The 57,671-nt window shown below is 57.9% G+C and carries 47 protein-coding genes and 1 pseudogene (2 of these 48 only partly in view); 16 read left to right on the top strand and 32 right to left on the bottom strand.

Going from position 1 to position 57,671, the window contains the following annotated elements; genetic code table 11:
• From CFBP5473_RS17870 to scpA, 5 genes and pseudogenes are all read left to right on the top strand, one after another.
• Positions 1 to 1,188: the 3' portion of a flavohemoglobin expression-modulating QEGLA motif protein gene (locus tag CFBP5473_RS17870; protein WP_027674116.1), read on the top strand. Its footprint begins 687 nt before the window's first position; the window shows 1,188 of its 1,875 coding nt (coding positions 688-1,875); the start codon falls outside the window, past its left edge; the stop codon is at positions 1,186 to 1,188.
• A gap of 10 nt (positions 1,189 to 1,198) precedes the next feature.
• A complete protein-coding gene (locus tag CFBP5473_RS17875; protein WP_027674115.1) occupies positions 1,199 to 2,245 on the top strand; it encodes a glutathione synthase in 1,047 nt (348 codons plus the stop codon).
• A gap of 79 nt (positions 2,246 to 2,324) precedes the next feature.
• Positions 2,325 to 3,217, top strand: a pseudogene (locus tag CFBP5473_RS17880) (DMT family transporter).
• Positions 3,218 to 3,423: 206 nt separating this feature from the next.
• Positions 3,424 to 4,704 (top strand): GNAT family N-acetyltransferase, encoded by a 1,281-nt coding sequence (locus CFBP5473_RS17885; protein ID WP_027674114.1) that lies wholly within the window; start codon positions 3,424 to 3,426, stop codon positions 4,702 to 4,704.
• A 165-nt stretch (positions 4,705 to 4,869) separates the two neighbouring features.
• Positions 4,870 to 7,011, top strand: coding sequence for a methylmalonyl-CoA mutase (scpA, locus tag CFBP5473_RS17890; RefSeq protein ID WP_027674113.1), 2,142 nt, complete (start codon positions 4,870 to 4,872; stop codon positions 7,009 to 7,011).
• Positions 7,012 to 7,148: 137 nt separating this feature from the next.
• Here the strand turns inward: scpA and CFBP5473_RS17895 are convergent, their stop codons facing one another.
• The 5 genes from CFBP5473_RS17895 to CFBP5473_RS17915 form a co-directional block, all read right to left on the bottom strand.
• Positions 7,149 to 7,961 carry a DUF4167 domain-containing protein gene (locus CFBP5473_RS17895; protein ID WP_027674112.1) on the bottom strand — a complete coding sequence of 271 codons (813 nt, stop codon included), beginning with the start codon at positions 7,959 to 7,961 and terminating at the stop codon, positions 7,149 to 7,151.
• A gap of 385 nt (positions 7,962 to 8,346) precedes the next feature.
• Positions 8,347 to 9,210 (bottom strand): peptide chain release factor N(5)-glutamine methyltransferase, encoded by an 864-nt coding sequence (prmC, locus tag CFBP5473_RS17900; protein ID WP_027674111.1) that lies wholly within the window; start codon positions 9,208 to 9,210, stop codon positions 8,347 to 8,349.
• Positions 9,207 to 10,286, bottom strand: a complete 1,080-nt coding sequence (gene prfA, locus CFBP5473_RS17905) for a peptide chain release factor 1 (protein ID WP_027674110.1) — start codon at positions 10,284 to 10,286, stop codon at positions 9,207 to 9,209. The genes prmC and prfA overlap by 4 nt, the downstream gene beginning before the upstream one ends.
• 29 nt (positions 10,287 to 10,315) lie before the next feature.
• Positions 10,316 to 12,583 carry a phosphoenolpyruvate--protein phosphotransferase gene (ptsP, locus tag CFBP5473_RS17910; protein ID WP_027674109.1) on the bottom strand — a complete coding sequence of 756 codons (2,268 nt, stop codon included), beginning with the start codon at positions 12,581 to 12,583 and terminating at the stop codon, positions 10,316 to 10,318.
• 164 nt (positions 12,584 to 12,747) lie between these two features.
• On the bottom strand, positions 12,748 to 14,028 hold the full coding sequence (locus CFBP5473_RS17915) for an aspartate kinase (RefSeq protein ID WP_027674108.1): 1,281 nt from the start codon (positions 14,026 to 14,028) through the stop codon (positions 12,748 to 12,750).
• 323 nt (positions 14,029 to 14,351) lie between these two features.
• Here CFBP5473_RS17915 and CFBP5473_RS17920 point away from each other — a divergent pair, with 323 nt between their 5' ends.
• Positions 14,352 to 16,211, top strand: coding sequence for a DEAD/DEAH box helicase (locus tag CFBP5473_RS17920; RefSeq protein WP_027674107.1), 1,860 nt, complete (start codon positions 14,352 to 14,354; stop codon positions 16,209 to 16,211).
• A gap of 50 nt (positions 16,212 to 16,261) precedes the next feature.
• Here the strand turns inward: CFBP5473_RS17920 and CFBP5473_RS17925 are convergent, their stop codons facing one another.
• The gene (locus CFBP5473_RS17925) at positions 16,262 to 17,056 is read right to left on the bottom strand and encodes an SH3 domain-containing protein (protein WP_027674106.1); all 795 of its coding nucleotides are present in this window, start codon (positions 17,054 to 17,056) and stop codon (positions 16,262 to 16,264) included.
• 217 nt (positions 17,057 to 17,273) lie between these two features.
• Here CFBP5473_RS17925 and ubiG point away from each other — a divergent pair, with 217 nt between their 5' ends.
• On the top strand, positions 17,274 to 18,020 hold the full coding sequence (gene ubiG / locus CFBP5473_RS17930) for a bifunctional 2-polyprenyl-6-hydroxyphenol methylase/3-demethylubiquinol 3-O-methyltransferase UbiG (RefSeq protein WP_027674105.1): 747 nt from the start codon (positions 17,274 to 17,276) through the stop codon (positions 18,018 to 18,020).
• A gap of 15 nt (positions 18,021 to 18,035) precedes the next feature.
• Here the strand turns inward: ubiG and CFBP5473_RS17935 are convergent, their stop codons facing one another.
• The 4 genes from CFBP5473_RS17935 to CFBP5473_RS17950 are packed head-to-tail and all read right to left on the bottom strand — an operon-like array spanning position 18,036 to position 20,416.
• Positions 18,036 to 18,464: a DUF1178 family protein gene (locus tag CFBP5473_RS17935; RefSeq protein ID WP_027674104.1), complete on the bottom strand. Its 429-nt coding sequence runs from the start codon at positions 18,462 to 18,464 to the stop codon at positions 18,036 to 18,038.
• Positions 18,461 to 19,321 carry a carbon-nitrogen hydrolase family protein gene (locus tag CFBP5473_RS17940; protein ID WP_027674103.1) on the bottom strand — a complete coding sequence of 287 codons (861 nt, stop codon included), beginning with the start codon at positions 19,319 to 19,321 and terminating at the stop codon, positions 18,461 to 18,463. The genes CFBP5473_RS17935 and CFBP5473_RS17940 overlap by 4 nt, the downstream gene beginning before the upstream one ends.
• 36 nt (positions 19,322 to 19,357) lie before the next feature.
• Positions 19,358 to 19,612, bottom strand: a complete 255-nt coding sequence (grxC, locus tag CFBP5473_RS17945) for a glutaredoxin 3 (protein ID WP_027674102.1) — start codon at positions 19,610 to 19,612, stop codon at positions 19,358 to 19,360.
• 42 nt (positions 19,613 to 19,654) lie between these two features.
• Positions 19,655 to 20,416, bottom strand: coding sequence for a ComF family protein (locus tag CFBP5473_RS17950; protein WP_084631468.1), 762 nt, complete (start codon positions 20,414 to 20,416; stop codon positions 19,655 to 19,657).
• 242 nt (positions 20,417 to 20,658) lie between these two features.
• Between CFBP5473_RS17950 and CFBP5473_RS17955 the strand changes: the two genes are divergently transcribed.
• Positions 20,659 to 21,528 (top strand): methyltransferase domain-containing protein, encoded by an 870-nt coding sequence (locus CFBP5473_RS17955; protein ID WP_027674100.1) that lies wholly within the window; start codon positions 20,659 to 20,661, stop codon positions 21,526 to 21,528.
• 9 nt (positions 21,529 to 21,537) lie between these two features.
• On the opposite strand, the gene CFBP5473_RS17960 is transcribed toward CFBP5473_RS17955, so the two are convergent.
• The 6 genes from CFBP5473_RS17960 to CFBP5473_RS17985 form a co-directional block, all read right to left on the bottom strand.
• Positions 21,538 to 21,735 carry a Flp family type IVb pilin gene (locus CFBP5473_RS17960; protein WP_037170720.1) on the bottom strand — a complete coding sequence of 66 codons (198 nt, stop codon included), beginning with the start codon at positions 21,733 to 21,735 and terminating at the stop codon, positions 21,538 to 21,540.
• Positions 21,736 to 21,856: 121 nt separating this feature from the next.
• Positions 21,857 to 22,177, bottom strand: a complete 321-nt coding sequence (locus CFBP5473_RS17965; protein WP_027674099.1) for a hypothetical protein — start codon at positions 22,175 to 22,177, stop codon at positions 21,857 to 21,859.
• A 143-nt stretch (positions 22,178 to 22,320) separates the two neighbouring features.
• A complete protein-coding gene (gene mutT / locus CFBP5473_RS17970) occupies positions 22,321 to 22,734 on the bottom strand; it encodes an 8-oxo-dGTP diphosphatase MutT (RefSeq protein WP_027674098.1) in 414 nt (137 codons plus the stop codon).
• Positions 22,734 to 23,501, bottom strand: a complete 768-nt coding sequence (locus CFBP5473_RS17975) for a GNAT family N-acetyltransferase (RefSeq protein WP_037170736.1) — start codon at positions 23,499 to 23,501, stop codon at positions 22,734 to 22,736. Before CFBP5473_RS17975 ends, mutT begins: the two co-directional genes overlap by 1 nt.
• 18 nt (positions 23,502 to 23,519) lie before the next feature.
• The gene (gene argJ / locus CFBP5473_RS17980) at positions 23,520 to 24,761 is read right to left on the bottom strand and encodes a bifunctional glutamate N-acetyltransferase/amino-acid acetyltransferase ArgJ (protein ID WP_027674096.1); all 1,242 of its coding nucleotides are present in this window, start codon (positions 24,759 to 24,761) and stop codon (positions 23,520 to 23,522) included.
• 79 nt (positions 24,762 to 24,840) lie between these two features.
• The gene (locus CFBP5473_RS17985) at positions 24,841 to 25,710 is read right to left on the bottom strand and encodes a peptidylprolyl isomerase (RefSeq protein WP_027674095.1); all 870 of its coding nucleotides are present in this window, start codon (positions 25,708 to 25,710) and stop codon (positions 24,841 to 24,843) included.
• Between the two features lie 241 nt (positions 25,711 to 25,951).
• Between CFBP5473_RS17985 and secA the strand changes: the two genes are divergently transcribed.
• The 5 genes from secA to CFBP5473_RS18010 all read left to right on the top strand — a co-directional run bounded on the left by secA (position 25,952) and on the right by CFBP5473_RS18010 (position 33,021).
• Entirely contained in the window at positions 25,952 to 28,666 is a 2,715-nt protein-coding gene (gene secA / locus CFBP5473_RS17990) for a preprotein translocase subunit SecA (RefSeq protein ID WP_027674094.1), read from the top strand.
• A gap of 206 nt (positions 28,667 to 28,872) precedes the next feature.
• The gene (gene ugpB, locus CFBP5473_RS17995; RefSeq protein ID WP_037170718.1) at positions 28,873 to 30,177 is read left to right on the top strand and encodes a sn-glycerol-3-phosphate ABC transporter substrate-binding protein UgpB; all 1,305 of its coding nucleotides are present in this window, start codon (positions 28,873 to 28,875) and stop codon (positions 30,175 to 30,177) included.
• 66 nt (positions 30,178 to 30,243) lie between these two features.
• Positions 30,244 to 31,125, top strand: coding sequence for a sn-glycerol-3-phosphate ABC transporter permease UgpA (gene ugpA / locus CFBP5473_RS18000; protein WP_027674092.1), 882 nt, complete (start codon positions 30,244 to 30,246; stop codon positions 31,123 to 31,125).
• 10 nt (positions 31,126 to 31,135) lie between these two features.
• Complete coding sequence (ugpE, locus tag CFBP5473_RS18005) at positions 31,136 to 31,984, top strand: sn-glycerol-3-phosphate ABC transporter permease UgpE (protein ID WP_027674091.1); 849 nt, start codon at positions 31,136 to 31,138, stop codon at positions 31,982 to 31,984.
• Positions 31,984 to 33,021 carry a sn-glycerol-3-phosphate import ATP-binding protein UgpC gene (locus tag CFBP5473_RS18010; protein WP_027674090.1) on the top strand — a complete coding sequence of 346 codons (1,038 nt, stop codon included), beginning with the start codon at positions 31,984 to 31,986 and terminating at the stop codon, positions 33,019 to 33,021. Before ugpE ends, CFBP5473_RS18010 begins: the two co-directional genes overlap by 1 nt.
• Before the next feature lie 9 nt (positions 33,022 to 33,030).
• Here the strand turns inward: CFBP5473_RS18010 and mmsB are convergent, their stop codons facing one another.
• Genes mmsB through CFBP5473_RS18040 form a run of 6 tightly spaced genes read right to left on the bottom strand, consistent with a single transcriptional unit; the run spans position 33,031 to position 40,010 of the window.
• A complete protein-coding gene (gene mmsB / locus CFBP5473_RS18015; RefSeq protein WP_027674089.1) occupies positions 33,031 to 33,912 on the bottom strand; it encodes a 3-hydroxyisobutyrate dehydrogenase in 882 nt (293 codons plus the stop codon).
• A 22-nt stretch (positions 33,913 to 33,934) separates the two neighbouring features.
• A complete protein-coding gene (gene lpdA, locus CFBP5473_RS18020; RefSeq protein WP_027674088.1) occupies positions 33,935 to 35,326 on the bottom strand; it encodes a dihydrolipoyl dehydrogenase in 1,392 nt (463 codons plus the stop codon).
• Positions 35,327 to 35,333: 7 nt separating this feature from the next.
• On the bottom strand, positions 35,334 to 36,596 hold the full coding sequence (locus CFBP5473_RS18025) for a dihydrolipoamide acetyltransferase family protein (protein WP_027674087.1): 1,263 nt from the start codon (positions 36,594 to 36,596) through the stop codon (positions 35,334 to 35,336).
• Between the two features lie 3 nt (positions 36,597 to 36,599).
• Positions 36,600 to 37,613, bottom strand: coding sequence for an alpha-ketoacid dehydrogenase subunit beta (locus CFBP5473_RS18030; RefSeq protein WP_027674086.1), 1,014 nt, complete (start codon positions 37,611 to 37,613; stop codon positions 36,600 to 36,602).
• Between the two features lies 1 nt (position 37,614).
• A complete protein-coding gene (locus CFBP5473_RS18035) occupies positions 37,615 to 38,847 on the bottom strand; it encodes a 3-methyl-2-oxobutanoate dehydrogenase (2-methylpropanoyl-transferring) subunit alpha (RefSeq protein WP_027674085.1) in 1,233 nt (410 codons plus the stop codon).
• A 35-nt stretch (positions 38,848 to 38,882) separates the two neighbouring features.
• Entirely contained in the window at positions 38,883 to 40,010 is a 1,128-nt protein-coding gene (locus CFBP5473_RS18040; RefSeq protein WP_027674084.1) for an acyl-CoA dehydrogenase family protein, read from the bottom strand.
• Positions 40,011 to 40,278: 268 nt separating this feature from the next.
• Between CFBP5473_RS18040 and CFBP5473_RS18045 the strand changes: the two genes are divergently transcribed.
• The gene (locus CFBP5473_RS18045) at positions 40,279 to 40,743 is read left to right on the top strand and encodes an Lrp/AsnC family transcriptional regulator (RefSeq protein ID WP_027674083.1); all 465 of its coding nucleotides are present in this window, start codon (positions 40,279 to 40,281) and stop codon (positions 40,741 to 40,743) included.
• Here CFBP5473_RS18045 and CFBP5473_RS18050 read toward each other — a convergent pair.
• From CFBP5473_RS18050 to CFBP5473_RS18065, 4 genes are all read right to left on the bottom strand, one after another.
• Positions 40,727 to 42,541: an alpha/beta fold hydrolase gene (locus tag CFBP5473_RS18050; protein WP_027674082.1), complete on the bottom strand. Its 1,815-nt coding sequence runs from the start codon at positions 42,539 to 42,541 to the stop codon at positions 40,727 to 40,729. The two genes, CFBP5473_RS18045 and CFBP5473_RS18050, sit on opposite strands and share 17 nt — an antisense overlap.
• A 99-nt stretch (positions 42,542 to 42,640) precedes the next feature.
• The gene (locus tag CFBP5473_RS18055; RefSeq protein ID WP_027674081.1) at positions 42,641 to 43,909 is read right to left on the bottom strand and encodes a glycosyltransferase; all 1,269 of its coding nucleotides are present in this window, start codon (positions 43,907 to 43,909) and stop codon (positions 42,641 to 42,643) included.
• A 76-nt stretch (positions 43,910 to 43,985) separates the two neighbouring features.
• A complete protein-coding gene (locus CFBP5473_RS18060; RefSeq protein WP_027674080.1) occupies positions 43,986 to 45,053 on the bottom strand; it encodes a glycosyltransferase family 4 protein in 1,068 nt (355 codons plus the stop codon).
• A complete protein-coding gene (locus tag CFBP5473_RS18065) occupies positions 45,050 to 46,156 on the bottom strand; it encodes a glycosyltransferase family 4 protein (protein WP_051441162.1) in 1,107 nt (368 codons plus the stop codon). The genes CFBP5473_RS18060 and CFBP5473_RS18065 overlap by 4 nt, the downstream gene beginning before the upstream one ends.
• A gap of 307 nt (positions 46,157 to 46,463) precedes the next feature.
• Between CFBP5473_RS18065 and CFBP5473_RS18070 the strand changes: the two genes are divergently transcribed.
• Together CFBP5473_RS18070 and CFBP5473_RS18075 are read left to right on the top strand one after the other, a co-directional pair.
• Positions 46,464 to 47,720 (top strand): glycosyltransferase, encoded by a 1,257-nt coding sequence (locus CFBP5473_RS18070; protein WP_027674079.1) that lies wholly within the window; start codon positions 46,464 to 46,466, stop codon positions 47,718 to 47,720.
• A gap of 126 nt (positions 47,721 to 47,846) precedes the next feature.
• Entirely contained in the window at positions 47,847 to 49,145 is a 1,299-nt protein-coding gene (locus CFBP5473_RS18075) for an O-antigen polymerase (protein WP_027674078.1), read from the top strand.
• 3 nt (positions 49,146 to 49,148) lie between these two features.
• Here the strand turns inward: CFBP5473_RS18075 and CFBP5473_RS18080 are convergent, their stop codons facing one another.
• The 6 genes from CFBP5473_RS18080 to CFBP5473_RS18105 form a co-directional block, all read right to left on the bottom strand.
• Positions 49,149 to 50,066 (bottom strand): ATP-grasp fold amidoligase family protein, encoded by a 918-nt coding sequence (locus CFBP5473_RS18080; RefSeq protein ID WP_136954399.1) that lies wholly within the window; start codon positions 50,064 to 50,066, stop codon positions 49,149 to 49,151.
• A gap of 37 nt (positions 50,067 to 50,103) precedes the next feature.
• Positions 50,104 to 51,348, bottom strand: coding sequence for a lipopolysaccharide biosynthesis protein (locus CFBP5473_RS18085; protein ID WP_027674076.1), 1,245 nt, complete (start codon positions 51,346 to 51,348; stop codon positions 50,104 to 50,106).
• 69 nt (positions 51,349 to 51,417) lie between these two features.
• The gene (locus CFBP5473_RS18090) at positions 51,418 to 53,481 is read right to left on the bottom strand and encodes a GumC family protein (protein WP_084631467.1); all 2,064 of its coding nucleotides are present in this window, start codon (positions 53,479 to 53,481) and stop codon (positions 51,418 to 51,420) included.
• Between the two features lie 335 nt (positions 53,482 to 53,816).
• Positions 53,817 to 54,860, bottom strand: coding sequence for a Gfo/Idh/MocA family protein (locus tag CFBP5473_RS18095; protein ID WP_027674074.1), 1,044 nt, complete (start codon positions 54,858 to 54,860; stop codon positions 53,817 to 53,819).
• 6 nt (positions 54,861 to 54,866) lie between these two features.
• Positions 54,867 to 55,652 carry a ThuA domain-containing protein gene (locus CFBP5473_RS18100; RefSeq protein WP_027674073.1) on the bottom strand — a complete coding sequence of 262 codons (786 nt, stop codon included), beginning with the start codon at positions 55,650 to 55,652 and terminating at the stop codon, positions 54,867 to 54,869.
• 179 nt (positions 55,653 to 55,831) lie between these two features.
• A protein-coding gene (locus tag CFBP5473_RS18105) for a TIGR02302 family protein (protein WP_027674072.1) crosses the window boundary here: on the bottom strand, positions 55,832 to 57,671 show its 3' portion. The gene runs 848 nt beyond the window's last position; 1,840 of the gene's 2,688 nt are visible here — the last part of the coding sequence; its start codon lies off the right edge, out of view; it ends in the stop codon at positions 55,832 to 55,834.

Here is a 57,671-nt window from a genome sequence, read left to right on the forward strand (position 1 = left end):
ACACACCGGGCGCTCGGTAGAAAGGCCTTTGTCGATGCCGTCCGCCGCGCCGACCGCTCCATCGATGACATCGCCGCGTCGTTCGATTTCCTTCTGTCTGTAACACCGATCAATGCCCGACAGGCATTTGAAGAGTTTCAGAAGAACGGCTTTCAATATGCGCCTCACTTCCTTTACCGGCCACTTGGCGTGGATGTGGAAGAGCAGAAACGCAAGCTTTATTCGGTTGCTTTCGATCATCTGGAAGATCCCGTCCTTTACCACCTGTACCGGGAAAAGCAGCAGGAAATAGACCTGCAATTGACGATGCTGGCGCATCTGCACCGGCGTCAGTACACGGATTTCAGCCGCGCGCTTTATGGCTCCGTGGAGCCGGAACTTCTCGCTCTGGCAATCGATGTTCTTGATCGCTGCAAGCATCCCGGCGACGAGCAGGATGTCGCAATGGTGGGCTGTTATGAGGTTGCGCAGAAGTCGCGCGAGATGGTGGACTGGTACCATAATGAGGAACCCAGCTTCAAAGCGCGTGTCGAAATCCGTGACGACCTTCCACCCGGCCTTATGGTGACTGGCGAAAAGCTTCTTATTTCCCGCCACACCGTGATGGAGCAGCGGCGCGTCGAGGCCCTTCTCCATCACGAAATCGGCGTTCACCTTCTCACCTATTTCAACGGTTCGGCACAAGGTCTGCGCCTGTTTCGCACGGGGCTCTCCGGCTATGAGGGCGTGCAGGAAGGGCTGGCGGTGCTTGCCGAACATCTGGCAGGTGGCATGACAAGGCAGCGCCTGCGCCTCATTGCCGGACGCGTCGTGGGCTGTGCGGCCATGCTGGATGGCGCGAGTTTCGTGGAAACCTACCGGCTGGTAACGGACGAGCATCAGTTCGATGCCGCCAGCGCCTTCAACATGGTGCTGCGCATCTATCGCGGCGGCGGGCTCTCCAAAGACGCGATCTATCTGCGCGGTCTGAACGAGGTTCTGGAACACTTGCGCAAGGGCGGAGCGCTCGATCCGTTCTGGATGGGCAAAATTTCCGCAGCACATTTCCCGATCATGCAGGAGCTGGCGCTGCGAGGGCTTCTGCGCCCGCCTGGCATCCGGCCATCCTTTCTTTTGCAGGCAAAAGCCAATGAACGGCTAGAGAAAATCAGATCAGGACTTTCTATCGCCGAAATGGCAACACTTTAGGAGTGGGACTATGCGCTTAGCGTTCTTCGTCAATTCAATCGAAGGTGAGCATCCAAGCTTTGCTACGGGCCTGCTGGCAATGGCGGCCCTGAACCGGGGCCACGAGGTCGTCTACCTCACGCCCGGGGATTTCACCCTGCGACCGGACGACAGCATGGTCGTCCACGCCGTGGTTCTGCCACGCCAGAAATACAAGAAGGTGGAGAGCTTCCATGCCGCCCTGCAGGAGCGGCAGTTGCAACGCGAGACGATAGACATCGGCGAAATCGATGCCCTGATGCTCAGAAACGACCCCTCGCTGGACCAGACCGCGCGCCCCTGGGCGGTTCATTCCGGCATTCTGTTCGGGCGATTGGCAGAGCAGAGAGGCGTCATCGTCCTCAATGATCCGGAAGGTCTGGCGCTTGCGCAGAACAAGCTCTACTTCCAGAGTTTCCCGGAAATCGTGCGGCCAACGACGCTCATTTCCCGCAATGTGGAGGAAATTCGCGCCTTTGCCGATGCCCACCCGAAGGGCGTCATCGTCAAGCCGCTTCAGGGTTCCGGCGGCAAGAACGTGTTCAAGATCGGCTCCTCCAAGGAAACCAACCTCAATCAGATATTCGAGGCCGTCAGTATAGAAGGCTATCTCATCGCGCAGGCTTACCTTCCCGCTGCGAAAAATGGCGATGTCCGTTTCTTCATGATGAATGGCGAGCCGTTGATGCGTGACGGCTCCTATGCCGCGCTTCGCCGCGTTCCCGCAAAGGGGGACCTGCGCTCCAACATCCACGCCGCCGGCACCGCCGAGGCCGCCACCGTTACCGATGAAGTGCTTGAACTTGCGGAAATGATGCGCCCCAAGCTGGTGGAAGACGGCATGTTCCTCGTCGGGCTCGACATCGTCGGCGACAAGATACTGGAAGTAAACGTCTTTTCGCCTGGCGGCCTCGGCCATATTCGAGAGCTGACCAATGTCGATTTCACCGATACGGTCATCGAGGCAATCGAAAAGAAAGTGTCCATGCAAGCCGCATCCGGCGGCACTCTCAGCAATCGGCTTCTCGCAACGCTCTAACGCGGCAAATTCCGATTGACGAGGCGGCGGGCCTTTCATAACTGTGCGATATCTTCTCTCTTCCAGAATGTATATCGCCATGAAACCGGGTGAACTCGCCGCCTATATCTTCCTTGCCGTTGCGTGGGGCATGTCCTTCATGCTCGTGCTGCACGCAGTTACCGCCTTCGGATGGGTCGGCACGGTTTCACTGCGATGCTTCATGGCCAGCATTGCGCTTTATCTGATTGCGAAGGCCACGGGCCGGAAGATCGATTTTTCGGCAGGCTGGCGCGCCTTTGCCGTTGTCGGTGCAACCACCGTGGCCGGTCAGTTGATCGGGCTTACCTATGCCACGCCCCTGATCGGCACGGCCATGGCCGCCATTCTGGTCGCAAGCATTCCGCTCTTTTCCATGCTGATCGGTCAGTTGTGGGGCATCGAGAGAATTTCCACGCAGAGCCTGCTTGGCATTGCCTTCGGCTTCACCGGCATCATCATTCTTGTCGGCTTCCCTGCCGTTCCCGTAACCCAGTCCTTCGTGCTTGGATGCATCGCCTGCCTGCTTGGCTGCATCTGCGCGGCCTTCGGCAGCAATTATGCCAGCCGCCACTTAAGAATACGGGATCGTGGGAGATCACCATGGGTTCGTTTTTTGCGGGCGGGGTCATCACGCTTCCCCTTCTCATCGTGGTGCCGATACCCTCCATGCCGAGCCTGCTGGACTTCGGTTATCTTTTCGCGCTTGCGATCTTCATGAGCGCCTTGACCTACATCACCTATTTCCGTCTGGTTGCGGCCATTGGCGCCACCAAAACCATTAGCGTCGAATTCGTGGTGACCGTCATCGCGGTATTCATCGGCGCAATCGTGCTGGACGAGCCTTTATCGACCGCGCAATTCCTCGGTGCGGCCATCATCAATATCGGTTGCGCGCTGGTACTTGGGCTTCTTCCGAAGCGCAAAGTCGCTCCCGTCATGCCAGATTTGTAAACTAAAAGTAAAATTGATTGCAGTGAGCAGGTTTTTTCTACTTATACCCTCAACATTCGCATTTTTTCGATATATGATTGAGAACTTATAAGCAGAATATAAACAATTGAGGCTTCTGCGCGATAGATTGGCCTCACCTCGTTTCCGGTGTAAGCTAAGTCCCTGCGCTTACATCGAAAGATGCGCCTAAAACGGTATAGATGGACATGGCAAGCGATCCGAATGATCCAGATTTGCGCGATAATCGCTTGGCGATGTTGATGGCATCTGCAGAGCTTGAGAGACCGGCTGCCGATAGCAGCATCCGCGTTGGCCGTGAAGGCCGTGAATTCTGCATCTATCCCGCACAACTCGGCTACGATCTTCAGGAGGAACTGGACTTCCTGTCCAACCGCGTGATGGAGCCGAATATCTTCTTCACAGGCCGGCTTCTGGCGCCCGCCATGCCGCGTATCGATGATCGCTCCGTTCGTTTCGCACTGATGCGCGATGAAAACGGACGTCGCAGCCGCATGCGTTTTTTGATGCCCTTCACCATCGAGAAGCCGGGCTTCTCTGTTGGCCCCTCCATTCTGCGCGCCTGGGCCAACCCGTTCGGGCCGCTCGGAACGCCGCTGGTGGATGTCGAGGATGCCGCCGAGACCATCGACAATCTTCTCGATGCCCTTGGCCAGCCGGAACTGCGGCTGCCCAACGTGCTGGTCCTGCCATCGCTGCGGCTCGATGGTCCTTTCGTTCGGATGATCAAGGCCATTGCGCTCAGCCGCAACCTGCCGCTGACAACAACGGAACTGCATGGCCGCCGGGCGCTTGAGAGTGAACTGGACGCGGACGCCTATTTGCAAAAGGCGCTGTCCACGGACGATCTGAAGCTTCTGCAATCCAAGTGGGCCGGGTTGGAAACGCTCGGCACGCTGTCGCATGAAGTCGCGCGTCAGCCTCAGGACGTGCGCCTTCGGATGGAAGAGTTTCTGGCGCTCGAGGCCAACGGCGCGAAGGGCCGCAAGCGTGCAGCCCTCGTCAACGACCGATATCGCGCGGCCTTTGCGCGTGAAGCGATCACCAATCTCGCTGAAATCGATGCGGTCCGTATTCACACGCTCGATCTGAACGGTGAGGCGATTGCGTCCATCGTCATCTTCATCGCCATGGGCGAAGCTTACATCTGGAAGGCCGCCTTCAACGAAAACTTCGCCAGCCACCTCCTGGACCGGCTTCTGGCTCACCGGCTTACGGAGTGGCAGCTGGACGACGCGAATATCACTCGTACCGACAGTTGCGCTGCGGAAGACGATCTGCCGCTCGACCAGTTCTGGGATCGCTCCAGCGAAATGGGCACGCTCGTCATGGGCCTTTCGCAAAACAGCGACCGCGATGTGCGCCAGGTCGCAGCGCAGGTGCACATGTATCGCAACACGCGCAACCTCGCAAAAATGCTGCGCGAACGCATTATGTCGCTCGGTCGCAAGGGCGGCTCTCTTTCCTGATTGCTCGCACGCCAGGCATTTGCTGAGTAATCGCGCTCAAATCTACCGGTTGTCAAATACCTCATCGGTTCCTATCTTCGCCATCTGATCGCATTCACATGCGACCAGATGGGGAGAAATGCGTTCTCGTATTCGTTGAAAACGGAATGCGGCAAGGAGAGATGAATGTCGGAGGACAAGACGGTGAAGGACTGGGAGCAACTGGCCGAAAAGGAGCTGAAGCGCTCTCCCGAAACGCTGGTCTGGCACACTCCCGAAGGGATCGACGTCAAGCCGCTCTACACCGCAGAAGACACTCGCGATATTTCCCATCTGGACAGCCTGCCGGGCTTCAAGCCATTCTTGCGCGGCCCGCGCGCCACCATGTATGCCGGGCGTCCATGGACAATCCGCCAATATGCGGGCTTCTCCACGGCTGAAGAATCCAACGCATTTTACAAGCGCAATCTCGCTGCCGGGCAGAAAGGCCTCTCTGTCGCCTTCGATCTCGCCACACATCGCGGTTACGATAGTGATCATGAGCGCGTGGTTGGAGATGTGGGCAAGGCGGGCGTCGCAATCGATTCCGTCGAGGACATGAAAATCCTGTTCGATGGCATTCCGCTGAAGGAAATGTCCGTCTCCATGACGATGAACGGGGCGGTGATCCCCATCCTCGCCTCTTTCATCGTTGCGGGTGAGGAGCAGGGATGCTCGCGCGCGGAGCTTTCCGGCACCATCCAGAACGATATTCTCAAAGAATTCATGGTCCGCAATACCTATATCTATCCGCCGGAACCATCGATGCGTATCATAGCGGATATCATCGAATATACCGCTCGCGAAATGCCGCGCTTCAATTCCATCTCCATCTCCGGCTACCACATGCAGGAGGCGGGTGCGACGCTGGTTCAGGAGCTTGCCTTCACGCTTGCGGATGGCCGGGAATATGTTCGCGCCGCCCTGAAGAAGGGCCTGAATGTTGATGATTTTGCCGGGCGGCTGTCCTTCTTCTTTGCCATCGGCATGAACTTCTTCATGGAAGCAGCAAAGCTGCGCGCAGCGCGGCTTCTCTGGTCTCGCATCATGGAAGAGTTCCAGCCGCAAAAGGCATCGTCCATGATGCTGCGCACCCATTGCCAGACCTCCGGCGTCTCCCTTCAGGAGCAGGATCCGTACAACAACGTCATCCGCACCGCTTACGAGGCTCTCTCGGCAGCGCTTGGCGGTACGCAGTCGCTGCACACCAACGCGCTGGACGAGGCGATGGCGCTTCCCACGGATTTCTCCGCCCGCATCGCCCGCAACACCCAGCTCATCCTTCAGCACGAGACCGGCGTGACGAAGGTGGTCGATCCCCTTGCAGGCTCCTATTACGTCGAAAGCCTTACCAACGAACTCGCAGAGAAGGCATGGGCGTTGATCGAGGAAGTGGAACAGCTTGGCGGCATGACGAAGGCTGTCGATGAAGGTCTGCCCAAGCGGCTGATCGAAGAAGCTGCGACGAAGCGACAGGCAGCAGTCGACCGAGGCGAAGAAATCATCGTTGGCGTCAACAAATTCCGCCTTGAAAATGAAGACCCTATCGACATTCTCGATATCGATAATTCCGCTGTCCGCGCTTCACAGATCAAGCGACTGGAGACCGTGCGTCGACAGAGAAATCCCGCCGATGTGGAAAAGGCACTGGCAGCGCTTACCGAAGTCGCGCAAACTGGAAGCGGCAACCTGCTGGAAGCGGCGGTGGAGGCTGCACGCGCCCGCGCAACCGTTGGCGAAATTTCCGATGCCATGCGTTCAGTCTTCGGAGATCACGCCGCCGTGCCTGAGGTCGTCCACGACGTCTATGGTGCCGCCTATGAGGACGACCCGGAATTCGCAACGCTGCGCACTCGCCTTGGCGAACTGGCGCAGACGGTCGGTAACAAGCCACGCATGATGGTGGCAAAGCTCGGTCAGGATGGTCACGACCGAGGCGCCAAGATCATCGCATCCGCATTCGGCGACATCGGTTTCGACGTGATCGCCGGTCCGCTTTTCCAGACCCCGGAAGAAGCAGCTGAGCTTGCCATAGAGCACAAGGTGCATGTCGTTGGCATGTCTTCCCTTGCCGCCGGGCACAAGACTCTGGCACCGCAACTGGTAGAGGCCCTGAAAGCCAAGGGTGCAGAAAACATCATCGTCATCGTCGGCGGCGTCATACCTCGGCAGGATTATGATTTCCTGCTGAACCACGGCGTCGCCGCTGTCTTCGGCCCCGGCACGAACGTTCTGGAAGCCGCCCGCGCTGTTATCGACCTGATGCAGGGCAGACTGCGCAACGCCTGATTTTTCCTACTTTAGTTCTTATTTTCTCGCACGCACGTTATCGTTTAATCGAGGGCAATTAAACGCAACATGCTTTGAAACAAAAAAGCGATGGGCCGGAGCCCATCGCTTTTCAATCTCGACATCGAAAGACAGCCTTACTCGGCTGCCTTTTCCAGTTCCGTAGGCTCGGCACCCTCTGCCTCTTCAGCGCCCGCCGTGCGGCGTGGGCGGCGAGGACGGGGGCTGGTACTACGCGTGCGGCGTGGTGCGCGTTCGGTCGTGCCTGCCTCCGCCTGCGCTTCCTCTTCCACCGCCACTTCCTTGGGCGTACCCTCGATTACCGGCTGTGGAGCGGAGCTTGCATCGTAAACAGGCGCAGCAGGTGCTGCCGCCTGAACGGGTGCAGCACCCTCTTCGGCCTGCGCTTCACGCGGCTGGCGCTCGGGACGGTTCGGACGGTCGCGGCGATCACGACGTTCGCCTCTGTCCTGACGTTCCTGACGCTCCGGGCGATCCTGCCGCTCGGGCTGGTCCTGGCGCTGCGCGCGTTGCTCGTTCTGGTCCTGGGCAACAGGCAGAACGACGACGACATCGTCGCCATCATTGCTGTCGATATCATCGCCATCGCGCTCGTTGCCGAAATCGCCGCGGTCACTGTGCTGGAAGCGCTCCTGCATCTGCGCCTGAGCGGATGCAATGATGCGATTGTAATGTTCGGCGTGCTGCAGGTAGTTTTCGGCCATCACACGGTCGCCAGCGCTTTGCGCGTCGCGTGCGAGGGTCGAATACTTTTCCGCTATGTGCTGGGCAGTACCGCGAATTTTAACATCGGGGCCGGAACTGTCGTAGGTTCTGGTTAGCGGATTTCCACCCTTGCGGTTGAAATTGTTATTATTTCCGCCACCATTGTTATTGTTGTTATTACCACGCCCCCGGCCGCGCTTGTTTTGCTGCTGTCCTGGCCTCATCAATTGCTCACCTGAATTCTGTTGTGCTGATAATTCTCGTTGTTTCGATACAATCCGGAGAAGAACCAGAGGCGCTTTTCTGAACTGCTCCCATCACGCGTCCTGCCTTTTACGACAAGACTTCGCGTATACCGACCCAGACGCGCAAATGCTGCATCGAGCCGCCTGCGAACAAAGTTTACTGAATCACATGCCGGAAGCGCCCAGCCTTCAGGGCTCATAAAAAGAACCCGCTTCGGGACTGATCCAAACCCTGGCGAATCTCAGTTCGCCCTCAGTCACCCGGCATGTGGCCGCAAACTAGCCCGCTTCCTGCGGAAATCCAAGCCTTTTCTTTTGCTTTGCAAAATATCCTTGAACAAAACGCATATGGGTATTTTTCCACCTATCTGCGAAAGATCAAAGCGCGGTCATTCCCGCCGTAATCTTTCACGCGGTCGATGCAATCATATCCGTTCGAAGCAAATATGGCTGTTACGTCCGCCATCTGATCGTAGCCGATTTCAACCCCGACCACTCCACTAATTTCCAGAAAATCCACTGCTTTTTCAGCTATTATCCTATAGGGAAGAAGGCCATCCGCGCCGCCATCAAGGGCAGCAAGTGGATCAAACTCGCGAACTTCGCGATCCAATGTATCGATGACATCCGTTCTAATATAAGGCGGATTTGACAAGATTATGTCGAAGCGCCCGGAAATATTCTTAAACCAGTCGCTCATCACCGTTTCGAACCGGGCTCCAAGCCCATGCCGTTCTGCATTGAGACCGGCAGTCTTCAGAGCATCCTGCGAAATATCGCTTCCAACGCCCGTCACACCGGGCACGGCATGCAGAAGCGAAATGCAAATCGCGCCCGTGCCTATGCCCATGTCGAGAATTCTGGCTGAGCCCTTTTCAGAAACGACCTTGCGCAGATGTGGAAGGACAGCATCAACCAGCACTTCCGTATCCGGTCTCGGTTCCAGCGTTCCCGGCGATAGCAGAAAATCCAGTCCATAGAATTCGCGATGACCCAGAATGCGGTGAACGGGTTCTCCACGCTCGCGTCTGGCAATCATCGGCTCGATGCGCTTCGCCTCGTCATCGGAGATCACCCGCGCACCGTTCAGAACGAAATCCGTCAACGAAAACCCAAGGACCTCGCCGATCAGCACCCGCGCATCCGTCAGAGGATCAGCCACACCTGCCGTGGTGAGGCGCTGCCGTGCATCGGCAACGCATGCTTGAACGGTCCGCCCAGAGCTCACTGCTGCTCGCCAAGCTGCGCAAGCTGGCCTGCCTGATAATCGGCAATCAGCGCATCGACCATCTCATCGATATCGCCTTCGATCATACGGTCCAGCTTGTAGAGCGTGAGGTTGATGCGGTGATCCGTGACGCGGCCCTGCGGGAAGTTGTAGGTGCGGATACGTTCCGAGCGATCCCCCGAACCGACCTGGCTTTTGCGATCCGCCGAACGCTCGCTATCCACTTTCTGACGCTCGATATCGTAAAGGCGCGAGCGCAGAACCTGCATGGCCTTGGCACGGTTCTGGTGCTGCGATTTTTCGGAGGATGTCACGATCAGTCCGGTCGGCAGGTGCGTGATGCGCACGGCAGAGTCGGTCGTGTTGACGTGCTGACCGCCTGCACCCGAAGCGCGCATCGTATCGATACGGATATCCTCGGCGCGGATCTCGATGTCGATCTCTTCCGCCTCCGGCAATACCGCGACGGTGGCGGCGGAGGTGTGGATGCGGCCACTGGCTTCCGTTTCCGGCACGCGCTGAACGCGGTGAACGCCGGATTCGAATTTTAGCTTAGAGAAGACGCCGCGACCGGTGATAGTAGCGATGATTTCCTTGAACCCGCCCGCTTCGCCTTCGCTTGATGACAGGACTTCCACCTTCCAGCCCTTGCCGCTGGAAAAGCGCTCATACATACGGAAAAGATTGCCTGCGAAAAGTGCTGCCTCCGAACCGCCGGTGCCGGCGCGGATTTCGACGATAGCGCTCTTCTCATCTGCTGCATCCTTCGGCAGCAGCAGGATCTGCATTTCTTTTTCGAGTGCCTCGATGCGCTCGGATATTTCCGGAAGCTCGGCCTCAGCGAGATCGCGCATGTCCTTGTCGGTAGACTTGTCGGCCAGCAGCGCTTCGAGATCGGCGGCCTCAGTGAGCGCCTTTTCATATTCGCGGATAGTCTTCACGACGGGCTGCAGTTCCGAATATTCGGATGCGAGCTTCACATAGACATCGGCTGCGGGACCCGCAGACATACGCGCTTCGATCTCTCCGAAACGACGCTCAAGCTCACGCATTTTTTCGACGGGAAGCTTCGCCACCTGTCACGCACTCCAATTTTTGTTGTTTTTTAGATAGGGATGGAATGGGTCGCGGCAAAGCGTAAAAGCAGTTCGCGCGGAGTTTCCAACGACTTTTGATCGTCCAGCGCCGCGTTCAACTCTTCCGTCAACAGCCCGGCATCCAGCCCCAGCAGCATGGCCTTTACCGGCCCGATCGATGTCGGCGACATCGAGACGGAGCGGAAACCGAGACCGATCAGCGCCATGGCCGACAATGGCTTGCTGGCCATTTCACCGCACAGCGTGACCTGCGTGTTGTTGCGCGTTCCCGCACGGACGATATCGCGCAGGATGCGCAGGAACGGTCGTCCGAGATTATCGAAACGATCCGAGACACGAGCGTTGCCGCGATCCACCGCCATGGTGAACTGGAACAGGTCATTCGAACCGACCGAGACGAAATCCACTTCCGCCATCAATTCATCCAGCTGCCACATCAGCGCTGGTACTTCCAGCATCGCGCCAAATTGCAGCTTGCGTGGCAGCGAATGACCGAATTTCGACAGATGCTGCACTTCCTTTTGCAGCAGATCGCGCGCGGCGCGAATTTCCGAGACTTCGGTAATCATCGGCAGCATGATGCGAAGCTCCGCACCGGAAGCGGCACGAAGAAGCGCGCGCATCTGGGTCCGCATCAGTCCCGGACGATCCAGCGAAAGGCGAATGGCACGCCAGCCGAGCGCCGGATTTTCCTCTTCCTGACCGCGCATATAGGAGACGACCTTGTCGCCCCCGATATCAAGCGTGCGGAACGTGACCGGCTTGCCTTTGGCGTTGCGCAGAACGCTGCGGTAAAAGGCTTCCTGCTCCTCGCCCTTCGGCATGTTGGAGGCGATCATGAACTGAAGCTCGGTACGGAAAAGGCCGATGCCGTCGGCACCCGACTCGTCCAGCTGTGGCAGGTCTACAAGCAAACCGGCATTCATCTTGAGATCGACGCGCTGGCCATCCTTGGTCACCGGCTCGACATCGCGCAGCGCGCGGAACTGCTCCTGACGCTTGGCGCGAAGGCGCACCTTTTCCTCATAAGCGCGCTGCAAATCCAGAACGGGACGCAAGTGCACCTGACCGTCATCACCATCGATGATGATCGCGTCGTTGTTTTCCGCAAGCGCGACGATACCGGCTGCCTGCCCGATGATCGGAATGCCCATGGCGCGGGCGACGATGACGACGTGGCTGGTAACCGCGCCATCTTCCAGCACGAGACCGCGCAGCTTTTCGCGTGGATAATCCAGCAGTTCGGCAGCACCCATGGCGCGTGCCAGAATGATGGCATCCGTTGGGAAATCCTGCTCCGGTCCGCGACCGCCGTAACCGATCAACTGGCGCAGCAGCCGGTTCGCAAGGTCGTCGAAATCATGCATCCGTTCCCGCAAATAGGGATCGGTCAGGCGCATCATGCGCGCCTTGGTGTCGCTCTGAACCTTCTCGACCGCCGCTTCCGCCGTCAGGCCGTTGCGGATCGCCTCTTCCATGCGGCGCACCCAGCCCTGGTCGTGGGCGAACATGCGGTAGGTTTCCAGAACCTCGCGGTGCTCGCCCTCGGTCGCGACATCGCGACGCTGAAGCATGTCATCGATTGAGATGCGTAGCGAACCAATAGCTTCCGCCAGCCGCCGGATTTCGGTATCCGCGTCTTCATTCAAAAGGTTGGTTACGACAATGCGTGGATCGTGAAGGACCACATGACCAAGACCGATGCCTTCGCCGTAAGCGTCGCCATCGATTGAGACGGCTCTCGTCAGGTCCAGTTCCACGCCGGGGCGGGTGATTTTCTTCAATTCGCCGCTCGCCACGATTTCCGCAATGAGCATTGCGGTTGTCTCAAGCGCTTCAACTTCATCCTCCCGGTATGTTCGGCTGGTCTTGTTCTGAACGACAAGAACGCCAAGAGTGCGACCGGATCTCAAAATCGGCACACCGAGGAAGGAATGATAAATTTCTTCACCCGTTTCAGGGAGATAGCGGAAAGCGGGATGCGCCTGGGCATCGGAAAGATTGAGCGGTTGGGCCGATGCGGCGATGGTGCCGACAAGACCCTGCCCCATTTTCAGCTGGGCAAGGTGCACCGCGTCCTTGTTCAGACCTTCGGTGGCATAAAGCTCGAGAATGCTGTCGGAACGAAGCACATAAACGGAGCACACTTCGGCAACCATGTTGCTGGCAATTTGCCGGACAATCTGGTCGAGGCGCTCCTGTGGCTCAAGATGCTCCGCCATCATTTCGCGAAGCCGCCTGAGAAGGACGCGCGGACCTGCAGAAAGGTCTCTCATCGCGTATGCTCCCGAATTGCCCCGCGTGCGAACCGACATGGTTCGCACGAAAGGCTCAATCAAAATTTATAGCGCTCTTGATCCGGCCCACAAGCCGGAAATGACGCCACATCGGAACAACGCGCATTTAAAAGAATCGGATGACGTGTACCGACGTTTCAGAATCAACTCTTATCCAGACCATAAGCAGAATGCAAAGTACGAACTGCAAGTTCTGCATATGCACCGTCGATCAGGATCGAAATCTTGATTTCGGAGGTGGTGATGGCCTTGATGTTGATGTTCTTTTCAGCCAGCGCCTTGAACGCGCTTGCTGCAACGCCTGCATGGCTGCGCATACCGATGCCGATAACGGAAACCTTGGCAAGGCCGGTTTCGTTCTGCGCGACATCGAAGCCGATCTGGGTCTTGTTGTCGTCCAGAACCTTCAGCGCCTTGGCAACATCGCCCGATGGGACCGTGAAGGTCATGTCGGTGCGCGAACCGTCTTCGGAGATGTTCTGCACGATCATGTCGACATTGATGTGCGCTTCGGCCAGCGGGCCGAAGATGGCAGCCGAAACACCCGGGCGATCCGCAACGCGACGCAGCGAGATTTGTGCCTCATCCTTGGCATAGGCGATGCCGGTTACGACTTCCTGTTCCACGATTTCATCCTCGTCACAAATCAAAGTACCGGGCGGGTTGATGAGGTCACCCATGCCCGGCGCATCGGGATCCTCGAAACTGGAGCGAACGAAGGTGCGAACCTTGTGCACCATGGCAAGCTCTACCGAGCGGACCTGCAAAACCTTCGCGCCCAGAGACGCCATTTCGAGCATTTCCTCGAAAGCCACCTTCTTCAGGCGGCGGGCCTTCGGTTCGATGCGCGGATCGGTCGTGTAGACACCGTCCACATCGGTATAAATGTCGCAGCGGTCCGCTTTTACGCCCGCAGCGATGGCGACAGCGGAGGTATCCGAGCCGCCACGGCCAAGCGTTGCAATGCGGTTATCCGGTCCCAGACCCTGGAAACCGGCGATCACTGCAACCTGCCCCTCGCCCATACGGCGAACGATGTCGGAACCGTCGATGTCGAGAATGCGGGCCGCGCCGTGAGCGTTGTCCGTACGGATCGGGATCTGCCAACCCTGCCAGGAGCGCGCATTGACGCACATGGATTGCAGCGCAATCGCCAGAAGGCCGGAGGTTACCTGCTCGCCTGATGCAACGACGGCGTCATATTCGCGCGCGTCGTAGAAGGAAGCGGAGCCACTGGCACCGGCAACCTTCGGCGTGTTCTGCACCCAGTCGACCAGTTCGTTGGTTTTTCCGGACATGGCCGAAACGACGACGGCCACTTCATGGCCTGCATCCACTTCACGTTTCACATGCCGAGCGACATTGTGGATGCGTTCCAGATTGGCGACGGACGTGCCGCCGAATTTCATGACAATGCGAGCCATAGTTTTGACCAGTACCATCCCATTTTGCCGCGCTTGTGCGGCAGACAAGAGCACAAACCAGTCGGCCTTTTTATAAAGGGCCTCAAGTTGCGGGTCTCAATAGCGAAAAGGTATCAGCCACGCAATGCCGATTCTGAACCATGCGGTACGCCTTTGCAGCGCAACCGTACCGCAGTGGCCTGTACAAACCGCGCCATTCGCAGTAAGAGCGCGGCAATTCAACCGGCCAGATGGCCGAAAAGGCCGGTATCGGCTGCTCTATGACCTCGGGTTTTATTGGGTTTTGGGCGGATGCAGGCAGCCCCATATCCGAAAGACGGTAGATGACAGACACCCAGGGTATCGCCCCGGCGATTGCACAGGCGTTGGAAAAACGCGGCTATAAAGATTTGACTCCGGTTCAGAAGGCCATGCTTGCGCCCGAACTGGAAGGGAAGGACGCACTCGTGTCCGCCCAGACCGGCTCCGGCAAGACGGTTGCCTTCGGCATTGCCATTGCGCCAACGGTTCTGCCGGAAAGCGGCCGTTTCGGCTCCGCCGGTGCCCCACTCGGCATCGCAATCGCCCCCACCCGTGAACTTGCCATGCAGGTGAAGCGCGAGCTGGAGTGGCTTTACGAATTCACTGGCGTTTCCATCGCATCCTGCGTGGGTGGCATGGATATCCGCACCGAGCGCCGTGCGCTGGAACGCGGCGCGCACATCATCGTCGGCACGCCCGGACGTCTTTGCGACCACATCAAGCGCGGTGCGCTGGACCTCTCCGCCATCCGTGCCGTGGTGCTGGATGAAGCCGACGAGATGCTCGATCTCGGCTTCCGCGAAGACCTCGAATTCATTCTCGAAGAATCGCCGGAAGATCGCCGCACGCTGATGTTCTCGGCCACCGTGTCGCGCAGCATTGCCAAACTTGCCGAAAGCTACCAGAAGGATGCTGTGCGCATTGCCACCGCATCCGAGCAGAAGCAGCATGTCGATATCGAATATCGTGCGCTGCTGGTTGCACCGTCCGACCGCGAAAATGCGATCATCAACGCGCTGCGCTTCTATGAAGCCCGCAACACCATCGTTTTCTGCTCCACCCGCGCGGCGGTGAACCACCTGACGGCCCGCCTGAACAATCGCGGCTTCTCTGTCGTGGCGCTTTCGGGTGAGCTTAGCCAGAACGAACGCACCCACGCGCTTCAGGCGATGCGCGACGGTCGCGCCCGTGTTTGCGTTGCGACCGACGTCGCTGCACGCGGTATCGATCTGCCAGGTCTCGAACTCGTCATCCACGCCGATCTTCCGACCAATTCCGAAACGCTTCTGCACCGCTCTGGCCGTACCGGTCGCGCAGGCCAGAAGGGCGTCAGCGCGATTGTCGTACCGGTCAGCCAGCGCCGCAAGGCGGAACGCCTTCTGGACGGCGCAAAAGTCAGCCCGGCCTGGGTTCGCCCGCCATCCGCAGATGAAATCATCGAGCGCGACGGCGCACGTCTTCTGGCCGATCCTTCGCTGAACGAAGCGGTTACGGATGACGAACGCGATTTCGTGACGAAGCTCCTGGAGCAGCACGGCGCGGAAAAGGTCGCTGCCGCATTCGTTCGAATGTATCATGCCGGGCGTTCCGCACCGGAAGACATTGCCGAAGTCTCTCTCGATGGCCGCAAGCCGCGCCGCGACAGCTTCGAACATGTTGAAAACAACGCCCCACGCCGCGACCGCTCCGATTTTGCCGACAGCGCATGGTTCACGCTTTCCGTTGGCCGTAAGCAGAATGCAGAGCCGCGCTGGCTGATCCCGATGCTGTGCCGTTTCGGCAAGCTGACCCGTCAGGACATCGGCGCGATCCGCATGCAGCAGACCGAAACCTATGTCGAATTGGCGGCTGATGCGGTAGATCGCTTTGAATCGGCGCTTGGCAAGGACATGGCGCTGGAGAAGGGAATTCGCGTCAAGGCCATGGAAGGCAAGCCCGACATGACCGGCAAGCCACGCGAAGACACCCGCCCGCCAAAAGCCCAGAAGAAATTCGGCGCCAAGGCAGATTTCGGCGGCGAGCGCCGTAGCGATGAAAAGCCCTGGAAGAAAAAGTCAAAGCCGGGCAACGACGCCCCGCGCGGCGACCGGCCTGCAAAATTCGAAGGCAAGAAAGACAAGCCTTTTGAAAAGCGCGCGCCGAAGAAAAAAGATAGAGTCTAATAAAAAGCCCGGCATCGCTGCCGGGCTTTTTTCTTTTATTGTTGTCATCGTTACGGATTAGGGCACCCCGGCGAACCGACAACGCAGCCGAACGAGCGGCCATCCGTTGGCGGCGGTGGAGGACGTCGTCCGTCATTGTCTCTACGGTTCTGGCCTTCCCACTGACGGCGGTCCTGATCTCGGTCGCGGCGTTCTTCCTGACGCTGACGGTCGCGGTTTCTTTCGTTGTCGTTGTTGCGGTCGCGGTCGCGTTCCCAGCGCGGGCGGTCTCCGTCGCGGCGGTCACGGTCATTGTCGTTCTGGTTCCAGTTGCCGTGACGCTCTTCCCAGCGACCGTCATTCGGGCCGCGTCCGCGTGGGTCGCGCCATTCATCGCGCGGAGGGCGTGGGCGGTCGCGGTCTGCCCATGGTGGAGGGGCGTTCCAGTAGCCGCCGGAGGGCGGTGGGCGGCGCCAGCGGTCGCGCTCGCGGTAGAAGTCGCGGTCGCGGTAGTTCTGATCCCAGTAACGGCCCACCTCGAAGCTGATGATCGGCACGCCGAGATCACGATAGTAGCGAGGCTCGACATAGACTCGGTTCTGGCGATAGAGCGCCTGAATGTAACGGCCTGCGACCCAGCCGCGACCATAGCTGAACGAGACGTCGCACCACGGCGTGTCGTTCAGGCATCCATGAATGGTCAACGGTGCGCCATTGGGAATGACCACGACCGCCGGATAAGCGGTGCTTGGACCGGAGCGCAAGTTGACATTGGCTGTGGCAAAACCCCTTGTCGCGGCTTCGGCCAAGGCCGGTGCGGCGACAAGCGCGAGCAGCGCAATTGCACCAAACAGTTTCTTCTTCATTTTTTTCTCCTCAAGCGAAGGCTTGGCCACCGATATTCGGTAATCAGCTGGGAAAAACTACGCTCTTCTTGCTGAACGCAGCATGAAACGAAAAGCAGCGTGAAACAGTTCCTTGCGGCAAAGGGGCGCGCTATTTTCGCAGCCGATCTGTTGCCTGACCCTTGACTTCACCCCCCAATCATCCGACTTCAGGCATGAAGCGAGCAAGGAGCAAACCATGACCGAGACGGCAAAAACGACAATCGACCAGAGCGAAGTGGATCGTTTTTCGGCCATGGCCGCGGAGTGGTGGAGCCCGACCGGCAAGTTCCGCCCCCTGCACAAGTTCAACCCCGTCAGGCTCGAATACATCCGCAATCGCGTTGCCGAAAACTTCGGTCGCGACCCGAAGGCGCATCGTCCGCTGGAAGGCTTGCGCGTTCTCGATATCGGTTGCGGCGGCGGTCTGTTGTCGGAGCCCGTTGCTCGCATGGGAGCCGAGGTTGTCGGTGCCGATCCATCCGAGAAGAATATCGGCATAGCCTCCACGCATGCCCGCGAAAGTGGCGTGAACGTCGATTACCGCGCCGTGACCGCCGAGCAGCTCGAGGCGGCGGGGGAAACCTTCGACGTTATCCTCAACATGGAAGTGGTCGAGCATGTTGCCGACGTCGATTATTTCGTGACGACCTGCGCCAAAATGGTTCGTCCGGGCGGACTGATGTTTGCAGCCACTATCAACCGCACGCTGAAGGCGCGCGCGCTGGCAATCTTCGCTGCGGAGAACGTGTTGAAATGGCTGCCGCGCGGCACGCATCAATATGAAAAGCTGGTGCGCCCGGAAGAACTGGAGAAGCCGATAACATCAAGCGGCATGGAAATCATCCACCGCACGGGCGTCTTCTACAACGTGCTTCAGGACCGGTGGAATCTGTCGCCCGACATGGATGTAAACTATATGATGCTGGCCAAGCGTCCGAGCTAAGGAGCCGCTCACTCGTCAGTTTACGTCGTCTGGCAAAACGGGAAGAGCAGCAACTTCGATGCCCTCTTCCAGCAGGGCCTTGGCCTCCTGAAGAGAGGCCTGGCCGATGATTCCGCGCTCTTTCGCTTCACCGTAATGGATCTTTCGGGCCTCTTCAGGAAATTTGTCGCCAACATCTTCGGCGTTGGCGCGGATGTTGGCCAGAGTTTCCTTGATCTTGGTGAAGGCTTCTTTCTGCGCCGTGTCCATCGCCAGCGTGCGGATCGCGTCCTTCTTGCGCGCTGTGGAAACGGAAGGTGCCATCAGCATTTTCGAGACAGACTGTGAATTGCAAACCGGGCAGCTGATCAGACCGCGTGACAGCTGATTTTCAAAATCCGCACTGCCGGAAAACCAGCCTTCGAACTCATGTGCCTGCTCGCAGGATAGCGAATAGCGTATCACGCCAGAGCACTCCCGGCATTCACGCTGAGCGCCACCGTATCCAGTCGGAAATCGCGTGCATTCTTCAGATTGGGAATTTTGCCGCGAACGGCAGCGACCTGCGCCGGATCGATATCGGCCAGAATGACCTGCTCGCCAGCGCCACCGGCTGCGGCCAGTATCTTGCCCCATGGGTCGATGATCATCGAATGGCCGAAGGTTTCGCGTCCATCTTCATGCGTGCCGCCCTGTGCGGCGGCGATGAGGAAAGCGCCGTTTTCAATGGCGCGTGCGCGCAGGAGAATTTCCCAATGTGCTTCGCCAGTCTGCTTGGTGAAGGCGGCGGGCACCGTCAAAACCTGCGCCCCTGCAACAGCTTCCGTTCGAAACAGTGAGGGGAAACGGACATCGTAACAAATGGCGAAACCGAAAGTCGCCAGCGGCAATTGCGCGATCCGCGCTTCGTTGCCGGGCTCGTAAGCGGCACTTTCGCGCCAGCTCTCACCATTATCGAGATCGACGTCGAACATATGGATCTTGTCGTAGGTGCATATCCGCGCGCCATCCGGTGCGAAGAGAAAACCACGATTGGCGATCTTGCCGTCAGGGCGGGCAATGGCTGTGGAGCCGACATGGACGTAGATGCCGAGTTCACGAGCGAGCCGCGCGGCGGTGGCGACGATGATATCACCGTTCTCGTCCTTCAGAACCGCCTTGAGCGCTGCGCGATCCCGTTGCAGAGCACCCGTCATCTCAGGCGTCTGCACATAGACCGCGCCCTGGCTGACAGCCTCGCGCACCAGACGCTCCATATCCTGAGCGTTCTTCTTCGGGTCCACCCCGGAGCACATCTGAATGGCGGCGGCCTTGAAGCTCATGTCCCTATTTTCCATGTCCATGTCACTAACCGTGCATTATGCAGCGAGAAGCTGATCCAGCTTTCCATCGCGATCCAGCGCGTGCAGATCGTCGCAGCCACCGACATGTTGTTCGCCGATGAAGATCTGTGGAAACGTGTTGCGTCCGGATTTGTCCATCATTTCCTGACGGTAGTCTGGATTTTCCGTGGCGTTGTATTCGGTGAAATTCACGCTCTTGCTTTCAAGCAACGCCTTGGCGCGGGCGCAGTAGCCGCAGAAGTCACGCGTGTAGATGGTTACGGATGCCATGTGTCTAAACCTCGCAAGTGCTTGGAACGTCAGCTTTGACAGTCATATAGGACCGGAGATGGCCATTGCAAAGGTCAAAACGGTGACATCTGCGGCACCTGATTTTTTAAGCCTTCGGGCTGCAGCCGAGACTGTGGCACCTGTCGTGTAGACATCATCCACCAGCACGATGCGTTTGCCCAGAACATCCGCCTCCCGGCCCGGCATGAGCTTGAAGGCACCCCTGACATTTTCTTTTCTCGCGCGTGCAGAAAGCCCGACTTGCCGGCTCGTGGGCTTCACCCTGATCAGCGTCGAAGGCAGGAAAAGCTTGTTCGAAAGAACGGCCAGATGGCGGGCAAGCTCCGCCGACTGATTGAAGCGCCGCATCAGAAAACGCCGCCGGTGAAGAGGCACCGCGATGATGCAATCACACTCGACAAGCGCATTTCCGCCCGCCCGCGACATCCATGACGCCATCAGCCGTGCCAGATCGGTACGATCCTGATATTTGAGCTGATGGACGAGTTTGCGCGCGGCACCTTCATGAATAGCCGCAGACCGAAGCCGGTCGAAGCTCGGCGGATTGGCGATTGCCTCGGCGCTCACGACTCCCTCGCCGTGATCGTAAGCAAAGGGAATGCCGAGCACCTCGCAATAGGGACGCTCGATAAATTTTATTCCAGACCAGCATTGAATGCAAAAGGCACCGGCGCCACCTGTAGCGCGACCGCATCCGGCACAGGATGGCGGATAGATGAAGTTACCGACATGGCGGAGTAGCCAACGCAGAGGCCGCGCGCCGCCCTGCTTTGAAAACATCATTTTCTCCCTTTGCCCCGCGCTTGACAATAAAGGCAAAGAGGTGCCTTTGCGACAGCAAAGTTTTAGAGTCTGTTTGGAAACTCGGCGGCGGAGAGCTGGCGAGGGATTTTTGAGCCTGACAAGGACAAGATCGTAGATGATATCTTTTGATATCGGCAAGATTTTCGACGCTGTCAGGTGCAAAAAGCACCGCCAGATCGACCCGTCCGACGTTTTCAAATAGACTCTCGATAGGTCATGGCATGGACATTCTTTTCGACCGGGCGCTCATTGAGAGAAATCGCAAGCGCGCATGGCGGCTTGGCGATCATAAAGCTCAATTCCTTCTGGACATAGCGGCAGACGAAATCGCCGACCGCATCGCCATCGTCGAGCGCCAGTTCGATACGGCTGTCGAGTTGCATGGCGGGACCGGCATTACAGCAAAGCGCGTCATGGAAACAGGCAAAATCGGTGCGATGACCCGTATCGAAACTGATGCCGATTTTCTTGGCGGTGAAGTCGGCGCGAAAGTGGCACCAATCGAAGAGCTTCCGCTGGAAGCTGGCTCCGCGAGCCTCATCGTCTCTCCGCTCTCACTTCACTTGACCAATGATACGCCGGGAACGCTGATACAGATTCGCAAGGGCCTGAAGCCGGATGGATTGTTTCTGGCGGCGATACCCGGAAGCGGCACGTTGCAGGAACTGCGCGACGTTCTACTGGAAACGGAAGCAGAGTTTTCAGGCGGTGCAAGCCCGCGCGTCATTCCCTTTGCGGATGTCAGAGATGTTGGCGCATTGCTGCAACGGGCAGGGTTTGCGCTGCCGGTGACCGACACCGAAACCTACACCGTGCGTTACGATTCTATCTTCCCGTTGATGCGTGATCTGCGGGCAATGGGAATGACGAACCCGCTGCTTGGGCGCAGCCGAACGCCGCTGAACCGCCGCTTCTTCATGCGCGCAGCCGAGCTTTATGCCGAACGCTTCAGCGACCCGGACGGACGTATTCGCGCAACATTTTCCATTATCTACGTGTCGGGTTGGGCACCGCATGAAAGCCAGCAAAAGCCGCTGAAACCGGGCTCCGCCAATGTGCGGCTGGCGGATGCTTTGGAGGGCAAGGCTTAACCCTTCACCTCAAGGCATGGCGTTGGTCAGCGTAGTTATGATCAACTGGAAAACGGCTTGTAAATTGTCCCGGACGCTCTCCAATCCAAGGATCAGAGCGCCTGAGATGATGCCGATGATCAGCCCATACTCGATGGCGGTCGCGCCGCTTCTGTCAGCGAGACATGCGAGCAGCCGATGCTGAATGCTGTTTTTCTTGCGCAACACCGGAAAGCCCCCTGCCCGGATCGGCGCGCCCGAGCACGCCACGAGGAAACACGTCCGCAGATTGTACGACGATAAAATGTTTAATTCGTTACGGCGCGACCGTGACTTTTATCAACAGCCGTCAGCAATCGCGTCCGTTGGAGTAACCATCCACGATGCAGACTGAACCCGGCATCGGCTGGGTGATGCTGCGACGGATGCTGTAGGTTTTCGACTGGTCGCCCCGCTTGATCGAGCCCGTGCTGATCATGTCGAAATTATCCGACCCCTGCTGCGCAAACCGGGCTGGCGCCGTCTTTCCTGCCAGCATGGGCGTGACAATCAGGGAAAGTGCGATTGCCACCATGCCGAAAAGCAGAGCGACATTCAGGACACCGATCCGGCGTGACTTTGCGGAGTAAGACTGGCGATCTTCAACGGTTTTCCAGAAATCCTCATTCATCACTCGGCCTCGCTACGCGCCATTTACCAAATCTTCAGCCCTAGAATTTGCCAGAGCTTACTAAACGATCAGTTAATGACGCCCCGTTTTGGGACGCGTGAACTTGTGGAAAACCTTGTTTTGCAGGCTATCTCACAAAATCTTTATAATAGATCCTGGAGATATGGGATCAGCGGTTCGTCCGCTGGCGGCATGGGGTAATCGCGCAGCGCCTGCGGCTTCACCCATTTGATGGCCTGACCTTCCATACCGCGTGGAATGCCCTCATACCGACGGCAGACGTAAAGCGGCATCAACAGGTGGAAGGTTTCATAAGTGTGGCTGGCGAAGGTCAGCGGCGCGAGGCAAGGGACTTTGGTCTTTATGCCAAGCTCTTCCTCAAGTTCACGCACCAGAGTTTCCTCCGGCGTTTCACCCTGCTCGACTTTACCGCCGGGAAACTCCCACAAACCGGCAAGCGATTTGCCCTCGGGCCGTTGCGCGAGAAGAATGCGCCCGTCCTGATCCACCAGCGCGCAGGCAGCAACGAGCAGAATTTTGCGCCCCGCCTGATCCATCACAGATCCTTGCCCCAGTAACGATAGGTATAGGCTTCTTCGAAGCCGAACTTTTCATAGAGCGAAAGCGCTGGCGCATTTGTCGAGACGACCTGCAACCAAGCCGTTTTCGCGCCGCTGATGCGGGCCCAGCGTAGAGCCGATGTCAGGATTTCGCTGCCGATGCCGCGCTTTCGTGCTGCCTGCGCAACCTCCAGCGAGAGGATGCCTGCAAGATCGTTATCCTGCACGCAGATTGCCGTCGCCTGCGGCTCGCCTTCGATCTCTTCCTTGATGAAAAGCCCCAGTGTCGGCTTGATGGAGCTGACGATTTCCGCGATTGCCGAGCGAAGCGCCGGGTCGTCGCCGCTGACCTTGAGGCTCGCCTCAACGAAGCGGCCGATATCGTGGCTCGGCAAATGTGCCATCGTCTCAGGCAATTCCGCATGTGCCAGATCGGCTGTCATGACCTTCACCTCTTCGAAAACGGTCCAGCCATTATCATAGAGATGTGCCCGCAGCTCGGCAGGCATCAGCGTCGTTTCGCGAACAATCAGTGGCCTGCCGAAATCCTCGAAGCGCTTGCGCGCCTTTTCAAGACGCAGGTCGCAATTGCCGTAGTCGGACGGATCCAGAGGCACGACGCAGTTGATGCGCTTGGACGGATGCGAACCCGTCAGGCGGATTTGCCAGCTGCCGTCATAGATGACCGACGAGGCTGGCCAGGCGCGAAAGCTCACGGCCTCCAGACGGCGGACGAGCGGCAGGTTGACGGCGCTGTTATGCATGGTCTTGGCCTCCACCGATTAGCTCCGGTAGTCGCCATTGATTTCGACATATTCCTTGGTCAGGTCGCATGTCCACACGGTTGCGGTGCCGTTGCCAAGGCCGATATCCACCTTCACGGGGATATCCTGCTCCTTCATCACAGCGGTTGTCTCGGCTTCGGAATAGGCCGGATCACGCTCACCATTGACGGCGACGCGGACATTGCCGAACCAGATTGCCAAACGGTCACGATCTGCAAGCTCGCCGGACTTGCCGACAGCCATGACGATGCGGCCCCAGTTCGCATCTTCACCGGCAACCGCCGTCTTCACCAGAGGGGAATTGGCAATCGAAAGCGCAATCTTCTTGGCGGCAGCGTCGCTCTCGGCACCGGTCACGGTCACTTCAACCATCTTGCGTGCGCCTTCACCATCGCGCACGACCTGAAGGGCAAGATCCTTGAGAAGATCGTTGAGCGCGGCGCGGAAGCCTTCAAGCTTCTGATCGTCCGCAGATTCGATACGCGCCTGGCCGTCAGCAGCGGCAGCGCCGGTGGCGAACAGCATCAGCGTGTCGGAAGTAGACGTATCGCTGTCCACCGTCACGGAATTGAACGTTGGACCGACGCCAGCGGAAAGAAGCGCCTGCAATGCGGGCGAGGAAATATCGGCATCCGTCACGACGTAGGACAGCATCGTCGCCATATCGGGCGCAATCATGCCAGCGCCCTTGGCGATACCGTTGATCGTAACCTTGACGCCGCCGATGTCTGCGGTGCGTGTTGCGACCTTGGGATAGGTGTCCGTGGTCATGATGGCCTTGGCAGCTTCCTGCCAGAAATCACCCGTCGCATCCGTGTTCATCTGGCCAAGAACGCCAGCAAATTTCGTCGCATCCAGCGGCTCGCCGATAACGCCCGTGGAAGCAAGAAACACTTCACTTGTCTCACAACCGACTGCGGCGGCTGCTGATTTGCCGGTAAGCTCGGTCGCTGCCTTGCCCTTCTGGCCGGTGAATGCATTGGCATTGCCGGAGTTGACGACGACTGCGCGTGCGACGCCGCCGCCCAGATTGGCACGGCAGTAATCCACAGGTGCTGAAGGGCAACGGGATTTCGTAAAGACGCCTGCGACGGCGGCGGGCGCATCGAATACCATCAGGAGGACGTCGGTGCGGTTCTTATACTTGATGCCTGCGGCAGCCGTTGCCATGCGCACGCCGCGGATCGTCGGCATTTCTGGATAGGATTTCGGGGCGAGTGGAGAAACGGCAGCGGACATGAGGCAGACCTGCATTCGAAAAAAACGGACTTGGAAATGAAAACAGGGCGGCCTGACGCCGCCCTGAGCAATGCAATTCTTACTGCTGCGGCTGAGGATCAGCGGCCTGCTGCTTGCTGGCCTCGTCGTAGCCCTTGCGAAGTGCTTCGTCGGTGATCTCGATCTTCTGCTCGGACTTTGCCTTCTCGATGAGAGCGACGTACTTGTCGCGCATGACGAGCTGGCGAACCTGTGCCTCGACCTGATCGAAAGCCGGAGGAGGCGCGACGCGCTTGTCTTCAAGCTTGATGACGTGGAAGCCGAACTGCGACTTCACAGGCTCCTTGGTGTAGGCGCCCTTTTCTAGCTTGAAGGCAGCTTCTTCGAATTCCGGAACCATGCGGCCCTTGCCGAACCAGCCGAGATCGCCGCCGTCATCCTTGTTGGAATCGGTGGACTTTTCCTTGGCCAGCTCTGCGAAATCCTTGCCGCCATCCAGCTGCTTGATCACGTCCTTGGCTTCCTCTTCGGTCGCAACCAGAATGTGGGCAGCCTTGATTTCCTCTTCCTGAGGCAGGGCAGCGACTTCCTTGTCGTAGCGCGCCTTCACCTCTGCGTCGGTGACGGCATCGACGACATGCTTGCGGAAGTAGGCGTTGTGAAGTTCGCGATCGGAAATGAAAGCGAGACGCTTCTTGAAGTCGTCAGTCTTTTCAAGACCTTCGGCAGTGGCACCCTTTACCAGCAGCTTCACGTCGATAGCGCCGGAAAGAGCAGCAACTTTTTTCTGCTCATCTGGCAGCTGTGCCAGCTGCGGGTCCAGATTGCTCATGGCCAGATCGAGTTCGGACTGCCGAATCTCAAGATCGCCCACCTTGGCAACAACGGCGTCTTCCTGCGCGAAAGCCGGGAAGTGAAGACCAAGACCAGCCACGATCACAGCAGCGGCAATTCTATTATAGCGCAACATATTGAACCTTTCGGAGACAAAGCCGGCTCCAGACGTGGTTTTCCGGCTGAAAAAACTTCCAAACACCGGAATGTGGCCATTCTGTAACGGGCAGAACCGTTGACATCATTTGCCCCCCCTCTTATCTGTCACGCAACCTCGCGTCCAGATGCGTTTCAGGGTGTCGTTCGTCATTTGTGCGTTATTGCTTCTGCCGAACCCCACGCCCCAGCGAAACGAAATTTCAGAAAGGGCCAGTTGGATGGTCAGTCTCGGCGGAATCGCCCGCAAATTGTTTGGCTCGTCAAACGATCGCCGTGTGCGCTCCTATCGTTCCAATATCGCTGCCATCGCGGCTCTGGAAGAGCAGATGCAGTCGCTTTCGGATGAAGCCCTTGCAGCAAAGACGGTGGAATTCCGCCAGCAGCTTGCCGAGGGCAAGACGCTGGACAACATCCTCGTCCCGGCCTTTGCCGTTGCCCGTGAAGCATCGCGCCGCGTGCTTGGCATGCGCCCATTCGATGTGCAGTTGACCGGGGGTATGATTCTCCATTCCGGCGACATCGCGGAAATGAAGACAGGTGAAGGTAAGACACTGGTCGCAACCCTTGCCGTCTACCTCAATGCGCTTGAAGGCAAGGGCGTTCACGTCGTGACCGTCAACGATTACCTCGCTCAACGCGACGCAGCCACCATGGCACGCCTTTACGGCTTCCTCGGCCTGACGACGGGCGTCATCATCCATGGTCTGGACGACGATCAGCGCCGCGCGGCCTATGCCTGCGACATTACCTATGCGACCAACAACGAACTCGGCTTCGATTATCTTCGCGATAATATGAAGTACGACAAGGCGCAGATGGTTCAACGCAGCCACCACTACGCCATCGTCGACGAAGTGGACTCCATTCTGGTCGATGAAGCGCGCACGCCGCTCATTATTTCCGGCCCGCTGGATGATCGCTCCGATCTCTACAACACGATCGACGCCTTCATTCCGATGCTGACGCCGGAAGATTACGAAATCGATGAGAAGCAGCGTTCCGCCAACTTCTCCGAACAGGGCACCGAGAAGCTGGAAAACCTGCTGCGTCAGGCTGGTCTTCTCAAGGGCGAGTCGATGTATGACGTGGAAAACGTCGCTATCGTTCACCACATCAACAATGCGCTGAAGGCTCACAAGCTGTTCCAGCGCGACAAGGACTACATCGTCCGTAATGGCGAAATCGTCATCATCGATGAGTTCACCGGCCGCATGATGCCGGGCCGCCGTTATTCCGAAGGTCAGCATCAGGCTCTGGAAGCCAAGGAAAAGGTGCAGATCCAGCCGGAAAACCAGACGCTGTCTTCCGTTACTTTCCAGAACTACTTCCGCATGTACAAGAAGCTTTCCGGCATGACCGGTACGGCTGCGACCGAAGCGGAAGAATTCGGCAACATCTACGGCCTCGACGTGGTCGAAGTGCCGACCAACCTGCCGATCCAGCGTATCGATGAAGACGATGAAGTCTATCGTACCGGCGAAGAAAAGTTCAAAGCCATCATCGAGGAAATCCGCTCGGCGCATGAACGTGGTCAGCCAGTCCTCGTGGGCACGACCTCCATCGAAAAGTCCGAACTTCTGGCCACCATGCTGCGCCAGACAGGTTTCGAAAACTTCCAGGTTCTGAATGCCCGTTACCATGAGCAGGAAGCCTATATCGTTTCGCAGGCCGGTGTTCCGGGCGCGGTGACGATTGCGACCAACATGGCCGGTCGCGGTACCGACATTCAGCTCGGCGGTAACGTCGACATGCGTCTCGAGCGTGAACTCGAAGGCATCGAGTCGGAAGAAGAGCGTCGCGCCAAGGAAAGGGCCGTACGCGAAGAGATCAAGGTCCTGAAGGAAAAGGCACTTGCCGCCGGTGGCCTCTTCGTCATCGCGACCGAACGCCACGAAAGCCGCCGTATCGACAACCAGTTGCGCGGTCGTTCCGGTCGTCAGGGTGACCCGGGCCGTTCCAAGTTCTACCTGTCGCTTCAGGATGATCTGATGCGCATCTTCGGCTCGGACCGCATGGATTCGATGCTGCAGAAGCTCGGTCTGAAGGAAGGCGAAGCCATCGTCCATCCTTGGATCAACAAGGCTCTGGAGCGCGCGCAGAAGAAGGTCGAAGCCCGCAACTTCGAAACGCGTAAGAACCTTCTGAAATATGACGACGTTCTGAACGATCAGCGTAAGGTCATCTTTGAACAGCGTCTTGAGCTGATGGAAGCCGAGAATATCGGCGAAACCGCAGCCGACATGCGCAATGAAGTCATCGAAGTTCTGGTCGCCAAGCACATCCCGGAAAACGCCTATGCGGAACAATGGGATATTGCAGGCCTCAAGGCCGGTCTCGAACAGTCGCTGAACCTCGACCTGCCCGTCGATGAATGGGCAAAGGAAGAAGGCATTGCCGAGGATGATATCCTCCAGCGCGTGACCGAAGCTGCCGACAAGGTGATGGCCGACAAGGCCGAGCGCTTCGGCCCCGAGGTCATGACCTATGTCGAACGTTCCGTCATTCTTCAGACCATCGACCATCTGTGGCGCGAGCATATCGTCAACCTCGACCACCTGCGCTCCGTCGTCGGTTTCCGTGGTTATGCACAACGCGACCCGCTTCAGGAATACAAGGCCGAAGCCTTCGAACTGTTCCAGGCGCTTCTCGCAAACCTGCGCGAAGCCGTCACTGCACAGCTGATGCGTGTCGAACTGGTTCGTGAAACTGCGCAGCCTGAACTGCCGGAAATGACAGCACATCATCTTGACCCGGTGACCGGCGAAGACGATTTCTCGGAAGCTGGCAATGGTGGTGCAGACATCTATGTTCCACCGGAACAGCGCGACCCGAACGACCCGACCACCTGGGGCAAGATCGGCCGCAACGAGGCCTGCCCTTGTGGTTCCGGCAAGAAATACAAGCATTGCCACGGTGTTTTTGAACAGGCTTAAGGCCGATCTCAAACCATACGTTGACTGACACAATGAAACGCCTCCGGCTTTTGCCGGGGGCGTTTTTTGTTTCGGGCATCGAACACGCAAACGAGGGTGGACATCCTTTAGTTTTTGCTTGAAGAACGGGAGCGTTACCTAGAGGATCGCTTTCAGCCGATTCTGGGAGATCAGCGCACATAATTCATGGATAGGGAGGAAAGCCCATGAAAACCGTTCTCGCTACTGCGATAACCACGACCACTGCCATGTTCCTGGCATCCAGCGCGATGGCCGCGACGGAGATTCAGTGGTGGCATGCCATGACTGGCGCGAATAACGAAGTAGTGGAACAGCTTTCCAAGGAATTCAACGAAAGCCAGTCCAATTACAAGATCGTTCCGGTCTTCAAGGGCACTTATCCTGAAACGCTGAACGCAGGCATCGCCGCCTTCCGCGCCAAGCAGCCACCTGCGATCATTCAGGTTTTCGACGCCGGTAGTGGCGTGATGATGGGTGCTCAGGGCGCGATCGTTCCGGTTGCGGAGGTTCTGCAAAAGGGTGGCTTCACCTTCAACAAGGCTGATTATCTGCCCGGCATCGTGGCATATTATTCAAAGCCAGATGGCACCATGCTGTCCTTCCCTTACAACTCTTCTTCCCCGATCCTCTATTACAACAAGGACACGTTCCAGAAGGCGGGTCTCGACGCGGAACATCCGCCCAAGACATGGCCTGAAGTGTTCGAGGCCGCCAAGAAGATCAAGTCCAGCGGCGCTTCGCCCTGCGGATTTACGTCCACCTGGCTCACATGGATCCAGACCGAGAACTTTTCCGCCTGGAACAACCTTTCCTATGGCAGCAACGAGAATGGCCTTGCTGGAACAGACGTAAAGCTCGCCTTCAACGCCGAGCCTTTCGTCAAGCATTTCCAGACGATTGCCGATCTCGCCAAGGATGGAACTTTCCGCTATGGCGGTCGAACCTCGGAAGCAAAGCAGCTTTTCACCTCCGGCGAATGCGGAATTCTGACGGAATCCTCCGGTGGTCTGGGCGATATCATCAAGAGCGGCATGAAATACGGCATCGGCCAGTTGCCTTACTATGAAGGCGAAGGCCGTCCGCAGAACACCATTCCAGGTGGCGCCAGCCTCTGGGTCTTCGGCGGCAAGTCGGATGATGAATACAAGGGCACGGCAGAGTTTTTCCACTTCCTGTCGCAGACCAAAATTCAGGCGCGCCTGCATCAGGTGTCCGGTTACATGCCGGTTACGATGGCTGCTTATGAAGAAACCAAGAAGTCCGGCTTCTACGACAAGAACCCGGGCCGCGAGACGCCTCTCCTGCAGATGATGGGCAAGGCGCCGACCGAGAACTCGAAGGGCGTTCGTCTCGTGAACCTTCCGCAGGTTCGCGACATCATGAACGAAGAGTTCGAATCCATGCTCGCAGGCAAGCAGGATGCAAAGGCAGCACTGGACAAGGCTGTCGAGCGCGGCAATGCCGCCATTCAGCAGGCTATCGGCAAGTAACATCCTTCTTCTGCCCGCGGCTTTTCAAAAAGGCGCGGGCAGTCGCATTTGCATGAGGAGTCCGCTGTGCAAAGCGTTGTCTTTCCCAACAAAATTCTCCCCTATTTTCTGGTCGCGCCGCAGATCGTTCTGACGGTCGTGTTCTTTTTCTGGCCCGCCAGCCAGGCGCTCTACCAGTCTGCCATGCGGGAAGACCCGTTTGGCCTGCAAAGCACCTTCGTCGGCTTCGCAAACTTTTCCGCCATCCTTTCGGATGCCAACTATCTGCATTCGCTTCAGGTAACGGTGGTGTTCAGCGTGGCGACCGCGTTGCTTTCCATGGCGGTCGCGCTGCTTCTGGCAACCGCTGCCGATCTCGTGGTGCGCGGCAAGGGCTTTTACCGCACCATGATGATCATTCCTTACGCTGTCGCTCCGGCGGTTGCGGGCATGTTGTGGCTCTTCATGTTCAACCCGGCCATGGGCACATTCGCCTATATTCTGCGCCGCAACGGCATTGCCTGGGACCCGTTGCTGGATGGCAATCAGGCCATGGCGCTGGTGGTGGCCGCCGCAGCGTGGAAGCAGATCAGCTACAACTTCCTGTTCTTCGTGGCCGGACTTCAGGCCATTCCGAAGTCCCTGCTGGAAGCCGCGGCAATCGATGGCGCGCGCGGTGCACGCCGGTTCTGGACAATCGTCTTCCCGCTTTTGGCACCCACCACCTTCTTTCTGCTGGTGGTGAACACGGTTTATGCCTTCTTCGATACGTTCGGCATCATCCATTCTGTCACGGGCGGCGGACCGGCGAAGGCCACGGAAACACTGGTTTATAAGGTCTATAATGATGGATTCGTCAACCTGAACCTCGGCTCTTCAGCCGCGCAATCCGTGGTGCTGATGGTTATCGTCATTGCGCTCACGGCATTCCAGTTCCGCTTCGTCGAGCGGCGCGTTCATTACGGGTAAGGGCGAAAACATGATTCAGAACCGCCCCTTGGCAACTCTCATGGCGCATCTGATGCTCGTTATCGGCATCATCATCGTCGCCTTTCCGATCTACTACACCTTCGTCGCTTCATCGGCGACGTCCAGCGCAATCCTGCGCCCACCATTGTCGCTTCTGCCCGCCGGTCATCTGGCTGAAAATTACGGTGAGGCGATTTCCGGCGGCGTCGAGCGTGTTGTTGGCGTCAGCCTCGAACGGCTGCTGTTCAATAGTTTCGTCGTGGCGGTGGCCATTGCCCTCGGCAAGATCGTCATTTCCTTCCTGTCGGCCTTCGCAATCGTCTTCTTCCGGTTCCCGTTCCGCATGGGCTTCTTCTGGATGATTTTCGTGACGCTGATGCTGCCAGTGGAAGTGCGTATTTTGCCGACCTACAAGGTCATCGTCGATCTCGGCCTCTTGAATACCTATGCCGGTCTGACGCTTCCCTTGATGGCCTCGGCCACCGCCACCTTCCTGTTCCGTCAGTTTTTCCTGACGATACCGGGGGAGATGGTGGAGGCCGCACGTATCGATAATGCGGGGCCCTTCCGCTTCATGAAGGACATTCTGCTCCCGCTTTCGACAACGAATATCGCCGCGCTCTTCGTGATCCTCTTCATCTATGGCTGGACGCAGTATCTGTGGCCGCTGCTGGTGACGGATCGAGCAGACATGAACACAATCATTATCGGACTGCGCCGCATGGTGGATTTCACCGATGCTTCGACACCCTGGAACTACGTCATGGTCACCGCGATCCTGGCCATCATTCCACCGGTCGTCGTCGTCATCCTCATGCAGCGCTGGTTCGTCAAAGGCCTCGTGGAGACTGAAAAGTAATGGCAACAATAGAACTCAACGACGTCCGCAAGGTCTATGGCGGCAATGTCGAGGCCATCAAGGGCGTCTCGCTGGATATCAAGGACGGCGAGATGATCGTGCTCGTCGGCCCTTCCGGCTGCGGCAAGTCCACCCTGCTGCGCATGGTGGCCGGGCTGGAAGGCATCAGCGGCGGCGATATCCACATTGCCGGTAAGCGGGTCAACGATCTGGAACCTGCCGAGCGCGACATTGCGATGGTGTTCCAGAATTATGCGCTCTACCCGCATATGACGGTGCGGCAAAATCTGGCCTATGGCCTGAAAAACCGCAACACGCCGAAGGACGAGATCGACCGCCGCATCACGGAAGCGGCGCGCGCGCTGGAGATCGAGCAGTTTCTGGAGCGCAAGCCTCGCCAGCTTTCCGGCGGACAGCGCCAGCGCGTAGCCATGGGGCGTGCCATTGTGCGCAAGCCCGCCGCCTTCCTGTTCGATGAGCCGCTGTCCAATCTGGATGCCAAGCTCCGCGTTCAGATGCGCGTCGAAATCCGCCGCCTGCAACGCTCACTCGCCACCACCAGCATCTATGTGACTCACGACCAGATGGAGGCCATGACGCTTGCGGACAGGCTCGTCGTGCTCAATGCCGGGCGCATCGAGCAGGTGGGCACGCCAATCGAACTTTACGAAAAGCCCGCAACTAGTTTCGTCGCAACCTTCATAGGCTCGCCTTCTATGAACCTGTTGCCGCTTGATGGCTCCATCTGGAAGGCTCCGACGGACGGCTCCATTCCGCCACAGGCGGCGACTATCGGCATCCGCCCGGAAGATATCGTCATCGATGATGGACGCAGCAGCCCGTTCAAGCTTTCAGTGCATGTGGCGGCGGTGGAGTTGGTGGGTGCCGAGAGCTATGTTCATGGCGAAATGGCAAATGGCGAGACAATCGTCTTCCGAGTGCCCGGTCGCTCCGCCATCGAAATCACGGAAACCGTGACGATTACCGCCGATCCATCCCGCTTCCATCTTTTCGACAAGGATGGGAAGCGTATTTGACGGAAAGGTTCAGACAGGATTTCTCAGCATCTGGATGATGGCTGAGAAATCTGTGTCCCCCGCTCCGCTCTCGCTGAACCGCCGGTAAAGCTCGGCGGCTTCACGGCCAAGCGGAGTGCTTGCGCCGCTGAACTGCGCTGCCGCTTGCGACAAAATCAAATCCTTCAGCATCAGCGCGGTGGCGAAACCGGGCTGATAATCCTTGTTGGCCGGTGATGTCGGCACCGGCCCCGGCACCGGACAATAGGTCGTCAGCGACCAGCACTGGCCGGAGGAAACGGACGCAACATCGAAAAGCGATTGTTGGGACAGGCCAAGCTTTTCGCCCAATACGAAGGCTTCCGAAACCGCAATCATGGAAATGCCGAGGATCATGTTGTTGCAGATCTTCGCAGCCTGCCCCATCGACGCCTCACCGCAATGAACGATCCGCTTGCCCATGGCCTGCAATATCGGCTCCGCTGCCGAAAACGCTTCTGCGCTCCCACCCGCCATAAAGGTGAGCGTTCCAGCTTCCGCGCCCGATGTGCCGCCGGAGACCGGCGCATCCAGTGACGGGCACCCTGCCCCACGCGCCATGTCATGCGCCTTGCGCGCACTCTCGATATCGATGGTGGAGCAATCGATCAGCAATGTGCCTGCTTCCACCTGCGAGACCAGTTCCGTCCAGACGCTGATCACATGCTTGCCTGCGGGCAGCATTGTGATCACCATCTCCGCGCCATTGATCGTCTCGGCTATCGAGGCCTTGGCCGAAACGCCGGATTGAGCGGCTTTTTCCAGAAGATGAGGAACGACATCGAAACCCTGAACCGCATGGCCTGCCTTGACCAGATTTGCCGCCATGGGCGCGCCCATGTGGCCGAGACCGATAAATGCAATAGTTGTCATTCTTCCCTCCCAATCCTCATTCTTACATGTGAATGGCATGCCCCAACGCCTTGAGCGCGGCTTCCTGAAAAGCTTCGCTTCGGGTTGGATGCGCATGGATCGTGCCCGCAATGTCTTCCAGACGCGCACCCATTTCGATTGCCAGAGCAAAGCCTGCCGACAATTCGCTGACACCAGCGCCGACAGCTTGGATGCCAAGCACGAGATGATTGTCTGCCCGCGCCACCACGCGCACGAAACCGCCTTCATCCGCCATCGACATGGCGCGGCCATTGGCGCTGAAGGGGAAGTGACCGATCTTCAACTCACCCGCCTGCGCCCTCGCCTCATCTGGCGAAAGACCGACTGTGACAATCTCGGGATCGGTGAAACAGACCGCCGGAATGCAGCGCTTGTCCCAGCTGCGCTTGGCGCCGCTCACGATTTCCGCCACCATTTCGCCCTGTGCCATGGCGCGGTGGGCAAGCATGGGCTCACCGGTCACATCGCCAATCGCATAGATGCCACGCATGGAAGTGCGGCAGCGCTCATCGATGCGAATGAAATGGCCCGCCATGTCGAGATCGAGTTCGCCAAGACCGGCGCTGTCGGTATTCGGTCTGCGTCCAACGGTGACCAGAACCTTGTCTGCAGACAGCGCCTCGGCTGCACCATCCTCGGTACTCAACGTTCTGGATGACGCATCGAAGCTCTCGGCCTTCGCACCCGTCATTACCCTGATGCCCAGCTCCTGAAGGCGCTTGACGACTGGCTTCACCAGTTCCTGATCGTACAGAGGCAATATCTGGCTTGTGGCCTCTACGATCGTCACCTCGGAGCCCATTTTCGCAAAGGCTGTTCCCAGCTCAACGCCGATATAGCCACCGCCGACGATGACGAGTTTCGATGGCAGAGTGCGTAAACTCAAAAGCTGCGCGGAGGACAGAACATCGTTTCCGAAGGGAAGATTTGGCAGTTCCACGGATCGTGAACCCGTGGCGATGACGATGTTTTCCGCACGGATGATCTGCTGGCCTGTTTCGGTCTCTACTTCCACCGTCTTGCCGTCACGGAACCGCGCTTCGCCGGTGACGATCTTGACCCGCGCTTTTTGCAACAGCCCCGTTACGCCGCCATTCAGACGCGTAACGATGCCATCTTTCCATTCAATGGCGGCAGCGAGATCAAGCGAAGTCTCTGTAACCCTAATGCCGAAGGGGGAGCGCCCGGCGGTCATTTGCTTGACCCGATGGAATTCATCTGCCGCATGGATGAGCGCTTTGGAAGGAATGCAGCCGACATTGAGGCAGGTTCCGCCGGGTTTGCCCTGATCCACGATGACGGTATCCACTCCCAACTGACCGGCGCGAATGGCGCAGACATAGCCTCCCGGACCGGCACCGATGACGAGCAATTTGCAGTCTATCTCTTTCATGGCCGCCTCAGCTTTCGATGAAGATCAGCGCAGGCGTTTCCAGCAACGCCTTGATCCGCTGAATGAAGGTTGCAGCATCGAAACCGTCGACAACACGGTGATCGAAGCTGGAGGACAGGTTCATCATCTTGCGAGGGATGAACTGGTTGCCATCCCAGACCGGCCGCACGGCGATCTTGTTCACCCCGATGATTGCCACTTCCGGGTGGTTGATGACAGGCGTGGAGGCAATGCCGCCCAATGCGCCGAGCGAGCTGATGGTAATGGTGGAGCCGGACAGTTCCTCGCGCTGCGCGCTGCCATTGCGGGCCGCGTCGGAAACGCGCGCAACTTCGCCAGCGCAATCCCATATGCCGCGTGCTTCCGCATGCCGCACCACGGGAACGACCAGCCCGGCAGGCGTCTGTGCCGCGATGCCGATATGGACCGCGCCGTAGCGCTTAACCACTCCCGCATCGTCATCGAACGTCGCATTCATCGCAGGCTGCTCACCCACCGTTTTCACCAGCGCACGCATGAGAAACGGCAGGATAGTCAGCTTCGGCTGATCCGGTTTCCTGCCTGCATTCATCGTTGCGCGCAGATCTTCGAGATCGCTGACATCCACCTCTTCGACATAGGTAATGTGAGGAATGCGGGACACGGAAAGCGCCATCTTCTCCGCGATCTTGCGCCGAAGGCCGGTGATCTTGACCTCTTCGATAGTCGTCCTTCTCTGCAAAGATGAGGATGGCCTGTTTTCCGAACCGGAGGGGCTGAAGCCATCCAGATCTTCATGCGTAACACGACCGGCGGGGCCGGTGCCCCGAAGCTGGCGCAGATCGATCCCTGCTTCCTGCGCCCTGCGGCGCACTGCCGGGGACGCCAGTGGCTTTTGGGCGGATGGAGCCACCGCCGAAGAAGGTGGCGCTGCATCGGCGGGTTTCGTCTTGGATGGAGGTGACTGAGGCTGCGGTTTAGCCGCCTTGATCTCTGGGGGCTTTAACGGCTGCGTCTCCGGCTCAGCCACCTTCGCCTCCGCGGCATCGACTTCCGTTTCGATCCTCACCAAAGGTGCCTTCACCGCCACCGTGTCACCAATATCGGCGGCAACCCAGGTTACGATGCCCGCGACGGGAGACGGGATTTCCACGGTTGCCTTATCCGTCATTACGGCAGCGAGAACCATGTCTTCGCGCACGGGATCACCGGGTTTTACGTGCCATTCCACCAGTTCGGCCTCGGCAACGCCTTCTCCGACATCCGGCATTTTCAAAACGAATTCCGCCATGGCTCAGGCCTCCATCACATCTATCAATGCGCGCCCGACACGGGCCGGGCCGGGGAAATAATCCCACTCCTGCGCATGCGGATAAGGCGTATCCCACCCGGCAACGCGGACCACCGGGGCCTCCAGATGATAGAAGCAATGCTCCTGCACCAGCGACACGACTTCGGCGCCGAAGCCGGAGGTCAAGGTCGCCTCATGCACCATCACGCAGCGCCCTGTTTTGGCGACCGACTGGACGATGGTGTCCAGATCCAGTGGCAGAAGGCTGCGCAGGTCGATCACTTCGGCGTCGATGCCGGTTTCTTCTGCTGCGGCAAGGGCGACGTGAACCATCGTGCCATAGGCGATGACTGTTACTTGGCTACCCGGACGCCTTATTTCGGCTTTTCCCAGCGGAATGACATAATGGTCTTCAGGCACCTCGCCCAGATCATGCTTCGACCACGGAATAACCGGGCGGTCATGATGCCCATCGAACGGCCCGTTATATAGCCGCTTCGGTTCAAGGAACATGACGGGATCGGGATCCTCTATCGAAGCGATCAGCAGTCCCTTGGCATCATAGGGGTTGGAGGGCACCACCACCTTCAAGCCACAGACATGGGTAAACAGCGCCTCGGGGCTTTGGCTATGGGTCTGCCCGCCGAAAATGCCCCCGCCCGTCGGCATGCGGATGACGATGGGGCAGGTGAAATCCCCATTGGAGCGATAGCGGATACGTGCCGCTTCCTGGGTTATCTGGTCGTAGGCCGGATACATGTAATCGGCGAACTGGATTTCGATGCAGGGCCGCAGCCCATAGGCCGCCATGCCGATGGCGGTGCCGACGATGCCGGATTCGCTGATGGGCGCATCGAAACAGCGCGTTCTTCCATATTTAGATTGAAGACCTTGCGTGGCACGGAAGACACCGCCGAAATAACCGACATCCTCGCCAAACACCACGACATCGTCATCACGGCCCATGGACACATCCATGGCGCTGCGGACAGCCTCGATCATCGTCATTCTGGTCATGTCAGTACCCCGCCTTCTGGCGCTGGCGGCGGATATGCGGCGGCATTTCCGCGTAGACGCCCTCGAAAATATCACGCACGGATGGCTTGCCACCGGCATGCAGCGTGCCGTGGCTTTCCGCTTCCTTCTGCGCTTCGATCACCTCATCCATGATCTCCGCCTCAGCCTGATTGTGCCGGTCTTCGGACCAGAAACCGCGCAGGATCAGATGGTTCTTCAGGCGCAGGATAGGGTCGCCAAGCGGCCAAGCTTCGGATTCAGCCTTTGGGCGATAGGCGCTCGGGTCATCGGAAGTGGAGTGCGCGCCCGCACGATACGTCACGTATTCGACAAGCGTCGGGCCCAGATTGCGCCGCGCACGCTCCGCCGCCCATTTCGCCACGGCATGAACGGCCAGATAATCATTGCCATCGACGCGCAGCGCGGGAATGCCGAAGCCGAGCCCACGCGCCGCAAAGGTGCCCGAACCACCGCGGGCAATGCCCTGAAAGGTGGAGATGGCCCATTGATTATTGACGATATTCAACACCACGGGCGCTTTGTAAGTGGAGGCGAATACCAGTGCGGAATGGAAGTCCGATTCCGCTGTGGAACCATCACCGATCCACGCGGCAGCGATCTTTGTGTCGCCCTTGATGGCGGATGCCATGGCCCAGCCGACAGCCTGCACGTATTGCGTCGCGAGATTGCCCGAAACGGTGAAAAAACCATGTTCCTTGGAAGAATGAAGAACCGGCATCTGCCGACCATGCAGCGGGTCTTTCTCGTTGGAGAATATCTGGTTCATCATCGTGACGAGCGGGTAATCATCCGAGATGAGCAATCCGGCCTGCCGGTAGGTTGGGAAGTTCATGTCTCCCTTTTGCAGCGCCTTGCGAAACGCGCAGCTTACGGCCTCTTCACCCAGATGCTGCATATAGAAAGAAGTCTTGCCCTGCCGCTGCGCCATCAGCATGCGGGCATCGAAAGCGCGAAGCCGCATCATGTTGCGCAAGCCCACCAGCAAATCCTCATCGCTCAGCGAACCGGCCCATGGACCGACAGCCTCACTATTACGGTTCAGAACGCGGATGATCGAATAGGCCAGATCCCGCATCGTTTCCGGCGCTGCATCCACATCCGGCTTCGGCACCGTTCCGGCAGCGGGAATTTTCACATTGGAGAAATCCGGCTGGCCGCCGGGGCGCACGGCGGGTTCCGGCACATGCAGGCTCAAAGGTTGATTGTCCGTCATAGGCTTTTCGCTCCTCCCAAAGCGGCAAGTCCGAATTACAAATTGCGCGCGATGACCATGCGCTGTACGTCGCTCGTCCCCTCGTAAATCTGGCAGATGCGTACATCGCGGTAGATGCGCTCCACCGGGTAATCGGCCATGTAGCCGTAGCCTCCGTGTATCTGGATGGCATCGGAACAGACACGCTCCGCCATTTCAGAGGCAAAGAGCTTTGCCATGGAGGCCTGTTTGAGACATGGCTCGCCCGTTTCCTTGAGGGAAGCAGCATGCAGCACCAATTGCCGCGCGGCCTCTATCCGCGTTGCCATATCGGCCAGGCGAAAGGCAACGGCCTGATGATCGAAGATCGCCTTGCCAAAGGCGGTTCTCTCCCCCGCATAGTGCCTCGCCGCGTCGAAGGCCGCCTGCGCCATGCCGACTGCCTGCGCGGCAATGCCGATGCGCCCGCCTTCGAGATTGGCAAGCGCGATACGGTATCCCTCGCCTTCTTCGCCAAGCCTCAGCTCGGCAGGAATACGCATCTCGTTGAAGGCAATCTGGCAGGTATCGGATGAATGCAGCCCCAGCTTTTCTTCCACGCGCACGACCTCATAGCCCGGCGTTTCGGTGGGAACGATGAAGGCAGTGATGCCTTTCTTGCCGGCCTCAGGATCGGTAGCGGCGAAGACGATGATGACGTTACCGGTCTTGCCGGATGTGATGAATTGCTTCGCGCCATTGATGACGTAATGGTCACCATCCCGACGCGCGCGGGTTTTCAGGTTGGAGGCGTCCGATCCTGCCTGCGGTTCGGTGAGTGCAAAGCCGCCGATCCATTCTCCAGAACTAAGTTTCGGCAGAAACCGTACCTTCTGCTCATCCGTGCCGAATTTCAGGATGGGAACGCAACCGACTGAATTGTGCACGCTCATGATGGTCGAACAGGGGCCATCCCCCGCGGCAATCTCCTCCAGCGCCAAAGCATAGGCCACGGCACCGGTATCCGAACCACCAAACTCCTCCGGCACCAGCATGCCGAGAAAGCCGAGCGCGCCCATTTCGCCAAGTTCATCCTTGGGAAAGCGGCTGGTTCTGTCGCGCTCCGCTGCCCCGGGCAAAAGGCGCTCCTGCGCGAAGGCACGGGCCATTTCTTTGATCTGCTGCTGGGATTCGTTCAGTATCATCCGCGCCCCTCGTAAAGAGAGCGCACATGCGGTGACGTAATGCCGACATTGCCTGCAGTCACTTTCCACCTCCCTGGAAAGAGTGCGATGTTCAAGCGGCTGCCCCTTCCTCCAAAGGTTACGCTGCAGGGCAGAAGGACTGCTCCTTCCACAGCTTTAACGTTAGCATCGCTTCATGCGCTTTTCAAAGCTATTCGAATTGACATATCGCCGATCTCACGATCAAATGATCCCGATTTATCGCAATCATTAGATCAAATGATCCAAAATGGAACTTGACGATTTCGACCGCAAGATTTTGAACGTTCTGGCAGATGACGGACGCGTCAGCTGGCGCGATCTGGCTGCGCGGATAGGCCTGTCCTTTTCTTCAACGCTACGGCGCGTGCGCAAGCTGGAGGAGGAGGGAATCATTCGCGGCTATACCGCCGTCTTCGATGAAAACCGTCTTCTCGGAAACATGGGCGTCTTCATTTCCGTGACGCTGGAGCGGCAGATCAAGGACGCCTTGACCACATTCGAGCACAGCGTTGCGTCCATTCCTGAAGTGGTTGGCGGTTATCAGACCAGCGGCAGCTCGGACTACCTGATCCACGCCATGGTGCGGGATCTGCCACATTATCAGCAGCTTCTCGATTTCCTGACGACGGTTCCCGGCGTGGCCCGCATTCAGACGAATTTCGCCACCAAGACCTTCGTGAGAAGGTCTGCCGCCTTTACCGGACCGGCTTGAACTGAAGCGCTATTTTCTTCACCTCGTCCGACCATGCGTGGCGGGCTTCCGCCGTTGTCAGATTGTGGTCGGCACCCTCGATGAAGACGAGGCTGGGATTGCCATATTGCCCGGTCAACAGCCGTCCGCGCGGGCCGAAGTTCGTTTCCAGCATGGCCGCACCGATGTCGCCTTCGGTATAGACCACGGTCATCTGCGTATCGTTGGCGACGATCTTGCGAAAATCCAGCGAAAGCGCGTGGAAGCGTTTTGAAAGATAGGGATGCTTCACCATGACCGGGGTCAAGACCGAAATCGTCTTGGCAACGATCATCGCCCAGAGATTGACGACGCCGTTCCTGATGCGGACATCGCCGCTCAGCACGCGCTTCCAGAAACCGCCGCTCATCAGCTTCGCACCATAGCTGGCCAGCGGCTGGCGCGATGATACGAGTAGTGCCTCCACATCCGCATCGGCAGGAATGTAGAAGTCGAAGACATTCACCGGAACGACGCCACTGAAACGCGGATCGTTGACCGCGCTCTTGAACGCGGCCCAACCACCGCTGCAGCGGCCCGTCACGACAACCGGAAACAGTTTTTCCTTCTCGAGAAAATCCATGGCGGCGTTTACGTCGCGCAACTGGCTGTCGTTGTAGATGATCTGTTCCGGTGCACCAACGGCGGGCGGGCTGTCGGCGATATTGGCCATATCGAGCCGGAGCGATGCGATACCGTTTCTGGCAAGCTCCCTGCACAGCCGCGCGGTTATCCGGCCCCAGCCGGACATGCGCTCATATCCCGTGGGCAGAACCAGAACGGTCGCGCCTTTGCGCTCACATGTCGGCTCGCAAATCATGCCATAGAGACGATTGCTGTCACCGAACCGAACGGGACGCTCGCGAAACCCTTCTCCCTGAAGCGGTTCCGGACAGGGTACGCCCTTCCAGACCCGCGGCTTTGGTTCATTGGCCGGTTGAAGAGAAGACGCGATGCCGGAGGACCAGTTTACGAGAGCGTTGATCGCTTCAAAAGGCGGAACCGAAAACAGCACGTCGCGGATGAAACGGTCATATCCTTCAAAAACTTCCGAGCGCAGCGATACGCCAAGTTGCGAAAGATGCTGCGCGAAAAGCTCGTCTGCCGGGCGGTTTTCCTGCCGCAACAGAAAGACTTCAGGTGCGGGAGCTTTCGATGCTGCGGAAATATTGACGCCGCGAAGCCCGGTCGCAACGCTCTCTGGAATAATCTGCTCACCCATGGCCGGGCCACTGGAAACATTCGCGTGCTGCAAGGCGCCCTGATTGGCGATGCGGCTCATTGCCACGAACTCTCGCAACCAGTTTCTGCCCGATAGCGCGGGGGCTGCCAGAGCAAGACCGGCAACATGCGGTATTGTTTCCGCCGCCTTCCAGGCCAAGGCCCCGCCGAGACCATGGCCAATCAGGATAACGTGTTCGACACCGGAGAGCTCTTTAAGCTTAGCGGCAGCGGCATGAATACTATCCAGCCACACATCGGCGCCCCGCGTGAAATCCGTCGGATCGAGAGCATCGCCAGTGCCGGGATAATCGAATCGCAGGCTGGGCAAGCCTTGGCGGGAGAGCCGTTCCGCCAGCAGACGCCAGAACTTGCGCGCGCAAAGCTCTTCGAAACCCCAGGAGCTTACGAAGAGAACGGCTACGGACGGATGCCCATGCTCCGGTAGAGCATCCGCCGGTCGATAAAGCCCGGTCGTGCCCGCAAACGTAACCGGGTAGTCGGCAGAAGGCTGCTCAACCACATCACGCATACCTGCCAGGGCAAAACCGGCGTTCATCTCCAATAGTCTCCCACTCTCATCAGCTATAATAGCGTGACAATGGCCCAATCGACTAAAAAAAGTCTGAAGCAATGAAAACTTTCAGTAGAAGTAGTGTCAAATATTTGAAAGAGCAAAGCCTGTACGCAGCCTGACGTTGCTTTGAGCCTCCACCAGAATATCGTTCAGCCGCCCATAATAGTGCGACGCTTCCGAGGTGCCGGGGAAATGACGGATGCCCGGAAAATTGATATCCCGCTGCGGCCACCAATTCTCGTGACCGACCGATAATGCCTTGGCAAGCAGGTCTTCCAACGCACCCGGCCTGTCTGGATCGTAGCACCAGCCGGTTTGCAGATCCCTCAATATTTCCGGCGTTCCGCCGCGCTCCGTGCCGATGACCGGTAGGCCATATGTAGCGGCCTCCATCAGAATGAGGCTCTGCGGCTCGTGCCAGCGGGATGGCACCACGATCACATCTGCGACCTTGTAAACCTCTTCCGGCGGCACGAAACCGAGGAACGAAACCAGCGCATCTTTTGCAAGCGTGTGGAGATGGTGCACATAGTCTTCGCGACCACGCCCGGCAACAATGAGCTTTGCCTCGCCCCGTTGCGGCATGTTCACGAAAGCGCGGATCAGATCCTCGACGCCCTTTTCCTCGGCAAGCGCGCCGAGATAGCCGAAGGTGAATTTCTCGCTTGCACCGGTTTCCCTGCCGATCAGCGGCGCGTGAAACAGCTTCTCGCTTCGGTTCGCGTTGATCAGCACATGCCAATCCGCTTTATCCAACATGCCGTTGCGCAGAAAACGCTGCTTTAGCGCCTCGCTCACGGAAATGACCGTCACGCCATCGCCATCCGATTTCAAACGGGAGGTCAGGACGCGGCATTCCAGGCAGGGCTCGTCGCAATTGCCACTGGCGCGGAACATGCTCGATTTGGGACAAAGCAGAGCGTAATCATGCAGATGCATACAGAGCGGAATGTTCAGCGCGCGGGTCGCCTCGAAAAGTGCAGGCTGCATCCGCGCCGAATTATGCGCATAAACCAAATCCACCTTCTCGCGGATGAATATATCCTTGAGTTCGGCTGAGGACGTCGCACCCCATGCGGCGCGCAGATGCCAGGCCAACTTTCCTACCTTGCCGACAGCGGGCTTTCTGGGCCCCGGGAGGTAACTATTGTGCCAGCGTACCCGAACCACACGGATTCCATCTGTACCGATGGTTTCGCCGGGAGGGGCGAGGCTGTCGCCCTCCATGCCGAGTGAAAGAACAAAGACGTCGTGATGGCGCGACAGTTCCGCCGCGCACATGCGCGCCACGATCTCCGCGCCGCCTTCCTCCTGAGGTGCGAATGTCTGAGCTACGATACAGATCCGCATCAGTGCTGTTTACTCTCCATCGCCTTCAACCCGGCACTTGTTCATGCATTGTATCTGAATATCAGTAAAGAATGGATCAAAGCCTTGAGGTCGCATCCAGAAGCTTTTCCGCACTGCCATCCCATGAGAATTTTTGTCCACGCGCATGGCCAAGTTCGATCATTTCGGTGCGGCGGTCCGGATCGTTCATAATGGCATTGATTGCCCGCACCATGTCTTCCGCCTTCGTCGGATCGAAATAGATCGCCGCATCTCCGCAGACCTCGCGCGTGGGAGGAATATCCGACGACAAAACCGGGCACCCGAGAAACATGGCTTCGAGCGGCGGAATTCCGAAACCTTCATACAGGCTGGGGAATAAGAGCGCGCCAGCATTGGCGTAAAGCGCCACGATCTCTTCGTCGGACAGACGTCCGGTGAAGATCACGCGGTCCGAACCCTGTTCAGCCTCACCATTTGCCTGAAACACGCTGGATGCCGCGGCACCGACGACAACGAATTTCGGCGCGCGCTCGCCCATCATTCGAATGGCTTCGATAGCCTTGCGGATATTCTTATTCGGCGTTGGAGAGCCGACGAAAAGCAGATATTTTTCGCGCTCGAGTTCCAGTCTCGATAGCACCGAAGCATCCGCCCCGATCTTCGCCATATGCTCGCAGCTGTTGGGAATGACCAAAACATCCCGCGCGCCGATCGTCGCCTCAAGCTCGGATCTGGAGAAAGCCGAAACCGTGGCGATCTTTCCGCGCCGGGCAAGAAGATAGCCGAGAGTGCTGTGAGCGAGCCTGTATTTCCAAGAGAAATTTTCAGGCGTGCGAAAGATCATGGCATCGTGGATAACAGTCAGGCTGCGTCCATGAAGAACAGGTCCGCTGTTGCACAGATTGACCAGTTTGCCGGATTTGGCCGCTCTGTAGAGATCGGTATGCTCCCATAGGTGGCCGGAACGGCTACCGATTTTTTGCTGACGGATGGTGGAAAGCGGAAGGATGTCCGCATTGCTTTCCGGGGTCAGCAGTGTCCAGCTTTCCGACGTTTTGTCCTCGGACAGCCGCTTATCGAGCGCGGTGATGATTTCCCGGGCGAAGCGTTGCACGCCACTGGTTTTTTGCGTGAGAAAACGGCCATTGATGAAAACACTCATGCAAGAACTCTTGCCCTTACCTGGGCCTTGCTGCTCACCTCGTCATAGAGCGACATGAGCTCCGCATTGGTCCTGTCACTGCGATAATGCGCCATGAACCGCTGATATCCCGCCGCACCCATTTGTGCCCAGCCGGGTTTGTCGTGCGAAAGAATTGCCTGGCGCAATGCCTGATGGTCTTCCGCCGGAAAGAGCAGGCCTGTCTCCCCATGCTTCACCACAGACTGAAGCCCGCCAACGGCAGACGCAATTACCGCCTTTTCCGAGCGCATGGCCTCCAGTGCGACGAGGCCAAACCCTTCCCAACGCGAAGGCATGACCACCACGTCGCAGGCGGATAGATAACCGGCAATTTCTTCAGGAGACTTCCAGCCACAAAGCTCGACATTGTCAGGCACGGTGCTGCTCATAGTGTTCTTGGTCGTCACATGAGCGCCGATCACCTTGAAGACTGCATGGTCCTCAAGTCCTTCCGCAGCCTTTAAAAGGATATCGACGCCCTTCTGCCGGTCCAGCCGACCGATGAAGAGAACCTTGGTGCGGGGATCGTTCCATTCGACAGGAACAGCCAGGGGTTTGTTTGCGGAAATTCCGTTTTCGATCACGATCATCCGCCGGGCATCGATACCCGCAGAGAGCCCGCGTTGATATTCATGATGTGAGATCGCGACGATCTTCCGGCAGAATGGCGCAAGCAGGCGCTCCACCCACTGCGCGGGTAGGCGAAATGGACCGAGTGTCTGCATGTCGAACACCCAGCCATGCGGGCAGTAGACGATGGGCGGAAAGCCTTTTGAAACCGCACCAATGCTTCGAACGATGACACCTGCAAAGGTGGAATGCGCATGCACGACATCCGGCCTGAAAGACTTCACCTCAGCCACCACTGCGCGCGCGAGGGCTGGCAGCGAGCGATATCGACGCTTCCGCTTGAAGGTGGCGATACAGGATGACGGCGTATTCTTGATATGGGACAGGTGGCTGGCCGGAACGATGACCCTTACGTTTTCCGCGCCGTATTTTTCGATCTGGGCCGGCACCGTTTCATTGAAATAGGTCGCAGGTCCCCCCGGGATCGTTTCATAGACGTGCAGAACCCTCATACTTCCACCTCATCACGCCCTGTCGAAAATGCGGACGCGCGTTTGAGACTGTTAAACCCTAAATTTCTTAAACAAAATGGAAGAACGACAGATAACCCTTATCTATCCTCCCCTATTCGCAGTAATATGATTTGCCAGGTAAGCTCATCTTTACCCAATGTGAGGGAATACATCTGGCTTTATTGCGCGTTAAGGTAGAGATGTCATACATTACGAGCAGGGCATTCAACATATTTAAATGCTTCTCGGGCATGAATGAACAAGCAGGCACGACCAGAAATCATATAAACGTATAAAGGGAACCGGCGTGAAAATCTGCATCGTTTCGCAGACCTTTGCTCCCCAGGAAGAGGGGGGCGCGGAAATATCCGCTCGCGTCGGGGCGATTCAGCTTGGCAAAAACCATGACGTGACGGTGCTTGCCTTAGGAAAAGAGGGCGATCCACTGGTTCCGCCCGGCGAAACCCAGCTTGCTGGCGGCATCCGCGTCGTTCGCCTTGCTTGGAACAACAGCTATCTGCCGGGTTCCCGTAAACCGTCTGCCAATATAATCCATCGCGCGCAGTGGCATTTGCGAACTGCACTCGGTGCTGTTTGCGTCGAAGGCCTCAAAGCTTTCCTCAAGCGCGAGCAGTTCGATCTCATCTACGCGCAGAACTCCGCCTACATGCAACCCGCCCTGTTTCAGGCAGCAGAAAATGTGGGGACGCCGGTTTGTCTGCACCTGCGCGACTATGCCCTGCTCTGTCCCAAGACCAGCATGTTTCGCCGCGGCGACAATTGCGAAAAGCAGTGTTTCGATTGCAGCCTGCTCAGCAAACGCATGAAGACCAGCGGCGAAGGCATGACCGTAATCGCCGTCAGCCATTCGTTGAAAAAGCGGTTTCTTCAAAACGGGGTGCTGGACAAGGCCGATTGGCACGTCATGCACAACCGCAATACCGCGCAGAAATGTTTCGACAAAAGCCTGCTCGGTCGCTCCAAACCCGCGACGGATACATTTACTTTCGGCTATCTCGGCAACCTGACCAAAGAAAAGGGCATCCGCGATCTCATCGACGCCTTTCAGGCACTGCCCAATAATCGCTCTGCCCGCCTCATAGTCGCGGGGCGCGGACGATCATCCGAGGAGGCGTATCTGCGGCAGGTCGCGACACAGCACAATATCGATTTTCGCGGCTTCGTTGCGCCACAGGAAGTCTATCGGGTGGCGGATGCCGTGATCCTTCCTTCGCTGTGGCACGAGCCGCAAAGCCGTATCCTCATCGAGGCACCTCTGCACGGCATCCCGATCATCGGCAGCGCGCGCGGCGGCACGCCGGAAATCGTGGAAGATCAGGAGACGGGCTGGTGCTACGATCCAGCCAAACCCGGCACTTTGGCAAGGTTGATGGGCATGGCGCTGGAAATCGGCCAAAAGGAGTGGTGGCGCAGGCGCGACGAACTCTTCCCCGGCATTGCCAATTTTCAAGGGACTGCTGAACAATCCGGTTATTACAAAAACCTTGAGCGGATACTGGTGGCGGCGGCCCATGGAGAAGTACGCATCAAGGAATATGCCTGATCGCTCAAGCGCTATGGCTAACAAAATCTTAAGGGATTGACCGCAGAATAGGAGAATACTTGGCCTGAATCTCCAAAGATTCAGCTGGCTGACTTCCGGCGCCGGGACATAAAACAAGGTTTGGAAATGTCCAATCTCGCTTGGCTAATTCTCATTCTCGGCTGGCTGGTCTTCCTCATCTATTACGTCAGCTCCTTCTTCCGTTGGGGCGTGTTGACCTTCTCCTCCTATTTCTGGATTCGCTACAACGTCTTGCCGATCCTTGTGATGCCACCTTTCGCATCGTCGGAGCGAAACATGGACGCGGTTGGCGATGCGATCTATGTGATCCGCCAATATATCAACGAAGCCTTCTATCTTTCCGTTTTGGGCGTCATCTTCATTATCGTTGGCATGTTTCTGGCCACATTCAGTTCCGGCAGAAGCGGGCTCTTCACCTTTATCGAAAAGGGCTATTCCTTCTGGCAGACGCGAACCGGCGTGTGGCTCTCGATCATCGTCATCTTCTTCGCCACACTCGGGCTGTTCGCGCTGGGCGTTCGCCCTTTTCAAGGACGTGAATTCTCGTTTGAAAACACGTCCCTCCGCCCAGCCATCAACCTCTATTCCGTCATCCTGCCCACCATAACGCTCAGCCTGCTGGTCTATGGTTTCGGCCATAGTCGCTTCTTCGTGGCCATGGGTGTGTTGTGCAGTTCGCTTGGCCTGATGATCGGCACGCGCGGCGCCAGTGTCGAAACGCTTTTCGCCTTCGTCGTCTGCCTCATCATCACCTACCGGTACAAAAACCTCGCCGTCTTCGCCATGTCCTGCGGTGGCTTCATCGTCTTTGCCATTGTCATCGGCATATTGCGCTCGACAGCCGATGGCGGCGCAGCACCGGATATTTTTCAGGTGCTGACCTACCAGATATTCTACGCCAACAATTTCTCGGATTTCCGCGACTATGCGTGGATACTGGGTGGCTTCGATGGCCGCTTCTACCACGGTATGACTTATCTGGCGGGCTATATGGCGCTCGTGCCATCCTTCATCAGCGAATTCCGAAACGATTACCGCACCGGCGTCATCACCACGACGCTTGCGGGCTTGAACCCGGAATCGCATGCCGGTCTGCGCCCCACCCTCTTCGGTGAAGCCTATCTCAACTTCGGCATTCCCGGCGTCATCATCGCGGCGACCCTCTTCGGCTTTTATTTCGGAAAGCTACAGATGTGGGTTCATACAGACCTGCCGCGTAACCGCCTCGGCCTTCGCCGGGTGGCCTGTGGCTATATCGCGTTTCTTTTCATGTTCAACGCCGTGTTCACGCCGGGATTCTACTATGTTTACGTCGTCACGGCGTGGCTTCTCGGCGGCATGATACTGTCCTGGCTGCTGACGAAGCCAACTGAGGGTGCAGCTGCATTACCCACCAGCAGGTAATGCTCACGGATTTCCAGCGCTGCGGAATTTCCCTTTAGGCGTATCCCGCCAGAACTGGCCCAGCCAGGCATCGGTTGACGGTGGACGGAATGCGCCGAAACCGGATGTGGGGGAAAAGGTCATTTCCCCGAATACTGGCCCGGACGGCTTGTCGTAAAAATCGATCCGAACGAATTCGAAGCCTTGCGCCAGCGTCCGCGCCGCTGTCAGAATCTCATCCAGATGCGGCGGGCGCGGCAGGTCGTTTTCTTCCATCGGATAGTAATGTCCGAAGGGAAGCTTCTTCCAGTGCTCGTCATAAAAGCAGCGCCGATGATCGGAGAACCGCGCCGTATCGATCTGGATGCAGGGAATATCGTCCTCGAAGCAGAAGAGCTTGTAGTCGACAGGCGCTTCGCCATTATCGCCTATAAATGGCTCGATAAAGATTTCGGGCTCGATATGGTTATACCACTCCTCGGCCAATCGCCAGGCGGTGCGGCCTTGAAGCCAGACGTCGCATTTCTCCTTCGCGCCCACCAGATCCTCCGGCCCGTAAACGAAGATGTTTCTGTCCGAACCGTGATTGACCTTGATGACATAGGGGAACGGCAGTGGCGGGCAATCGTTCAGATCTTTGCCTCGCCAAAGCGTCGGCGTGACCCAGGCTTCACCAAGAACTGCCGCGACATGCGCTTTTACCGCGATCTTGTCGCTTAGCGTGATGAGGCGTGGATCGTCCGCAGGCTCCCGCCACGCAATCTTGCGCGCAACCAGATGTTCGTTCAGTGTTTTGGGATGGTCGATATTTGGCCAGAGCTTGTGATAGCGATAATATTGCAGTTGCGAAGCCTGCTTTATCGGCAGGCTGTTTATGGTCGCGTGGTAGAGCTTCTTCAGAAGCTTGCCCGTGAAAGTGCTCTGCGGCTGCCCTACTGCCATATCAATGCCCACCCGATTTCGGCAGTCTACTGCCCGTCTAATTTGTTAAATTACTGGAAGCCCGCCACAGCATGACGCCTGAAATGGAGGCGGTGACAAGGGCGGTAAAAAATGCAGAAAGACCCGCACCCATGAAACCAAAGGTGCTGATCAGCAGAAAACTCATGCCCACCGAAAGAACGACGCTCGACAGATTGACGAAGGCGTAATGCCCATCCTTGCGCAGGCTGTTGAGGCCGAAACCCATGAGATCGGTACAGGAGCGCACGACCGCCGTAAGCAGAAGAAGAGCGAAAATGCCATTATGCTCGCCAAGCTGGGGCATGTTCATGAAATGAACGAGCGTGTTACCGGCAATGAAAATGGCAATGCCAAGCGCGAAGGCAACACCAAAAGTCTTGGCAAACTGCCGCGTCATGACATGGCGCCACTCGGCAGCAGAACCCTTGTCGTAAGCCTTGAACAGCAAGGGAATGGCGACCTGCAGCACCGCAGTCGAAATCAGGGTCTGAAGCGCGTTGGCCAGCGACCAATAGAAGGTATACACACCAGTCAAGGACAGGCTGAGAAGCAGGGACACGATATAACGGTCCGCATAAACCAGCCCCACATTGCTCATATCGCTGATATGGATGAGCCAGGAGCGGCGCATGCGGCTCTTGATCCAGTCATACTGGACCGGAGCCTTCATGATGCGCGAAACCGGCCACTGGCGCACGTAATAGACCAGCCCGACAAACATCACCACATAGCCGATGCTCCATGCGGCCAGCACGGTCTGAATATTACGGAAAGGCTCAAACAGAAGCCCGAGCCCGACCACAGGCAATATCCAGGACGAGGTTCGCAGGAAAAACAGGACATTGGCGGCACTCGACATTTCCTGCGCGATCAGCGGAACATGGATGTCGCAGGAAATGGTTTCGAGCCAGACGATGACCAGAATGAGCAGATAAAGCGGTATGATGGGGTGATCGAAGCCGAGCGCTGCGATGAGCAACAGCACCGTCATCAGCGATAGCGATGCCAACGTCACCACCAGCCGTGTTTTCATATAGACGCCAGCAACGCTTGTCGGCCTGCCACTGATATCGCGGGCGATGAAGTAGTTAAGCCCCCAGCCCAGAATTGCGGGCGCGGCATTCACGACGCCTAGCGCCAGACCGTAGATGCCTGCCGCCTCCAGCCCCATGAACTTGACGATGTAGAAGGACAGCGCAAAGCGCAGTACCAATGTGGAACCACGAAGCCCCATATTGAAGATGACGTTGAGGCCTTTCATGGAAAGACCTTTCCGCAAGTAAGGAAAGCGCCTGACAGCCCAGTTGGTATCCTCTGCCAAGATGCTACCTCAATATTGAAGACCGGCGCGGCTTTGACGGACCACCCGTGTCTGCTCGAGGCCGCTTTCCTCCAGAGCTATAAGCGCAAGAACGATGCTACCACTATCTTCTTCATGTTGAACAAGCACGACGTCGTCAATCATTTTCCTCAAAGAGGAAGAAACAGGATTTTTGCCCGCCACCGCACCATCGATGATGACCAGATCATAAGGCTCGGCCTTGCCGCTTTCCAGAAGCTCCAGCAGGTCGTTATGTCCAGCCGGTAGAAACTTCAAAAGCTGCGTGCTTTCGAAATCCGCGACGTGTCCCTGCCCGTCTGCGCCACGCTTTTCCACGGGAAGAAGCAGTTGCGTGAGGACCGGATCGGCAACCGCCCCATCCGCCAGCAATACCCGCCTGCCTAAACGCGCCGCGGCATGTGCCAGATTAAAGGCTGCATAAGGTGCCCGGTTTTTCGGTCCCGCTGCAACAACGAGTACGCTGTGGTTCTGCGCCAATGGCAGGGAGGCGCTCAATAGCCTCGCCAGCCCGGCATAGTCATCACCCGCCGGGGCAAGCAGTGCGTCGCTATCCTCATTCCGAACCATAAGGCTCGATGAATTTCGGGCGAGCGCCACCTGCGCAGCAACGGGCGCAATCGGCGCGGCAGCGGCGACATCGACCGGCGTTGCAGGCGGGATGTCGTCTCTGACAGGCGCTACTGGCACGACGTTAGCACCCGTCGGTGTTCCAAACTGGTCCCTGAGAATGATGATACCTGCTGCGAGGATCATCCCGAAGAGGCCAGCGCCGATGGTGATCAGGCCTCTTGGCGGGCCAGCTTTTCTAAGGGGGGCTTCGGCAGCGGAGATGATCCTTGGATTTTCGCTGGACGTGCCCTGCTGCTCCGAAAGCTGGCGCGTGCGCAAGAGGAATGATTCATAAACGGCACGGTCGCTGTCCAGCTTTCGCTGAAGCTCGCGCAGCTGTACCATGGTACTTTCTTCGCCGTTGAGATTGCGCTTCAAGGCATCCGCATTGTCCGTGAGCAGCTTTAACTGGTTCTTCAGCCGGTCAAGGTTGCGAGACGTCGCGGTGGCGAAGTTTCGCAGCTGCTCATCGAGAATATTGGCAAGCGATTGCGTGCGGGCTCTGGCCGCCTGCAAGGAAGGGTGCTGCGCGCCAAGCGAGGTTGCCAGCACGGATTGCTCTTCCTGGCTCTGCTGATAGCGCGCGCGCAGCGATATGATGGCAGGCGTCAGCGAGGTATCTGGAATGGAGCGCAGATATTGCCGGTCCGTGCGGGCGCGCGTCAGCTCCGCAACCAACGCCTCATTCTCGGCAATGGTGCCGGAAAGCCGCGTGATTTCAGCATTTGCATCGGCGATCTGCTGCTCACTATCGGGCCGTCCCGCAATGTCTGCCAGATTGTGCTCTGCCCTGTAGGCCTGCACGGCGCGGTCGCCATCTTCAACCGCTTTGCGCAACTGATCCAGCTGCGCCGAAAGGCCACCGCCGGTGCGGCGAAGCACGTCCGCATTCATCTCCGAACGCACCTGAATATAGGTGTTGGCGATGACATTGGCGAGTTGGGCTGCACGTTCCGGGTCCTTGGAGCGCACCGTTATATTGATGACGAAGCTTTTGCCGACGACGGCGACGCTCGTAACCTTGTTCAGATTGAAGACGGCCAGCTGAATGCGGCTTGCCCTGTCCGGGTAGCCCGGATCGGCAGCGCCGAAAGCCGGATCGTCATAGAGTTTTTCGCTTTCCACCACTCGCGCAAGCACGTCGTTCGACGTCATGATATATTGCTGGTTCAGCACGTGCGCATCCACCGCGCGGGGCTGACCGGGCAGATCGCTTTCCAGCACCCGCGATCCTTCTGGATCAAGCAGTACCTGAGCGGTCGAGGTATAATAGTTCGGCATCAGCAGCGAGACGCCAAAAGCGATGAGCGCCAGAAGGACACCGGCAGCGATGATCTTCAAGAGATTGCGCCAAAGCAGCCCCAACAGCCGGAACAGGTTTTCCGGCCCGTGCACGGGTTCGCGATAAGGCGCTTCGGCCACCACTCCCTGATTCATCGCCATCTCAGTTCACCGGCCCATATACTCACGACTCGAAACAGGCGAGGAACTGGTGAAGCATCAATGAACACCACTACTCGCAACGAAGAGAGGTACAAGCTTGCAGTATAATCGCTTGAGTATATCGCGGCTAAGCACAGGCTCTCTCAGGATCATCCTAAAACAAGACGTGTTAACATACCGTTTGCCGGGTCTTTGCTGGCTCAATTCGCAACAATATCCGCCGTCAAGCATCGCAATAACAGAAGCGACCTCAAAATCTGGCAGATCAGATGACAGTTAGTTCTTCAGGCTTCGATACCGGCAGGCGCACTGCCGGTATCATTTGGCGCCCTACGCTAGACCGCAATCTCACGGCGTTCGCGGTCCGTAATGATGGACAGGTCGATTACCTTTTGCAGGTTGGCCGCGTGGCGGAAATCGGGATCGGCAACGCCGCCTTCCATCACCGCTTTTGCGAACTTCTCATAGTTCGTCGGCACCGGATCTGGCTCGATGTCTCTCCAGATCGCCTTCTCCACATCCTCACCGAGGCATCCGCGCAGTGTGGAGTAATCGGGCGTGTGCACGACTTCCAGCGCACCCTTGTCACCGTGGAGACGGAGGCGCAGTTCGTTCAGATGGCCCGTTGCCCAGCGGGTGGCGTGGATGACACCCATGGCGCCGTTTTCGAGTTCAGCCGTCATGGTGAAGCTGTCATTGGCATCGAGATCATAGACATCGATCCTGTTGCCTTCATATTTGTCGAAGGTTTTCAGGCGGGTGAAGATGCGCTCCACATCACTGCCCGCGCCATAGGACGCGAAGTCGAGAATGTGGATGCCGACATCCCCCAGCACGCCGTTGGAGCCGTGCTTGGTGGAGAGACGCCATAGCCATTTGCTTTCCGTCATCCAGTCACCCCATGCCTTGGATACGAGCCAACTCTGGAGATAGGACGCTTCGAGGTGTCGCAGTTTGCCGATCCGGCCTTCCTTCACCATCTGCCGTGCTGCCTGAAGCGGCGCGACATTGCGATAGGTCAGGTTGACCATGCCGATGAGACCGGCCTTCTCGGCAGCATCCGCCATTTCCGCGGCCTTGGCGTAGGTTTCCGCCAGCGGTTTTTCGCAAAACACATGCTTGCCAGCAGCCAGTAGCTTCAGGCTGGTCGGGTGGTGGATGGAATCAGGCGTGACGTTGGCGACTGCATCGAACTCTCCCCAAGCAATGGCATCATCCAGTGAGGTAAAGCTTAAAGGAATGTTGTGGCGTACACAGAAGGCGCGGACGATAACCTCATCCACATCCACCGCAGCAACGAGTTCGACACCGGAAATTTGCGAGAAATAGGTGGCGTGGTTGTTCGCCATGCCACCGGTTCCAAGAATAAGAAGCTTCATGATCGATTACCTGTAACCTGCTTCGCCAGCCTTATGCAATTTGGGGCCACGTTCTTCGATTGGCTCGGGCGCCTGATCGACGGGAACGTTCGGCGCATCATGAATGGTCTTCAGCGCGCCAGCCGGATTATACGCCCACTTCACCGAGTTGCTGATGACCTTCTGGATATTGGCATCGTGGTAGGTGGGATAGGTTTCGTGGCCCGGGCGGAAATAGAAGATGTTGCCCGCACCGCGCCGCCAGGTGAGACCGGAGCGGAACACCTCGCCGCCCTGAAACCAGGAGATGAAGACCGTTTCCAATGGTTCCGGCACCGAAAACTGTTCGCCATACATTTCCTCGTTCTCAAGCTCGAAATGCTCCGGCAGACCGGCTGCAATGGGGTGGCGTGGATTGATGGTCCAAACGCGTTCGCGCTCTCCCGCCTCACGCCATTTCAGCGCGCAGGGTGTGCCCATCAGGCGCTTGAACGGCTTGGAGAAATGGCCGGAGTGGAGCACGATCAGGCCCATGCCTTCCCAGACACGTTTCGCCACGCGCTCAACAATCTCATCCTGAACCGCGCCGTGATCCTTATGCCCCCACCAGACGAGCACGTCCGTCTGATCGAGCCGTGCCTGCGGCAAGCCATGCTCCTCTTCCTGAAGCGTCGCTGTTGTCGCCGTTATGTCCGCGTCCCTGTTCAGCGCATCGGCAATGGTGTTGTGCATTCCAGTCGGATAAATGGAGCGAACAGTCTCATTGATATGCTCATGAATATTCTCGCCCCACACGACGGTATTAATTGTCATTGACATACTCCTTGGATGAACCGGCGCGGGATTTGACGCCGGTGGCGTAAAGACGGATCAGTTTGTGCCAAGTGTCTCAACGTATCTAAGCCTGATACCGTTCAGATGAACCGAAAAGGTTAGCGACCAGCAATGGGCATTGCCAGGGAAAGCCAGCAATCGCCGTGAAGACCTGAAGGCTACTGAATGTCGAGCAATCTCTCAAGATAGCGACGCTCGATCTCGCCCGGCGGGTTATTACCTAGTTTCTCGCGGATCGCCTCGAGGATTTCGCGGGCCCGTTGAACATCGATTTCATCCGGCACGCGAACCTGGGAGTCGCCAAAATCAGGACCGGAATTGGCGCGGGGGCGACCAAGTGGATCGCGACCGTTCTGATTTCCCTGACCTGCCATGCCCTGCTGCCCTTGGCCCGGCTGCTGACCTTGCTGACGCATGGCCTGCATGATCTGGCCCATCATGTCCTGTGCGCCCTGACGCAGAGCATTCAGTGCATTGCCCTGCCCTTCGACAGCACGTTCACCACGGCCCTGTCCAAGCGCTTCGCCTGCGCCCTTCATTTCCTGTTCGGCCTTGCCGAAGTTCTGGCCAGGCTCCATTCCAAGGTCACGAAGTCCCTGCTGAAGCTCTCCGAGCTGCTTGCCCAGCCCTTCCTGCTGCTGACGCAGGTTTTTCAGCGCTTCGCGCAATTGTTCAGCCGTCATCTGGTCCGGGTTCTGGCCCTGACCATTTTGTCGCTGACCATTTTGACCCTGCTGCTGCTCGTCTTGCTGGCCGGGCTGCTGCTGGCCGTTTTCGCCCATCTGCTGCTCGCCGCCATCTTCGCCCTGCTGCGGGTCGCCGCGCTGCATGCGGTCGCGCAAAGCCTGATCCAGCTTGAAGGTCTCATCCATCAGCTTTTGCTGCTGCTGCATGATTTCGCCGAGCTTGTCGATCTGCTGGCGTAGCTGGCTGTTTTCCTGCTGCTGGCCCTGCTGGCCGCGCTGTGGTCTACCTGCCTGAAGGTTGTTCATCATCCGCTGTAACTGCGACAGCATCTCCTGCGCCGCATCGCGATTGCCGGAGCGCGCCAGATTTTCGATCTGGTTCATCATGTTTTCCAGATCGCGTTGTCGCAACACGTTTTGCGCCTGCTGGTTCATGTTGGCCTGCGGCGCATTCTGCATGCGCTGGGCAAGTTCCTTCATGAATTCGTTCATCGCATCGCGCAGCTCCTGCATCAGCTTGGCGACTTCCTCATCGGGCGCCTTGCGCTCCAGCGCCTGAGAAAGCGCATCCTGCGCATCGCGCAGACGCTTTTCGGCCTGAGACAGATCACCGTCTTCGATGCCGAGTGCAATCTCCCAGAGATAATCCGAAGTCTCCTTCAGCATCTCCTCATTATAAGCGAGCTTCATCCGCGTTTGCGCAGATTGCAGCAGGAGGTAATGCGTGGTGTTGGGGATCGTCTCTTCCGGACGCATGCCGATGGCTTCGTTATAAGCGATTGCCTTCGGCATCTGCCGCGTATCGAGGGAAAATATCTGGCGTTGCTCGACAATTGCTGCGGCCAGAGGTTCGGAGAAATTACGGCCCGGCAGGATCATTTCCTGCGGCGGGCTTTTGCCTGTCTGCCCCGCACCATCCGTCGCGACCAGCGTGATGCGAACGCGCTTGCCCGCCATCGGATGCTCGGTCAGGTTCCTTGAGGTCAGACCCTTGATGTCTCGCGGGTTCTGGCGTGGTAGATCAAGCTTGTATTCCGGCGGCGGATAAAGCGGCGTCGCACCGTCCGCGACATCGAGAGGCTCGATTATCGCGTGAGCTTCACGAACGCCGTAATCATCCTTGGCGGTAAAGCCGATTTCGAGCGCACCATTTACCGCACGGCGCGGAATGTTTTCGAAGGCAATGACCGGGGGCTTGTCCGGGATGATGTTGAACAGCCATTGCTGGCCATTCGCCTCAATCGTTCCGCTTTCCTTGAACTCCATGGAGAAAGTGCGGGGTGCGACAGGCGCGCTGCCCTCGGCTGCGGGT

This window comes from Agrobacterium larrymoorei, assembly GCF_005145045.1.
Classification (GTDB): domain Bacteria; phylum Pseudomonadota; class Alphaproteobacteria; order Rhizobiales; family Rhizobiaceae; genus Agrobacterium; species Agrobacterium larrymoorei.

Coding starts and splice junctions, on each gene's coding strand:
- CFBP5473_RS17875 (WP_027674115.1), top strand. CDS start 1,199: ATGCGCTTAGCGTTCTTCGTCAATTCAATCGAAGGTGAGCATCCAAGC.
- CFBP5473_RS17885 (WP_027674114.1), top strand. CDS start 3,424: ATGGCAAGCGATCCGAATGATCCAGATTTGCGCGATAATCGCTTGGCG.
- scpA (WP_027674113.1), top strand. CDS start 4,870: ATGTCGGAGGACAAGACGGTGAAGGACTGGGAGCAACTGGCCGAAAAG.
- CFBP5473_RS17895 (WP_027674112.1), bottom strand. CDS start 7,961: ATGAGGCCAGGACAGCAGCAAAACAAGCGCGGCCGGGGGCGTGGTAAT.
- ptsP (WP_027674109.1), bottom strand. CDS start 12,583: ATGAGAGACCTTTCTGCAGGTCCGCGCGTCCTTCTCAGGCGGCTTCGC.
- CFBP5473_RS17915 (WP_027674108.1), bottom strand. CDS start 14,028: ATGGCTCGCATTGTCATGAAATTCGGCGGCACGTCCGTCGCCAATCTG.
- CFBP5473_RS17920 (WP_027674107.1), top strand. CDS start 14,352: ATGACAGACACCCAGGGTATCGCCCCGGCGATTGCACAGGCGTTGGAA.
- CFBP5473_RS17925 (WP_027674106.1), bottom strand. CDS start 17,056: ATGAAGAAGAAACTGTTTGGTGCAATTGCGCTGCTCGCGCTTGTCGCC.
- ubiG (WP_027674105.1), top strand. CDS start 17,274: ATGACCGAGACGGCAAAAACGACAATCGACCAGAGCGAAGTGGATCGT.
- CFBP5473_RS17940 (WP_027674103.1), bottom strand. CDS start 19,321: ATGAGCTTCAAGGCCGCCGCCATTCAGATGTGCTCCGGGGTGGACCCG.
- grxC (WP_027674102.1), bottom strand. CDS start 19,612: ATGGCATCCGTAACCATCTACACGCGTGACTTCTGCGGCTACTGCGCC.
- CFBP5473_RS17950 (WP_084631468.1), bottom strand. CDS start 20,416: ATGATGTTTTCAAAGCAGGGCGGCGCGCGGCCTCTGCGTTGGCTACTC.
- CFBP5473_RS17955 (WP_027674100.1), top strand. CDS start 20,659: ATGGACATTCTTTTCGACCGGGCGCTCATTGAGAGAAATCGCAAGCGC.
- CFBP5473_RS17965 (WP_027674099.1), bottom strand. CDS start 22,177: ATGAATGAGGATTTCTGGAAAACCGTTGAAGATCGCCAGTCTTACTCC.
- mutT (WP_027674098.1), bottom strand. CDS start 22,734: ATGGATCAGGCGGGGCGCAAAATTCTGCTCGTTGCTGCCTGCGCGCTG.
- CFBP5473_RS17975 (WP_037170736.1), bottom strand. CDS start 23,501: ATGCATAACAGCGCCGTCAACCTGCCGCTCGTCCGCCGTCTGGAGGCC.
- argJ (WP_027674096.1), bottom strand. CDS start 24,761: ATGTCCGCTGCCGTTTCTCCACTCGCCCCGAAATCCTATCCAGAAATG.
- CFBP5473_RS17985 (WP_027674095.1), bottom strand. CDS start 25,710: ATGTTGCGCTATAATAGAATTGCCGCTGCTGTGATCGTGGCTGGTCTT.
- secA (WP_027674094.1), top strand. CDS start 25,952: ATGGTCAGTCTCGGCGGAATCGCCCGCAAATTGTTTGGCTCGTCAAAC.
- ugpB (WP_037170718.1), top strand. CDS start 28,873: ATGAAAACCGTTCTCGCTACTGCGATAACCACGACCACTGCCATGTTC.
- ugpE (WP_027674091.1), top strand. CDS start 31,136: ATGATTCAGAACCGCCCCTTGGCAACTCTCATGGCGCATCTGATGCTC.
- CFBP5473_RS18010 (WP_027674090.1), top strand. CDS start 31,984: ATGGCAACAATAGAACTCAACGACGTCCGCAAGGTCTATGGCGGCAAT.
- mmsB (WP_027674089.1), bottom strand. CDS start 33,912: ATGACAACTATTGCATTTATCGGTCTCGGCCACATGGGCGCGCCCATG.
- lpdA (WP_027674088.1), bottom strand. CDS start 35,326: ATGAAAGAGATAGACTGCAAATTGCTCGTCATCGGTGCCGGTCCGGGA.
- CFBP5473_RS18025 (WP_027674087.1), bottom strand. CDS start 36,596: ATGGCGGAATTCGTTTTGAAAATGCCGGATGTCGGAGAAGGCGTTGCC.
- CFBP5473_RS18030 (WP_027674086.1), bottom strand. CDS start 37,613: ATGACCAGAATGACGATGATCGAGGCTGTCCGCAGCGCCATGGATGTG.
- CFBP5473_RS18035 (WP_027674085.1), bottom strand. CDS start 38,847: ATGACGGACAATCAACCTTTGAGCCTGCATGTGCCGGAACCCGCCGTG.
- CFBP5473_RS18040 (WP_027674084.1), bottom strand. CDS start 40,010: ATGATACTGAACGAATCCCAGCAGCAGATCAAAGAAATGGCCCGTGCC.
- CFBP5473_RS18045 (WP_027674083.1), top strand. CDS start 40,279: ATGGAACTTGACGATTTCGACCGCAAGATTTTGAACGTTCTGGCAGAT.
- CFBP5473_RS18050 (WP_027674082.1), bottom strand. CDS start 42,541: ATGAACGCCGGTTTTGCCCTGGCAGGTATGCGTGATGTGGTTGAGCAG.
- CFBP5473_RS18055 (WP_027674081.1), bottom strand. CDS start 43,909: ATGCGGATCTGTATCGTAGCTCAGACATTCGCACCTCAGGAGGAAGGC.
- CFBP5473_RS18060 (WP_027674080.1), bottom strand. CDS start 45,053: ATGAGTGTTTTCATCAATGGCCGTTTTCTCACGCAAAAAACCAGTGGC.
- CFBP5473_RS18065 (WP_051441162.1), bottom strand. CDS start 46,156: ATGAGGGTTCTGCACGTCTATGAAACGATCCCGGGGGGACCTGCGACC.
- CFBP5473_RS18075 (WP_027674078.1), top strand. CDS start 47,847: ATGTCCAATCTCGCTTGGCTAATTCTCATTCTCGGCTGGCTGGTCTTC.
- CFBP5473_RS18080 (WP_136954399.1), bottom strand. CDS start 50,066: ATGGCAGTAGGGCAGCCGCAGAGCACTTTCACGGGCAAGCTTCTGAAG.
- CFBP5473_RS18085 (WP_027674076.1), bottom strand. CDS start 51,348: ATGAAAGGCCTCAACGTCATCTTCAATATGGGGCTTCGTGGTTCCACA.
- CFBP5473_RS18090 (WP_084631467.1), bottom strand. CDS start 53,481: ATGGCGATGAATCAGGGAGTGGTGGCCGAAGCGCCTTATCGCGAACCC.
- CFBP5473_RS18095 (WP_027674074.1), bottom strand. CDS start 54,860: ATGAAGCTTCTTATTCTTGGAACCGGTGGCATGGCGAACAACCACGCC.
- CFBP5473_RS18100 (WP_027674073.1), bottom strand. CDS start 55,652: ATGACAATTAATACCGTCGTGTGGGGCGAGAATATTCATGAGCATATC.